This window comes from Pseudomonas sp. PI1 (genome assembly GCF_000812405.1).
GTDB lineage: Bacteria > Pseudomonadota > Gammaproteobacteria > Pseudomonadales > Pseudomonadaceae > Pseudomonas > Pseudomonas citronellolis.
In genome coordinates, this window is record NZ_JWMC01000074.1 from 1 (window position 1) to 57671 (window position 57671).

Below are 57671 nucleotides of genomic sequence, written 5' to 3' on the forward strand. Positions count from 1 at the left end.
CGGTGCGGCCGAACCTGCAATACATCAAGCATCCCGGCGGCGTCTACGAGGTGGACAACGCTCTGGTTGCCGGCCTGAAGATCCAGTCCAGCTTCTGAGCCGCCCAGTCATCACCAAGGCCCCGGCCAGCGCCGGGGCAGGGAGCAGGAACCCCAGCATGTCCTTGCGTTTTCGCCCGCTCAGCCTCGCCATGACCCTGCAGCCGCCGCTGCTGCTCTGGGGCCTGGGCACCGGCACCTTCGCCCTTGCCGCGGACAGCGCCGTGCCCGCCGACGAGGTGTTCGCCCCGATGGTCGTCACTGGCACCTACGCGCCGGTCTCCAGCTTCGACCTGCCGTTCTCCATCGACACCGTGCAGCAGCCGCAGATCGGCGATGGCCAGCTCGGCGTCAACCTCTCCGAAGTGCTGCCGCGGGTGCCCGGCCTGGTGGTGCAGAACCGCCAGAACTACGCCCAGGACCTGCAGATTTCCTCGCGCGGCTATGGCGCGCGCTCGGCCTTCGGCATTCGCGGGCTGAAGCTGCTCAGCGACGGCATCCCGGCCAGCACGCCGGATGGCCAGGGCCAGGCGGCGACGCTGAACCTCGACGTGGCCGACCGCATCGAGGTGCTGCGCGGCCCGGCCTCGACCATTTACGGCAGCAACGCCGGCGGGGTCATCCAGATGTTCAGCCGCGATGGCTCCGGCCCGCCGAAGGTGGGCGCCGAAACCACCTTCGGCAGCGACGGCTTCAACAAGAACCACCTCTACGCCGAGGGCGGCAACGACAAGGCCGGCTTCCTCCTCGACGCCTCGCGCATGGACACCGACGGCTACCGCGACCACAGCGCCGCGCGCCGCGACCAGACCTTCGCCAAGCTCAACTTCAGGCTCGACGACGACAGCCGCCTGGCGCTGATCTACAGCAGCCTGGAGCAGAACGGCACCCAGGACCCGCTGGGCCAGACCTGGGCCGCCTACCAGCACGACCCGCGCTCGGTGGCGTCGGTGGCCGAGACCTACAACACGCGCAAAAGCATCGACCACCAGCAGGTGGGCATGAACTACGAGCGCTACTTCGGCGACGCCACCCTGCAGTTCAACCTCTACGCCGGGCAGCGCAGCGTCATCCAGTACCTGTCGATTCCCAGGGGCGTGGTCTCCAACACCCAGCGCGGCGGCGGCGTGGTGGACTTCGACCGCGAATTCCACGGCGGCACCCTGCGCTGGATTCAGCCGGTGCAAGGCGTGCCTGGCGAGCTGACCGTCACCACGGGGGTGGACTACGACCGCAGCCGCGACGACCGCCACGGCTACCAGAACTACAGCGGCGACCTGCTGGGCGTGAAGGGCGAGCTGCGCCGCGACGAGGACGACATCGCCACCAGCCTCGACCCCTACGTGCAGGCGCGCTGGGAACTGGGCGACTGGACCTTCGACGCCGGCCTGCGCCACAGCAGCATGAAGATGGAGGTGGACGACCACTACCTGGCCAACGGCGATTCCAGCGGTTCGAAGAAGTACCAGAAGAACACCCCGTCGCTGTCGGTGATGTATGCCTTCACCCCCGAGCTGCACGGCTACGTCAGCGCCGGCAAGGGCTTCGAGACGCCGACCCAGGCCGAGATGGCCTACGCCCCGGGCCTGGTGGAAAGCTTCAACTTCGGCCTCGACCCGGCCACCAGCACCCAGTACGAGCTGGGCCTGAAGGCCAAGGTCGGCGGCAACACGCGAATCAACGCGGCGGTCTTCGAAATCCGCACCGACGACGAGATCGTCGTCGCCAGCTCCACCGGCGGCCGCACCAGCTACCAGAACGCCGGCAAGACCCTGCGCCGCGGTTTCGAACTGGGCGTGCAGAGCCAGCTCAGCGAACAGTGGGACGCGACTCTCGCCTACACCCGCCTGGAGGCCACCTACGATGAAGACTTCGTCGAGGGCGGCAACCTCATCGAGAAGGGCAACCACCTGCCCGGCGTGCCCGGCAGCAGCCTCTACGGCGAGCTGGTGTGGAAGCCGCGCCAGGACGTCAGCATGGGCTTCGAAGGGCAGTACCGCAGCAAGGTCTATGTTGAAGACAGCAACGAGGACAAGCCGGCGCCCAGCTACGCGGTGTTCAACTGGCGCACGCGCTTCGAACAGCGCTACGGCCCCTGGACCTTCCACCAGCTGCTGCGCCTGGACAACCTGCTGGACCGCCAGTACGTCGGCTCGGTCATCGTCGGCGACAGCAACGGCCGCTACTACGAGGCCGCTCCGGGGCGTTCCTGGTACGCCGGCGCCGGCCTCCAATACCAGTTCTGAACCCAAGCAGTACCCGCTCACTGAAAGACCGAAGGAGAACACGCATGAGCACTGACGGTGCGTTTGGCAGGTCACGCCTGCTGCCGAGCCTGCTCGGACTATTGCTGCTGCTGATGGGCCTGGCCCTGCTGGCCGGCGGCGTCAAGCTGCTGAGCCTGGGCGGCTCGCTCTACTACCTGGTGGCCGGCGCGGTGCTGGTCGTGACCGGCGTGCTGCTGGTGCTCGGCCGCGCCGCCGCCATCGGCCTGTACGCGCTGTTCCTGCTGGGCAGCACCCTGTGGGCCTGGTACGAAGTGGGCCTGGACTGGTGGCAACTGGTGCCGCGCCTGGCGCTGTGGTTCGCGCTCGGCATCGTCCTGCTGCTGCCCTGGCTGCGCCGCCCGCTGCTGAGCGCGGGCCCGGCGCCCAAGGCCACCGCGCTGCTTGGCCTGGCCGTGGTGCTGGCCGGCGCCACCGCCATCGCCTCGCAGTTCACCAACCCGGGCCGCATCGAAGGGCGCATCGACCGCGCCAGCGCCGGCGTGCCCAACGCCGCCCCGGCGCAGCCCGAGGGCGACTGGCAGGCCTACGGGCGCACCGCCTTCGGCGACCGCTACTCGCCGCTCACGCAGATCAACCCGGACAACGTCCACCAACTGAAGCTGGCCTGGACCTTCCGCACCGGCGACCTGCCTGGCCCGAACGACCCGGGCGAGACCACCGCGGAAAACACCCCGCTGAAGGTCAACGGCAAGCTCTACGTGTGCACCCCGCACAGCCAGGTGATCGCCCTGGACCCGGACACCGGCAAGGAACTCTGGCGCTTCGATCCCAAGCTGAGCACGCAGAACGCGGCCAACTTCAAGGGCTGGGCGCACATGACCTGCCGCGGCGTGGCCTACCATGACGAGGCCGCCTACGCCGCCAAGGCCGCCGACGGCACTACCGTCGCCAGCCCGGCGCCGGCCGCCGGCAGCTGCCCGAAACGCCTGTTCGTGCCCACCGCCGACACCCGCCTGATCGCCCTCGACGCCGACACCGGCAAGGTCTGCGAAGGCTTCGGCAACAAGGGCGAGATCGACCTGCGCGCCAACATCGGCAGCTTCACCGCCGGCGGCTACTACTCCACCTCGCCGCCGGCGGTGACCCGCGACCTGGTGATCATCGGCGGCCACGTCACCGACAACGTCTCCACCGACGAGCCTTCCGGGGTGATCCGCGCCTACGACGTGCGCGACGGCCATCTGGTGTGGAACTGGGACAGCGGCAACCCGGACGCCACCGCGCCCATCGCCGCCGACCAGACCTACACCCGCAACTCGCCGAACATGTGGTCGGTGGCCAGCGTCGACGAGAAGCTCGGCCTGGTCTACCTGCCCATGGGCAACCAGATGCCCGACCAGTGGGGCGGCAACCGCACCCCCGAGGCGGAGAAGTTCAGCGCCGGCGTCACCGCGCTGGACCTGGCCACCGGCAAGGTGCGCTGGACCCACCAGTTCACCCACCACGACCTGTGGGACATGGACGTGGGCGGCCAGCCGACCCTGGTCGACCTGAAGACCGCCGACGGCATCAAGCCGGCGCTGCTGGCCTCGACCAAGCAGGGCAGCATCTACGTGCTCGACCGGCGCAACGGCGAGGCCATCGTACCCATCAACGAAACCCCGGTGCCGCAGGGCGCGGTGGAAGGCGACCACACCTCGCCGACGCAGCCGATGTCCGAGCTGAACTTCATGCCGCCCACCGTGCGCGAGAAGGACATGTGGGGCGTGACGCCGTTCGACCAGATGCTCTGCCGCCTGGACTTCAGGTCGCTGCGCTACGAGGGCATCTACACCCCGCCGTCGCTGCAGGGCTCGCTGGTGTTCCCGGGCAACTTCGGGGTGTTCGACTGGGGCGGCGTGTCGGTCGACCCGGTGCGCCAGATCATGTTCGTCAACCCCGACTACATGGCCTTCAAGTCCAAGCTGGTGCCCCGCGAGGAAGTCGCCGGCGGCCCGGCCCGCAAGAGCGAGACCGAAGGCGTGCAACCCAATGCCGGCGCGCCCTACGGCGTGATCATGGCGCCCTTCCTGTCGCCCATCGGCCTGCCTTGCCAGGCCCCGGCCTGGGGCTACGTGGCGGCGGTGGACCTGACCACCCACAAGGTGATCTGGAAGCACAAGAACGGCACCGTGCGCGACAACTCGCCGGTCCCGCTGCCGTTGACCATGGGCGTGCCCAGCATGGGCGGGCCGATCACCACCGCCAGCGGCCTGGGCTTCCTCAGCGGCACCCTGGACCAGTATCTGCGCGCCTACGACATGCGCGACGGCAAGGTCCTCTGGGAAGGCCGCCTGCCGGCCGGCGCCCAGACCACGCCGATGACCTACACCGGCAAGGACGGCAAGCAGTACGTGCTGGTCATGGCGGGCGGGCATGGCTCCCTGGGCACCCGCCAGGGGGATTACGTGATGGCCTTCGCGCTGCCGGATTGAGGGTGGCGGCGCTGGAATGAAAGAACGCCCGCGGAGTGATCCGCGGGCGTTTTTCATTCGGTAACTCCGTGCCCGGCAGCGAGCGGTGTGTGGCCAAGGTCAAGCGGCGGATAACGCCGGAGGCGTTATGCGCCCTACGTCAAGCCCGCCATGGGCGTAGGGCGAATAACCGTTCGCGGTTATCCGCCGTTTCACCTTCCTTGCCGGCCACTCCGTGGTTGAACTTGGCGGGGCTTCAATACCGCTCCGCCGCCTGTACCTCCAGCGAAAGGTCCCCGACCCAATCCGCGGGGTAGATACCTTCGGCGACAGCTCGATGAAAGGTCGAGAATGGCCAATCCTTCAACGCCGTGACCAACCCATGTTTCAACGGGTTGATATGGATGTAGTCGAAGTGCCGCTGGTAGTCGCTGTCGTCACGGATCAGGTGTTCCCAGTAGCGAGCCTGCCAGATTCCCCGCTGGCCGCGCAGGCGCTGTGCGATGGAAAGCCATTCCCCCGGTGGGATGTGGCGGGCGAAGCCGGTCTTGATGACTTTCCAGCGGGTGGCGTAATCGGTGTCGCCCGGTGGAAGCGTCCATAGGCAGTGCATGTGTTCCGGCAGTACTACCCACGCATCTATCCGGAACGGATGGCGGCGTCTGGTCCTGGCGACGACCTGGCGAAGCAGGGCTATCTCCCGCACCAGCAGGTCCGAATGGCGGTCGCGGAGTGTGACGGTGAAGAAGTAGGTGCCGCCGCCAATCCGGGCGCGTCGGTAATTCGGCATCGGTGCTCCTCCCTGGGCTCTGCCATGTGGCAGGGTACCCGGGGAGGCGGCGGATAACGCTTCGCGTTATTCGCCCTACACGAAACTCGGACCTGGCGTAGGGCGAATAACCGTTCGCGGTTATCCGCCGCTTCACCTTTCTTGCCGGCAACTCCGTGGTTGAACCTGGCGCGGCTTTGACGGCGGCTCCGTGCCCCGCAGCGAGCGGGATTATGGCCCAGGTCAAACGGCGGATAACGCCGTAGGCGTTATGCGCCCTACGCCAAGCCCGTCATGGGCGTAGGGCGAATAACCGTTCGCGGTTATCCGCCGTTTCACCTTTCTTGCCGGCCACTGCATGATTGAACCTGGCGCGGCTTTGACGGCGGCTCCGGGCTCGTCACCGAGCGGTGTGTGGCCAAGGTCAAGCGGCGGATAACGCCGTAGGCGTTATGCGCCCTACGCCAAGCCCGCCATGGGCGTAGGGCGAATAACCGTTCGCGGTTATCCGCCGCTACACCTTCCTCGCCAACCCCTGCATGGTTGAACCTGGCGCGGCTTTGACGGCGGCTCCATGCTCGTCACCGAGCGGGGCATGGCCAAGGTCAAACGGCGGATAACGCCGTAGGCGTTATGCGCCCTACGCCAAGCCCGCCATGGGCGTAGGGCGAATAACCGTTCGCGGTTATCCGCCGCCTCACCTTTCTTGCCGGCCACTGCATGGTTGAACCTGGCGCGGCTTTGACGGCGGCTCCATGCTCGTCACCGAGCGGTGTGTGGCCAAGGTCAAGCGGCGGATAACGCCGTAGGCGTTATGCGCCCTACGCCAAGCCCACCATGAACGTAGGGCGAATAACCGTTCGCGGTTATCCGCCGCCTCACCTTTCTTGCCGGCCACTGCATGGTTGAACCTGGCGCGGCTTTGACGGCGGCTCCGTGCCCGGCAGCGAGCGGGATTATGGCCCAGGTCAAACGGCGGATAACGCCGTAGGCGTTATGCGCCCTACGCCAAGCCCACCATGAACGTAGGGCGAATAACCGTTCGCGGTTATCCGCCGCTTCACCTTTCTTGCCGGCAACTCCGTGGTTGAACTTGGCGCGGCTTTGACGGCGGCTCCGTGCCCGGCAGCGAGCGGGATTATGGCCAAGGTCAAACGGCGGATAACGCCGTAGGCGTTATGCGCCCTACGCCAAAGCGTTTCCGGGGTTTTCCGCGGCGCCCGCCTGGCGTCTGCGCTAGGTGCACTGCGCCAGGGGCACGCCGGGGCCGATCAGCTGCAGCAGGTCGGCGGCCAGGGTGCGGCTGCGGTTGCCGCCGACGCGGGCGAACAGGTTGGCGGCGTGGCCGAGGTTCAGGCTGTGCTCGACGCTGCCGGCGCGCAGGGGCCAGTACTGCATCGCGACGTCCCTCCGGGATTCTGCGGGTTGCGGGCGCCGGCCACTGTAGCACCCCGGCCGCCGCCATGGCGGACCGGGGATCGGCCGGGCTCAGAGGTCCAGCAGGGCGGCCTCGGTCAGTTCGGCGAAGCGTTCGGGCTCGCCCAGGGCCTCGGCGGCGAGCAGCGCCAGCTTGACCAGGAACAGCTCGCGCTGCGCCTCGGGCGCGCGGTCCAGGGCCTCGGCCAGTTGTTCGTAGACGCTTTCCAGCCCGGCGATGGTCAGTGTTTGCATGGCGGTTCCCTCAGGCGTTGCCCAGTGCGGTGTGGATGGCCCGGCCCAGCGCGGCGCCGTCCAGTTGCCGCCAGCGCGCGCAGACGTGCTGGTCGGGGCGCGCCAGGTAGGCGCAGCCCGGCTGCGCGGCGTACTTGCGGCGCAGGTGGCCGTCGGCGTCGGCGAGGCTGAGGTCGGCGCCGTCCACCGCATCGGCCGCGCCTATGGCCAGGATGCGCAGCGGGATGCCCCGCTCGCGCAGGGCGGCGGCCTGGGCCCGCAGGTCTGCGGGCAGTTCGCCGGCTTCGCTGAAGTACAGCAGGTGGAAGGCGGCGCCCAGGTGGTCGAACAGGTAGTCGTCCTCGCCCAGGCGGACGTTCGGCAGCGGCGCGCCCTGGCGCGGGCCGACGGGGAACGCCGCATCGTCGTCGTCGCGGCAGTTCAGCGGCGAGTCGGTGTAGTCGTGGGGCCGCGAGGTGCGCCAGTGGTACAGCGGGCGGACGAAGGCCTGGCTCAGCGACAGCGACAGCACGGCATCGCGTACCAGGCGCTGGCCGGGCGTGGGCGGGGTCATGAAGCGGGTGCTCTTGCCGGCCTCGGCGATGATCTCCCGCGCCGCGCCGACGCGCTCGTGGCTGTAGGAGGGCAGCAGCGCCGGGCCGGCCAGGCCCTTGAGCGCCAGGGCCAGTTTCCAGGCCAGGCCGTTGCAGTCCTGGAAGCCGGTGTTGGCCCCGCGCACGCCGAAGATCGGCAGCAGGTGCGCGGCATCGCCGGTGAAGATCACCCGCCGGTGGATGTAGTCCGGCAGGGTCAGCGCGCGGGCGGAGTACACCGAGCACCAGTCCAGCTCCCACTGCGGGTCCTGCACGCCAACCAGGGCCAGCTGCGCGTCGATGCGTGCGCGCAGGGACTCGGGCGCCAGGGCCTGCTCCGGCGTCTCGTCGGCCGGCAGCTGGTAGTCGATGCGCCAGATGTCGCCGGGCTCGCGGTGCATCAGCACGGTGTTGCCGGGGTTCCACGGCGGGTCGAAGAAGGCCAGGCGCTCGGTGGGCAGGTCGAGGCGGATGCGGATGTCGGCGATCACGAAGCGGCCCTCGTAGGCCGCGCCTTCCAGCTTCAGCCCGAGCAGCGCGCGCAGGGCCGAACGCGCGCCGTCGGCGGCGATCACCCACTGGGCTTCCAGGGCGTAGGGGCCGGCGGGCGTGTCCACTTCCAGGCGCGCATGGTCAGCGGCCTGGGTCACGGCGGTCACCTTGTTGCCCCAGCGCAGCTCGATCAGCGGGTTGGCCTGGGCGGCCTCCACCAGGTACTGCTCCAGGCAGGGTTGCTGCAGGTTGGTCATGGGCGCGAAGCGGTCGTCCGCGTCCTGCGGCGCCTCCATGCGGAACACCCGCTGGTTGCGGTAGAAGGAGTTGCCGAAGCGCCAACCCAGCCCCGCGGCGGTCACCCGCCCGGCCACGCCGACCTGCTGGAGGATCTCCAGCGAGCGGCGGGTGAAGACGATGGCGCGGCTGCCCTCGCTGACCTGCTGCTCGGCTTCGAGCAGCACCGAAGGGATGCCGTAGCGGGCCAGGTCCAGCGCGGCGGCCAGGCCGATGGGCCCGGCGCCGACGATGACCACGGCATGCCGCGCGGCCTGCGCGGCGCCCACGGCGGCGGTGAAGGCGGGGTGGACCTGGTAGTCGAAATACAGCGAGCGCCGGGGCTCGACGGAAGGGCAGTGCATCGCGGTGCGTCTCCGGGATTATTGTGCTTGTGGGCGGATTCGCCGACGACTCTACCCCCCGCGCGCTACCGCGATGTCCCCGCAAGGGGACAACTTGAGCCGCCTCTGCGGCGGCGCCTGCCTGAGGCGGCGTTCTGGAATTCTCGCGGAACCTGTCTACGCTCAGTTCTTGCACCAAAGCGGTGCCACGATAACGAAAGCAGCAACATCAACCGTGATTGGCCTGAGTGCGACGTTATTCGCTGTGGACCGGTAGCCGCCGGTATCGGGACTCGCCCCCGGGCCTGTAGAGCAAGCGCCGTTCGAGGCGCTCGCCAGGGACTGCGTGCGCATGGTTACGACCGTTCCCGACCGGGACCAATACCGGGCCCTCGGCTTGTCGACGTTGGCGTTCACCCTTTGCTTCGCCGTGTGGACGCTGTTCTCCATCCTCGGTCTGCAGATCAAGGACGAGTTCGGGTTGACCGACACCCAGCTCGGCCTGCTGATGGCCACGCCGGTGCTGACCGGCTCCATCTCGCGAATCTTCCTCGGCCTGTGGACCGACCGCTACGGCGGGCGCTGGGTGTTCGGCCTGGTAATGCTGGCCTCGGCGCTGTGCGTCTACCTGCTGACCTTCGCCACGGACTTCTACAGCCTGCTGCTGGCGGCCCTGGGCGTGGGCCTGGCCGGCGGCGGCTTCATCGTCGGCACCGCCTACACCTCGGCCTGGTTCGAGCCGGGGCGCCAGGGCACCGCGCTGGGCATCTTCGGCGCCGGCAACGTCGGCGCCGGCATCACCAACTTCGCCGCGCCCTTCCTGCTGCTGGCCCTGGGCTGGCGCGGCGCCGCGCTGGTGTACGCCGCGGTGCTGGCGGTCATGGGCGTGGCCTTCATGCTGCTGGCCAAGTCCGACCCGCAGAGCCAGGCACGCAAGCAGCAGCCCATTCCCCTGGCGGAGCAGTTGGCGCCGCTGGCGGAGCTGCGCGTCTGGCGCTTCTCGCTGTACTACTTCTTCGTCTTCGGCGCCTTCGTCGCCCTGGCCCTGTGGCTGCCGCACTACCTGATGCAGGTGTTCGGCGTCAGCCTGGCCAGCGCCGGGGTGATCGCCGCTCTGTACACGGTGCCGGCGTCGCTGTTCCGCATCCTCGGCGGCTGGCTGTCCGACCGCTACGGCGCGCGCCGGGTGATGTACTGGACCCTCGGCGTGTCGGTGCTGTGCACCTTCCTGCTCAGCTACCCGCCGACGCGCTACATCGTCAGCGGCGTGCGCGGCGACCTGGAGTTCTCCCTGCACCTGGGCCTGGCCGGTTTCATCCCGGTCATCGTGGTGCTGGGCTTCTTCATGTCGCTGGGCAAGGCGGCGGTGTTCAAGCACATCCCCAGCTACTACCCGCAGCATGTCGGCGTGGTCGGCGGCCTGGTGGGGATGATCGGCGGGCTGGGCGGCTTCCTGCTGCCGCTGACCTTCGGCATGCTCAACGACGTCATCGGCGTCTGGCAGAGCTGCTTCATGCTGCTGTTCCTGATCGCCGCAGGCGCCCTGGCCTGGATGCACTACGCGATCCGCATGGCCGAGCGCGTGGAATGGGCCGAGCAGCGCGAGGGCCGCGACCTGCCGGAACTGTCCACCCCCAGCAGCTTCGTGCTGCTGGACTGGCACCCGGAGGACGCCGCGTTCTGGGAGGCCAAGGGCAAGCGCATCGCCACGCGCAACCTGTGGATCTCCATCCCCAACCTGCTGCTGGCCTTCGCCATCTGGATGGTCTGGTCGGTGGTGGTGGCCAAGCTGCCGCTGGCCGGCTTCAGCTACACGCCCAACCAGCTGTTCTGGCTGGCGGCGCTGCCCGGGTTGTCGGGCGCCACCCTGCGCATCTTCTACAGCTTCATGGTGCCGATCTTCGGCGGCCGGCGCTGGACCGCGCTGTCCACCGCCTCGCTGCTGCTGCCGGCGCTGTGGATCGGCTTCGCCGTGCAGAACCCCAACACGCCCTACCTGATCATGCTGATCCTCGCCCTGCTGTGCGGCCTGGGCGGTGGCAACTTCTCCTCGAGCATGGCCAACATCTCGTTCTTCTTCCCCAAACAGGCCAAGGGCGCGGCCATGGGCCTGAACGCCGGGCTGGGCAACCTGGGCGTGAGCGTCATGCAGTTCCTGGTGCCGTTGGCGATCACCCTGGCGGTGTTCGGCAGCCTGGGCGGCGAGCCGCAGACGACCGCCGCCGGCACCCCGCTGTGGCTGCAGAACGCCGGCTTCATCTGGGTGCCGTTCATCATCGCCGCGACCCTCGCCGCCTGGTTCGGGATGAACGACATCGCCAGCGCCAAGTCCTCGTTCAGCGACCAGATGGCGATCTTCAAGCGCAAGCACACCTGGCTGATGAGCGTGCTCTACACCGGCACCTTCGGCAGCTTCATCGGCTTCTCCGCCGGCTTCCCGCTGCTGGCCGGGCACCTGTTCCCGCAGGTCGACGTGCTGCGCTTCGCCTTCCTCGGCCCGCTGATCGGCGCCTTGAGCCGCGCCTTCTCCGGCGGCCTGGCCGACCGTTTCGGCGGCGCCCGCATCAGCCTCTGGGTGTTCGTCGCCATGGCCGTGTGCGTGGGCGGCGTGCTGTTCTTCATCGGCATCAAGGACCAGCCGGGGGCTTACTGGGGCTTCCTGGCCATGTTCCTGCTGCTGTTCTTCTTCTCCGGGGTCGGCAACGCCAGCACCACGCAGATGATCCCGGCGATCTTCCGCATCCAGACGCCGCGCCTGTTCCCCGGCCTGCCCGCCGAGCAGCAGGCGCTGCAGAGCGAGAAGGAGTCCGCCGCCGCGGTGGGCTTCATTTCGGCGGTGGCGGCCTATGGCGGCTTCTTCATCCCGAAGTCGTTCGGCAGCTCGTTCGACCTGACCGGTGGGCCGGAGTGGGCGCTCTACGGCTTCATCGTCTTCTACGCCCTGTGCATCGTCGTGACCTGGTTCTACTACACCCGCCGTAACGCCGAGGTGAGCTGCTAGCCATCCGGCCCGCGCCGAGGAGGAGAGAAATGAGTTACTTCATCGACCGCCTGCGCTACCTGGTCAAACGCCCGCCGGAATTCGCCGGCGGCCACGGCGAGACCCGCGACGAGAGCCGCGCCTGGGAGGACGGCTACCGCCAGCGCTGGCAGTTCGACAAGATCGCCCGCTCCACCCACGGGGTGAACTGCACCGGCTCGTGCAGCTGGAAGATCTACGTGAAGAACGGCCTGGTCACCTGGGAAACCCAGCAGACCGACTACCCGCGCACCCGCCCGGACCTGCCCAACCACGAGCCGCGCGGCTGCCCGCGCGGGGCCAGCTACTCCTGGTACCTGTACAGCGCCAACCGGCTGAAATACCCGCTGGTGCGCAAGGCGCTGATCCAGCTGTGGCGCGAGGCGCTGGCCGCGCACAAGGACCCGGTGCAGGCCTGGGCGAGCATCGTCGAAGACCCGCAGAAGGCGAAGCAGTACAAATCCATTCGCGGCCGCGGCGGCTTCGTGCGCAGCGACTGGGACGAACTGCAGACGCTGGTCGCCGCGGCCAACGTCTACACCATCAAGACCTACGGCCCGGACCGCGTCGCCGGCTTCTCGCCGATCCCGGCCATGTCCATGGTCAGCTACGCCTCGGGCACCCGCTACCTGTCGCTGATCGGCGGGGTGTGCCTGAGCTTCTACGACTGGTACTGCGACCTGCCGCCCGCATCCCCACAGGTGTGGGGCGAGCAGACCGACGTGCCCGAGTCGGCCGACTGGTACAACTCCGGCTACCTCATCGCCTGGGGCAGCAACGTGCCGCAGACGCGCACCCCCGACGCGCACTTCTTCACCGAGGTGCGCTACAAGGGCACCAAGACCGTGGCCATCACCCCGGACTACGCGGAAATCTCCAAGCTCTGCGACGAGTGGATGAGCGCCAAGCAGGGCACCGACTCGGCCCTGGCCATCGCCATGGGCCATGTGATCTTCAAGGAGTTCCACCTGGAGAACCCGCGGAGCTATTTCACCGACTACGCGCGCCGCTACACCGACCTGCCGATCCTGGTGGAGCTGGAACCGCGCGCCGAAGGCGGCCTGGTCCCCGGCAAGCAGCTGCGCGCCGCGGACTTCGCCGGCAACCTGGCGCAGGCCAACAACCCCGAATGGAAGACCGTGGCCTGGGACGAGGCGGGCGAGCGCCTGGTGGTGCCGCGCGGCTCCATCGGCTTCCGCTGGGGCGAGTCCGGCCACTGGAACCTGGAGCCGGTGGACGCCGAGGGCCGCGAGGTGCGCCTGGCGCTGTCGCTGCTGGGCCGCCACGACGAAGTGGCGCGGGTGGCCTTCCCGTACTTCGGCGGCATCGAGCGCAAGCACTTCCCCAACGTGCCGGTGCGCGACGTGCTCTACCACCACGTGCCGGCCAAGCGCCTGCAACTGGCCGACGGCCGCGAGGCGCTGGTGGCCAGCGTGTTCGACCTGATGGCCGCCAACTACGGCATCGACCGCGGCCTGCAGCCCACCGTGGGCGGCGCCGGCGAGGACGACGGCGCCAGCGACTACGGCCAGCTCAAGCCCTACACCCCGGCCTGGCAGCAGGCCATCACCGGGGTGCCGGCGGCGCAGATGATCCGCATCGCCCGCGAGTTCGCCGAGAACGCCGACAAGACCCACGGCCGCTCCATGATCATCGTCGGCGCCGGGATGAACCACTGGTACCACATGGACATGAACTACCGCGGGCTGATCAACATGCTGATCCTCTGCGGCTGCATCGGCCAGAGCGGCGGCGGCTGGTCGCACTACGTCGGCCAGGAGAAGCTGCGCCCGCAGACCGGCTGGACGCCGCTGGCCTTCGCCCTGGACTGGCACCGCCCGCCGCGGCACATGAACGGCACCTCGTTCTTCTACAACCACTCCAGCCAGTGGCGCTACGAGAAGCTGGAAGTGAAGGAACTGCTCTCGCCCCTGGCCCGGCCGCAGGACTTCAGCGGCAGCCTGGTGGACTTCAACGTGCGCGCCGAGCGCATGGGCTGGCTGCCCTCGGCGCCGCAGCTGGGCACCAACCCGCTGCGCCTGGCCGCCGCGGCCCAGGCCGCCGGCAAGAGCACCGCCGACTACGTGGTGGAGCAGCTCAAGAGCGGCCAGCTGCGCTTCGCCAGCGAAGACCCGGACAACCCGCAGAACCACCCGCGCAACCTGTTCGTCTGGCGCTCCAACCTGCTGGGCAGCTCGGGCAAGGGCCACGAATACATGCTCAAGTACCTGCTGGGCACCAGGAACGGTGTGCTCGGCAAGGACCTGGGCGAGGCCGGCAAGCAGAAGCCCGAGGAAGTGCTGTGGAAGGACGAGCCCATCGAGGGCAAGCTCGACCTGCTGGTGACCCTCGACTTCCGCATGTCCACCACCTGCCTGTACTCCGACGTGGTGCTGCCGACCGCCACCTGGTACGAGAAGGACGACCTCAACACCTCGGACATGCACCCCTTCATCCACCCGCTCACCGCCGCCACCGACCCGGCCTGGGAAGCGCGCAGCGACTGGCAGATCTACGACGGCATCGCCCGCGCCTTCTCGCGCCTGTGCGTCGGCCACCTGGGCGAGGAGACGGACCTGGTGACCCTGCCGCTGCAGCACGACAGCCCCGGCGAGCTGGCCCAGCCCGAAGTGCGCGACTGGAAGAAGGGCGAGTGCGAGCCCATCCCCGGCAAGACCATGCCCTCGCTGATCGAGGTCAAGCGCAACTACCCGGAAACCTACGAGCGCTTCAGCTCCGTCGGCCCGCTGCTGGACACCCTGGGCAACGGCGGCAAGGGCATCGCCTGGCAGACCCAGGAAGAGGTCGACCTGCTCGGCAAGCTCAACTACCGCAAGCTCGACGGCTCCGCCGAAGGGCGGCCACGGCTGGCCTCGGCGGTGGACGCGGCGGAGATGATCCTCACCCTGGCCCCGGAAACCAACGGCCAGGTGGCGGTCAAGGCCTGGGCCGCGCTGTCGAAGATCACCGGGCGCGACCACACCCACCTGGCGCGGCCCAAGCAGGAAGAGAAGATCCGCTTCCGCGACCTGGTGGCGCAGCCGCGCAAGATCATCTCCAGCCCCACCTGGTCGGGCCTGGAGGACGAGCACGTGAGCTACAACGCCTGCTACACCAACGTCCACGAGCTGATCCCCTGGCGCACCCTCAGCGGCCGCCAGCAGTTCTACCAGGACCACCCCTGGATGCGCGCCTTCGGCGAGAGCCTGATGGTCTACCGCCCGCCCATCGACACCAAGGCCGCGGCCAGCGTCGCCGAGCCGCGCAGCAACGGCAACCCGGAAATCGCCCTGAACTGGCTGACGCCGCACCAGAAGTGGGGCATCCACTCCACCTACAGCGACAACCTGCTGATGCAGACGCTGTCGCGCGGCGGGCCCATCGTCTGGATCAGCGAGGACGACGCGCGCGCCATCGGCGTGGTCGACAACGACTGGATCGAGCTCTACAACGCCAACGGCGCCATCGCCGCGCGGGCGGTGGTCAGCCAGCGGGTGCGCCCGGGCATGGCGATGATGTACCACGCCCAGGAACGCATCCTGAATATCCCCGGCTCGGAAGTGACGGGTACGCGCGGCGGCATCCACAACTCGGTGACGCGGGTCTGCCCCAAGCCGACCCACATGATCGGCGGCTACGCGCAGCTGTCCTACGGCTTCAACTACTACGGCACCGTCGGCTCCAACCGCGACGAGTTCGTCATCGTGCGCAAGATGAAGCGCATCGACTGGCTCGACGGCGAAGGCAACGACTACCAGCAGGAGGCGGTGAAATGAAGATCCGTTCCCAGGTCGGCATGGTCCTCAACCTCGACAAGTGCATCGGCTGCCACACCTGCTCGGTCACCTGCAAGAACGTCTGGACCAGCCGCGAAGGCATCGAATACGCCTGGTACAACAACGTCGAGACCAAGCCCGGCATCGGCTACCCCAAGGAATGGGAGAACCAGAAGAAATGGAACGGCGGCTGGGTGCGCAACGCCGACGGCTCCATCAACCCGCGCATCGGCGGCAAATGGCGGGTGCTGGCGAACATCTTCGCCAACCCCGACCTGCCGCAGATCGACGACTACTACGAACCCTTCACCTTCGACTACCAGCACCTGCACAGCGCCGCCCAGGGCGAGCACCAGCCGGTGGCGCGGCCGCGCTCGCTGATCAGCGGGCTGCGTATGGACAAGGTGGAGTGGGGGCCGAACTGGGAGGAACTGCTGGGCACCGAGTTCGCCAAGCGGCGCAAGGACATCAACTTCGAGCAGGTCCAGGCCGACATCTACGGGCAGTTCGAGAACACCTTCATGATGTACCTGCCGCGCCTGTGCGAGCACTGCCTGAACCCGGCGTGCGTGGCCTCGTGCCCCAGCGGCGCCATCTACAAGCGCGAGGAAGACGGCATCGTCCTCATCGACCAGGACAAGTGCCGCGGCTGGCGCATGTGCATCAGCGGCTGCCCGTACAAGAAGATCTACTACAACTGGAAGAGCGGCAAATCCGAGAAGTGCATCTTCTGCTACCCGCGCATCGAGACCGGCCAGCCGACGGTCTGCTCCGAGACCTGCGTGGGGCGCATCCGCTACCTCGGCGTGCTGCTCTACGATGCCGACCGCATCGAGGAAGTGGCCGCCTCGGCCGATGACCGCGACCTCTACCACCGCCAGTGCGAAATCTTCCTCGACCCCCACGACCCGCAAGTGATCGAGCAGGCGCGCAAGGACGGCGTGCCCGACAGCGTCATCGCCGCCGCCCAGGCCTCGCCCGTATACAAGCTGGCCATCGACTGGCAGCTGGCGCTGCCGCTGCACCCGGAATACCGCACGCTGCCCATGGTCTGGTACGTGCCGCCGCTGTCGCCGATCCAGTCCGCCGCCGAGGCCGGCCACGTGGAGTTCGACGGCGTGCTGCCGAAGATCGAATCGCTGCGCATCCCGGTGCGCTACCTGGCCAACATGCTCACCGCCGGCGAAGAGGCGCCGGTGGTGCTGGCCCTCAAGCGGCTGATGGCCATGCGCGTGTACATGCGCGCCAAGCACGTGGACGGCACCCTCGACAGCGAAGTGCTGCAACAGGTCGGCCTGAGCCAGCGCCAGGTGGAAGAGATGTACCGCTACCTGGCCATCGCCAACTACGAGGACCGCTTCGTCATCCCCACCGGCCACCGCGAGGCCCTGCCCGACGCCTACGCCGAGCGCAGCGGCTGCGGCTTCACCTTCGGCAACGGCTGCCACGGCGGCAACAGCGAGGTCAGCCTGTTCGGCGGCAGCAAGCAGACCACCACCCTGGTCAAGCCGGTGCAGACCTTCGACCCGGTCGAGGACAGCCGCCATGGATGAGCGCCAGCCCCAGGGCCTGCTGAGCCTGCGCGTGCTGGCCCGGCTGCTCGACTACCCCTGCGCCGAGCTGCAGGCAGCGGCCGGCGAACTGACCGCCATCCTCGACGACGAGACGCGCCTGCCCGAGCCCCTGCGCAAGCGCCTGGGCCAGTGGTGCCAACGCCTGGCGCAGAGCGACCTGCTGGACTTGCAGGAAGCCTACGTCGAACTCTTCGACCGCGGCCGCTCGGTCTCGCTGCTGCTGTTCGAGCACGTCCACGGCGAGTCCCGCGACCGCGGCCAGGCCATGGTCGACCTGCTGGCCGAGTACGAGGCCGCCGGCTTCCAGCTCGACGCCCGCGAGTTGCCCGACCACCTGCCGCTGTTCCTCGAATACCTCTCCACCCGCAGCCACGCCGAGATCGGCCAGTGGCTGGGCGACATCCAGCACATCCTCGCGCTGCTCGCCGCGCGCCTGGAAGAGCGCGGCGCCGACCACGCGCTGGTGCCCCACGCGCTGCTGGCGTTGATCGGCCGCAGCGAGCTGATCCAGCAGCAGCGCCCGGCGGTCGAGGGAGAGGCGCCGGACCACACGCCACAAGCCCTGGACGCGGTGTGGGAAGAGGAAATCGTCCGCTTCAATGCCGAGACCGACCAGGACTGCAGCCTGCAGTCCGCCGAGGGCCGGCGCCTGGCCGAGCGCAAGTACCAGGCGCTGCCCCAGGTCGTCCAGGCCCTGCCCGCCACCCCGTCGCCCCTGGCGGACGGCCAATGAACGGAGGCTCATCATGTTAGAAGACTACGTTCTGCACCTGCTCTACGGTTACTACCCCTACCTGGCCGGCACCGTGTTCCTGCTCGGCAGCCTGCTGCGCTACGACTACGGCCAGTACACCTGGAAGACCGGCTCCAGCCAGCTGCTCTCCAGCCGCCACATGCGCCTGGCCAGCAACCTGTTCCACATCGGCATCCTGGCGATCTTCTTCGGCCACCTGGTCGGCCTGCTGACGCCGCACTGGGTCTACGAGCCGTTCCTCTCCGCCGGCCACAAGCAGCTCATGGCCATCCTCTTCGGCGGCGCGGCCGGGGTGCTCTGCGTGATCGGCGGCGGCATGCTGCTCTGGCGCCGGCTGTTCAACCCCAGGGTGCGCGCCTCGTCCAGCTTCATGGACAACCTGATCATCGCCCTGCTGCTGTTGCAGGCGTGCCTGGGGCTGATCACCATCTTCTTCTCGCTGCACCACCTGGACGGCGAAATGATGCTGGCCCTGGCCGGCTGGGCGCAGTCCATCGTGTTCTTCCGCGGCGACGCGGCCAGCTTCCTGATCGGCACGCCGCTGATCTTCAAGATCCACATCTTCATCGGCCTGACCATCATCCTGCTGTTCCCCTTCACCCGCCTGGTGCACGTCTGGAGCATCCCCCTGGGCTACTTCGGGCGTAACTACCAGATCGTCCGCCGGCGCGGCTGAGGAGCGAAGCCATGGCCCAAATGATCGCCGTCGAGAACCTGCCGGACGAGCCCGTCGCGGTGATCCGCGTCGGCAGCGCCCAGCTCAGCGAAGCCGACATCGCCCGGGAAACCCCCTTCCACCCGGCCGCCTCCCTGGCCGAGGCGCAACTGCAGGCGGCCCGCGCCCTGGTGGTGCGCGAACTGCTCGGGCAAAGGGCTGCCAGCCTCGGCCTGCTGCCCGCGGGCGAACTGGCGGAGGAGGGCGCCGACCAGGCCGTGGCGGCGCTGCTGGAGCGCGAACTGCAAGTCCCCGAGCCAAACGAGGAGGCCTGCCGGCGCTACTTCGAAGCCCACCGCGAACGCTTCGCCGAGCCGGCCAGGATCAAGGTCCGCCACATCCTCCTGCCCGCCGCCCCGGACGACGCCAGCGCCCGCGACGCCCATTACCACCTGGGCGAAAAACTGCTGCGCGAACTGCACCGCGACCCGCAGCGCTTCACCGAGCTCGCCCAACGCCACTCGGCCTGCCCGTCGAAGGAAGAAGGCGGCGACCTGGGCTGGCTGCGCGCCGGGCAAACCGTCGCCGAACTCGACCAGGCCCTGCACCGCCTGCCGATAGGCCTGCACGACCGCCCCCTGGCCTCGCGCTACGGCTGGCACCTGGTCAGCATCGACCAACGCCAGGAAAGCCGCCCGCTGCCCTACGCCCAGGTCAGCACCCGCGTCCGCCACAGCCTGCGCGAAGAATCCACCCGCCAGGCCCTACGCCAGTACCTGCTGGCGCTGGAGAAGGAAATCGGGGTGCAAGGCATTAGCCTGGACGACAGTCCTGAGCATGGTGCTCGGTCGTGACGTAGGGCGCCACTCGTATCATCCACCTGTAGGAGCGCGCCCTGCGCGCGATTCGCGGGCAGGGCCCGCTCCTACAGTCTGCAATGAGGCACGAAGCTTCCCCGTAGGAGCGGACTCCGTCCGCGATCAGGCGGATAACGCCGTGGGCGTTATGCGCCCTACGGATTTCCAAAGGGACATCCACACCGCCCCGTAGGGCGAATAACCGTTCGCGGTTATCCGCCGCTACACCTTCCTTGCCGGCAACGCCGTGGTTGAGCCTGGCGCGGTTTCGAGGGCGGCTCCGTGCCCGGCAGCGAGCGGGATTGGGCCAGGGTCAAACGGCGGATAACGCGGAGCGTTATTCGCCCTACGCCAGGCCCACCCGTAGGGTGTACAACCGTTCGCGGTTGTACGCGGTGATCACCGTTGCCGCCAACACCATGGCCGAACCCGAAGCGCCAGCCCCCGTAGGATGGGTGGAGCGAAGCGATACCCATGCTGCCGCGCCATCGATGGGTATCGCTGCGCTCAACGCCATCCTACGAACAGGTCCGGTGTTCAGCGGGTGGGTGTGGCGTTCGCCTGTGGCCATTGCCGGTAGGGCACCCAGAGCATGCCTTGCCAGTGCAGCACCGTCAGGGCCTGGGTGGGGCCGTGGAGGGTTTCGCGGCGGGGTTGGCGGGTGTCGTGGCGGTAGCTGTCGCGCAGGGCCGGGACCACCTCTTGGGTGATCCATTGGCGGATGCAGCGGTTTTCCGGGTGGAAGTAGTGGATCAGCGTGGCGTACACGGCGGATTCGCTGAGCAGCAGTTCGTCCTCGTAGTCGCCATTGCCGCCGCGCAGCCAGGCGCGGCGGTGCTGGTCGTCGTCCAGGTTGCGCTGCACGCGCTCTTCCAGCATCGGCACGCCCATCAGCCGGCCGAGGTCGCGGGTGCTGAACCAGCATTGGTCTTCCAGCAGCAGGGCGCGCAGCTGGCGCTTGTGGCGGGTGAACAGGGTGGGGATCAGTACCTCTTCAGACATGGCGCACCTCCGGGGTGGAGGGGGAAGAGGGCAGGTACGGCGAAGCGCCTTCGGGCTGAAGGCTGGGGGTGATAGGCATATCCATTACCTCAATGGGTACACCGCTGCTTTCGGGAGCAGTATTGCCGCTACGTGAAGCGTTTCTTAGGCGCTTTGACAAGCTAATAGGCGGTTGAGGAATGTGCAAGCCTGACTTCTATTTGATCAGCAGTCTTTGGGGATTAAATGTCGGTACTCATTACGGATTTCTATTAATTCTATTATTGCCCTGGTTTTTCTCTCTTGGATTTGTGAGTGCTGATTTTTGAATTCTTCATTGCTTAGTAAGGGAGCAGTGATTTTTAAATTTTTATCCATTTCTCTTGCGATCTCAAGTTCGCGTAATGTGATATTTAATTGGCCCATTGCTCGGCTTTTTTCCTTCTCGTGAAGGAATTGAATTTTAAGGATTACACCTGATGCGATCAGACTTCCTCCTGTGGCAGCAATTGTGTAACTGATAAGGGACGAAGATAGGGCGAGCCATGGAAATATCTCTGACATGGTCTCCTGGCTTGACATCTGGTTGAGGGTATAGCTTAGCCATGCTCCGTATAGAGCTAGCACTAGCCCTAGTATGGCGATAAGAGATGGATTCCTATAAAACTTACCAGATAGGATTGTCCATATTGAGAAAGTGATTGCGAAAATAGATATCAGTGAGAATTCAAACATTTTTCTTTCTAGAGTTTTTTGAATGATTCTTATATTGGTTGATAAAGAAAAGCCCCGCACTAGGCGGGGCTTTTGTCTTTCTAATCACTGCCCCAAAATTCCATTTCGAGTATCAGCGTTTCTAATGGTCTTGACTTGCTGCTTTGCTACTACTTCCGTCAGTCCCAGCTCAGCGCGCCGCCGGTCTGGTACTCGATCACGCGGGTCTCGAAGAAGTTCTTTTCCTTCTTCAGGTCCATGATTTCGCTCATCCACGGGAAGGGGTTGCTGGTGCCCGGGTATTCTTCCTTCAGGCCGATCTGGGTCAGGCGGCGGTTGGCGATGAACTTGAGGTAGTCCTCCATCATCGCTGCGTTCATGCCCAGGACGCCGCGCGGCATGGTGTCGCGGGCGTATTCGATTTCCAGCTGGGTGCCCTGCAGGATCATCTGCGTGGCTTCGTCCTTCATCTGGGCATCCCACAGGTGCGGGTTTTCGATCTTGATCTGGTTGATCACGTCGATGCCGAAGTTCAGGTGCATGGATTCGTCGCGCAGGATGTACTGGAACTGCTCGGCGGTGCCGGTCATCTTGTTGCGGCGGCCCATGGAGAGGATCTGGGTGAAGCCGCAGTAGAAGAAGATGCCTTCGAGCACGCAGTAGTAGGCGATCAGGTTGCGCAGGAACTGGCGGTCGGTTTCCGGGGTGCCGGTCTGGAACTGCGGGTCGGAGATCGAGCGGGTGTACTTCAGGCCCCAGGACGCTTTCTTCGCGACGCTCGGGATCTCGTGGTACATGTTGAAGATTTCGCCTTCGTCCATGCCCAGCGACTCGATGCAGTACTGGTAGGCGTGGGTGTGGATCGCCTCTTCGAAGGCCTGGCGCAGGATGTACTGGCGGCATTCGGGGTTGGTGATCAGGCGGTACACGGCCAGCACCAGGTTGTTCGCCACCAGGGAGTCGGCGGTGGAGAAGAAGCCGAGGTTGCGCATGACGATGCGGCGCTCGTCTTCGCTGAGGCCGTCCTTGCTCTTCCACAGGGCAATGTCGGCGTTCATGTTCACTTCCTGCGGCATCCAGTGGTTGGCGCAACCATCCAGATACTTCTGCCAGGCCCAGTCGTACTTGAAGGGTACGAGCTGGTTGAGGTCGGCGCGGGCGTTGATCATCTGCTTGTCGCCGACCTGTACGCGGGCGGCCGAGCCTTCCAGATCGTCCAGGCCTTCCTGGATGTCCAGGGCGTCCAGGGCCTTCTTGGCGCGGGCGACCGCGTCGGAGTCGCTGGCGGAGACGGCGCGGGCTTCTTCCACGGAGCCGGCGGCTTCGTCGTCCAGTTTGTCGGCGGCCTGGGCGGCGGCTTTGGCCACGGCCGGGGCGGCCTTGGCTTCGGTGGGGTCTTCTTTGTCGAATTCGTCCCAGCTCAGCATTGGTTCCTCTCCTGGTCTGGTTGCGTGATGGGGGGCACGCTAAAGCTTGCTTGGCCTCCCTTCTCCGGGTTCCCGCGTTCGCGGGAATGACGAGGGGAAGCTGTTATGTCTGGGGGAGGAGGGACAAGAGCCCCTCTCCCTAGCCCTCTCCCTGAAGGGAGAGGGGATATCCGTGCTGCGTGGAAACGCGGCCCTCGGGCGAGGGCCGCTGCTTCCTTACTGGCAGGCTTCGCAGTCGGGGTTGTCGATGCTGCAGGCCTTGGGTACCGGCGCCGGGGCCGGGGCGGCTTGCAGGCCTTCGTCGATCACCGAGCTCACGGCGTTCAGCTTGCCGGTGTTGATGGTGGACTTCTCGGTGCTGGTGGCGGCCAGGGCGCGGAGGTAGTAGGTGGTCTTCAGGCCACGGTACCAGGCCATGCGGTAGGTCACGTCCAGCTTCTTGCCCGAGGCGCCGGCGATGTAGAGGTTCAGCGACTGGGCCTGGTCGATCCACTTCTGGCGGCGGCTGGCGGCGTCGACGATCCACTTGGTCTCCACTTCGAAGGCGGTGGCGTACAGGTCTTTCAGGTCCTGCGGGATGCGCTCGATCTGCTGCACGGAGCCGTCGTAGTACTTCAGGTCGTTGACCATGACCGGGTCCCACAGGCCGCGGGCCTTGAGGTCGCGCACCAGGTAGGGGTTGATCACGGTGAACTCGCCGGAGAGGTTCGACTTCACGTAGAGGTTCTGGTAGGTCGGCTCGATGGACTGCGATACGCCGGTGATGTTGGCGATGGTCGCGGTCGGCGCGATGGCCATGATGTTCGAGTTGCGGATGCCTTTGCGCACGCGCTCGCGCACCGGGGCCCAGTCCAGGCTCTCGCTCTGGTCGACTTCGATGTACTTGGCGCCGCGGGCTTCGATCAGCAGTTTCTGCGAGTCGATCGGCAGGATGCCTTGCGACCACAGCGAGCCGTCGAAGGTCTCGTAGGCGCCGCGCTCTTCGGCCAGGTCGCAGGAGGCCTGGATGGCGAAGTAGCTGATGGCTTCCATGGACTTGTCGGCGAAGTCGATGGCGGCGTCGGAGCCGTAGGCGATGTGCTGCAGGTACAGGGCGTCCTGGAAGCCCATGATGCCCAGGCCCACCGGACGGTGCTTGAGGTTGGAGTTCTCCGCCTGGGGCACCGAGTAGTAGTTGATGTCGATGACGTTGTCGAGCATGCGGACCGCGGTCTTGACGGTGCGGCCGAGCTTCTCGACGTCGAGCTTGCCGTCGACGATGTGGTTGACCAGGTTCACCGAGCCCAGGTTGCAGACGGCGATCTCGTCCTTGTTGGTGTTCAGGGTGATCTCGGTGCACAGGTTCGAGCTGTGCACCACGCCCACGTGCTGCTGCGGGCTGCGCAGGTTGCACGGGTCCTTGAAGGTCAGCCACGGGTGGCCGGTCTCGAACAGCATGGAGAGCATCTTGCGCCACAGGTCCTTGGCCTGGACGACCTTGTGCAGCTTCAGCTTGCCGTACTGGGTGAGGGCTTCGTAGTACTCGTAGCGCTCTTCGAAGGCCTTGCCGTAGAGGTCGTGCAGGTCGGGGACGTCGGACGGGGAGAACAGCGTCCAGGTGCCGTCTTCGAACACGCGCTTCATGAACAGGTCGGGAATCCAGTTCGCGGTGTTCATGTCGTGGGTGCGGCGGCGGTCGTCACCGGTGTTCTTGCGCAGCTCCAGGAATTCTTCGATGTCCAGGTGCCAGGTTTCCAGGTAGGCGCAGACCGCGCCCTTGCGCTTGCCGCCCTGGTTCACGGCCACGGCGGTGTCGTTGACCACTTTCAGGAAGGGCACGACGCCCTGGGACTTGCCGTTGGTGCCCTTGATGTAGGAGCCCAGCGCGCGCACCGGGGTCCAGTCGTTGCCCAGGCCGCCGGCGAATTTCGACAGCATGGCGTTGTCGTGGATGGCGCTGTAGATGCCCGACAGGTCGTCCGGCACGGTGGTCAGGTAGCAGCTGGACAGCTGCGGGCGCAGGGTGCCGGCGTTGAACAGGGTGGGGGTGGACGACATGTAGTCGAAGGACGACAGCAGGTTGTAGAACTCGATGGCGCGTTCTTCCTTCTGCGGCTCTTCGATGGCCAGGCCCATGGCCACGCGCATGAAGAACACCTGCGGCAGTTCGAAGCGGATGCCGTCCTTGTGGATGAAGTAGCGGTCGTACAGGGTCTGCAGGCCCAGGTAGGTGAACTGCTGGTCGCGCTCGTGGTTCAGCGCGGCGCCCAGCTTGGCCAGGTCGAAGGTCTTCAGCTTGGGATCGACCAGCTCGAATTCCACGCCCTTCTCGATGTACGCCGGCAGGGCGCGGGCGTAGAGCTCGGCCATTTCGTGGTGGGTGGCGCTCTCGACCACGCCGAGGAAGCCCAGGGCTTCGGCGCGCAGGGTGTCCATCAGCAGGCGGGCGGTGACGTAGGAGTAGTTCGGCTCGCGTTCCACCAGGGTGCGGGCGGTCATCACCAGGGCGGTGTTGACGTCCTTCTCGGCCACGCCGTCGTAGAGGTTCTTCAGGGTTTCGCGTTCGATCAGCCCGCCGTCGACTTCGGCCAGGCCTTCGCAGGCTTCGCGGATGATGGTCTGCAGGCGGCCCATGTCCAGCGGCTGGGTGCTGCCGTCGGCCTTGGTGATGCGGATGCTCGGGTGCGGCTGGGCGACTTCGCCGGCGGCGCTGGCGGTCTTGCGCTCGTTGGCGCGGGCTTCGCGGTAGATCACGTAGTCGCGGGCGACTTTCTGCTCGCCGGCGCGCATCAGGGCCAGTTCGACCTGGTCCTGGATTTCTTCGATGTGGATGGTGCCACCGGAGGGCATGCGGCGCTTGAAAGTCGCGGTGACCTGTTCGGTCAGGCGCGCGACGGTTTCATGGATGCGCGACGAGGCGGCAGCGGTGCCGCCTTCCACGGCGAGGAACGCCTTGGTGATGGCTACGGTGATCTTGTCATCGGTGTAGGGAACTACGGTGCCGTTGCGCTTGATCACGCGCAGCTGGCCGGGCGCGGTGGCGGCCAGATCCTGGGCGGATTCGGCTGCCTGCGGCGCTGCGGCCTGCGGGTTCTCGCGAGTGGTGTCGATCTGCATGGGTGGTTGTCTCCACATTCTCTTAGTGGGTTCTGTCACTGGCGCCGGGGGCGCCGCTCCGGAAAAACAGCAATAAAGAGCGTGTGCGTCCGGCGGGGCCGGCCGCATGAAAACTTGCGTAACAGGGGAAGGGGACTCAAGCGCCTCCCTGGCCCAAGTCGGGTGTCCGGCTTTACGGGCCGGAACCACAATACCTAGTGGTGTTGACCGATCGGTTGCAACACCCGTACCGCATGGCCATCGACATCGATCACTCCTTTGCGGCCTACGCCGCGTCGGACTTCCGTACGCCTGGATGCAGCTGCTGGGGGAACCGGAGGAGCCGTGGAAAAGGCTCGCGACCTCGTGCTTCTTCTTGTGTCCGGTTCCAGGTTGCGGACCCAACATGTAGGGGTTATCCGCAACGGGGATACAAGATAATGCGCTATGGGAGGCTTTGCAAGGCGGCAGGCTGGGGGAAACCTGTGGATAAATTGTGGGTGGCGTGTGCGTGATCGCGTAGGGATCGCGCCAGGCCGCACCGCTGCTGATTTTCACCGTTCGTCATGAGCGGCTGACAGATTCAGGAGTTGGCCTGAGGCTGTCAGGGTGTGAACCCTACCACAATATCTTGTGGTCCTGCCCCATCGCGTTCCGCCCGTGCCATGGCGCGGCTTCCTGGCTACAATGCGGCACGTCCGCCTGCCTCGCGGCGGTGCGCGGCGGACCCGTTCAGGTGCATTGGGAGGCGGTGTGGAGCAAGAGGCGCGAATCCTCATTGTCGAGGACGACCAGCGGTTGGCCGAGCTGACCCAGGACTATCTGGAAAGCAACGGCCTGAAGGTGGGCGTCGAGGCCGACGGCGCCCGCGCGGTGGACCGCGTGCTGGCGGAACGGCCGGACCTGGTGGTGCTGGACCTGATGCTGCCCGGCGAGGACGGCCTGTCGATCTGCCGGCGCCTGCGCCCGGACTACGACGGCCCGATCCTGATGCTCACCGCGCGCACCGACGACATGGACCAGATCCAGGGCCTGGAGATGGGCGCCGACGACTACGTGTGCAAGCCGGTGCGCCCGCGCCTGCTGCTGGCGCGCATCCGCGCCCTGCTGCGGCGCAGCGAGGGGCCGGACGAGGCGCCCGCGGCGGGCAGCAAGCGCCTGACCTTCGGCAGGCTGGTGATCGACAACGCCATGCGCGAGGCCTGGCTGGATGGCCAGACCATCGAGCTGACCAGCGCCGAGTTCGACCTGCTGTGGCTGCTGGCGGCCAACAGCGGGCGCATCCTTTCCCGCGAGGAAATCTTCAATTCCCTGCGCGGCATCGAATACGACGGCCAGGACCGCTCCATCGACGTGCGCATCTCGCGCATCCGCCCGAAGATCGGCGACGACCCCATGCACCCGCGGCTGATCAAGACGGTGCGCAGCAAGGGGTACCTGTTCGTTGGCGAGCAGTAGGGCCAACGCTCTCGCCCGCGTTCGTGTTCACGTAGGATGGCGTGGAGCGCGGCGATACCCATCGATGGGAATCGCTTCGCTCTCCCATCCTGCGTGTTGCATCCATACTTCCCGGCGCCATCCCCGCGCCTCCACGCCGGCCGCTGAACCCGGCACAGGGCTTCGCCGATGAAATCCATCTTCCTGCGCATCTACGGTGGCATGCTGCTGACCCTGGTGCTGGTCGCCGCCCTCGGCGTGCTGACCCTGCACCTGGTCAACGAGGTGCGCGGCGACCGCTACCGCGAGGAGCTGGCGCGCGGCACCTTCCGCCTGATGGCCGACGAGATGGCGGGCATGGAGGAGGTGGACCGCAAGCGCGCGCTGCTGCAGTGGAGCCGCCTGATGGGCATCCCGCTGAGCCTGCAGAAGCTCGACGCCCTGGGCATGGACGGCCGCGACCGCGCGCGGTTGATGAATAACCAGGTGCTGGTGGAGGCCGACGGGCCGCACCAGGTGCGCATCCATACCCAGGTCAGCCTGCAGGAGGGCCTGGTGCTCACCGGCGAGGTGGAGCAGGTCAGCGAGCAGTTGGCGCGGGCCACCATCTATATGCTGATGGACGAGCTGCGCCGCTTCCCCGCCAGCGAGCAGCCCTACCACCTGGCGCGCATCGTGCGCGACAAGCGCTTCGGCTTCGACGTGCACCTGCTGCGCCTGAAGGAGATCGACCTGGACGACGACCAGAGCCGCCGGGTGGAGGAGGGCGACACCGTGCTGGCGCTGGGCAAGAACGGCGACTCCATCCGCGTGGTGGCCGGCATCGTCGACACGCCCTGGGTGCTGGAGCTGGGGCCGATCTACCAGATGAACCCCTATCCGCCGCAACTGCTGTTGCTGATCGCCGCCGTCGGCCTGTCGCTGATCGGCCTCACCCTGTACCTGCTGATCAGCCGCCTGGAGCAGCGCCTGCGCGGCCTGGAGTCGGCCGCCTCGCGCATCGCCCGCGGCAGCCTGGACACCCGGGTGGAGGAACGCGGCAGCGACTCGGTGGGGCGCCTGGCCGGCACCTTCAACCACATGGCCGAGCAGATCCAGCGCCTGATCAGTGTGCAGCGCGAGCTGGTCCGCGCGGTGTCCCACGAGCTGCGCACGCCGGTGGCGCGGCTGCGCTTCGGCCTGGAGATGATCGAGTCCGCCGAGGACGACAAGACCCGGCACAAGTACCTGGAGGGCATGGACGGCGACATTCAGGACCTCGACCAGTTGGTGGACGAGATGCTCACCTACGCGCGCCTGGAGCAGGGCTCGCCGGCGCTGACCTACCAGAGCGTGGAGCTGGGCGAGCTGGTGCGCCAGGTGGTGGCGGAGATCGCCCCGCTGCGCGGCGAGGTGCAGGTGACCTGCGAGGCCGGCGCGCTGGTGCCCTTCGACCAGGGCAGCTGGATCGAGGCCGAGCCGCGCTACCTGCACCGCGCCCTGCAGAACCTGCTGAGCAACGCCATCCGCTACGCCGAGACGCGGGTGCGGGTGAGCTACCGGGTCAGCCTGGACCGCTGCCAGGTGGACGTCGAGGACGACGGCCCGGGCGTGCCGGAGGACCGCTGGGAGCGCCTGTTCACGCCGTTCTTCCGCGTCGACGACAGCCGCACGCGGGTCACCGGCGGGCACGGCCTGGGGCTGTCCATCGTGCGGCGGATCATCCGCTGGCACGGCGGCCGGGTGTCCATCGCCCGCAGCCAGGCCCTGGGCGGCGCCTGCTTCACCCTGGCCTGGCCGCGGCGCCAGGCGCCCAAGGAATAGCCCGCGGCGGGTGAGGGTGGACGTTCTGCGGGTTTATATTATATGTTTTAATATATTGTAATTTCGTAGAGCGTTCCCATGCCCGCCACTCCAGCCATCGACCTGCAACGCCTGCGCCACTCCGCCGACCAGGCCGGGCGCCTGCTCAAGGTCCTGGGCAACCCCGACCGCCTGTTGCTGCTGTGCATGCTGTCCCAGGAGGAGCTGCACGTCGGCGCCCTGGAGGAGCGGGTGGGCGTCGGCCAGCCGACGCTGTCGCAGCAACTGGGCGTGCTGCGCCGCGAAGGGCTGGTGGCGACGCGCAAGGAGGGCAAGCAGGTGTACTACCGCATCAGCAGCCCGCAGGCGCTGGCGGTGATCCAGACGCTCTACCGGCTGTACTGCACGGAGGATGCCGAATGAACATCGACTGGACGGCTTTCACCCCCTGGAGCGCCCTGGCCGGCGGCGCGCTGATCGGCCTTTCCGCCGGCCTGTTCGCCCTGCTCAACGGCCGCGTGGCCGGCATCAGCGGGTTGCTCGGCGGCCTGCTGGCCAGGGGCGGCGTCGGCGGCGAGCGCCTGGCGTTCCTCCTCGGGCTGCTGCTGGCGCCGCTGCTGTGGCTGGCCTTCGGTCCGCTGCCGGCGCTGCACTTCGACAGCGCCTGGCCAGCGCTGCTGCTGGCCGGGCTGCTGGTGGGGCTGGGCAGCCGCTATGGCGCCGGCTGCACCAGCGGCCATGGCGTGTGCGGCCTGGCGCGGCTGTCGCCGCGGTCGCTGCTGGCCACGCTGTGCTTCATGGCCAGCGGCTTCGCCACCGTCTTCTGCACCCGCCACCTGCTGGGAGCCTGAACATGGCCCGCCTGAGCGCTTTCCTCTGCGGCCTGCTGTTCGGCCTGGGCCTGCTGCTGGCCGGCATGGCCGACCCGGCCAAGGTGCTGGCCTTCCTTGATCTGGCCGGGGCCTGGGACCCGTCCCTGGCGCTGGTGATGCTCGGCGCCATCCTCACCGCCTTGCCGTTCTTCGGCCTGGCCCGCGGCAAGGCGCACGGCCTGCTCGGCGGCGCCATGCAACTGCCGACGCGCCGCGACCTGGACCGCCGCCTGGTGCTGGGCAGCCTGGTGTTCGGCGTTGGCTGGGGCATCGCCGGCATCTGCCCGGGGCCAGCGCTGGTCGGCCTGGGCGCCGGCCACTGGCAGGCGGCGCTGTTCGTGCTGGGGATGCTGGCCGGCATGGCGGCGTTCGAATGGCAGCAGCGGCGCAAGGGCGCGGGGGCATGAAGCCGTGCCTTAGACGCAGCGCCGCCCGCCGCCTACGCTACCCGGAGATTCCCCTGCGAACCGAGGCCCCATGTCCGACCTGAACGACCCCCGCGTCTTCTTCGCCGCCGAGCGCACCCTGCTGGCCTGGAATCGTACCGCCCTGGCGCTGATCGCCTTCGGCTTCGTGGTGGAGCGCACCGGCCTGCTGCTGCGCCTGATGCACGCGGGCCTGGAGACCGCGGCGGCGCTGCGCATGTCGTTCTGGGTGGGGCTGGGCTTCATCCTGCTCGGCTGCGTGGCCGCCTGCAGTTCGGCGCTGCAGTACCGCAACGTGGTGCGCGGGCTGAAGCCGGTGGAGATTCCCGAGGGCTACCGGGTCAACGCCGGGCCCTGGCTCAACCTGACGGTGGCCGGCCTGGGCCTGCTGCTGACGCTGTACCTGGCGTTGTAGTCTTGCGAAGAAATTGACCTTCAGGTCAATAAATGCAGAATGCTGGCGTGCCCATCGGCACCGACGCCCGCGGCCAAGCCCATGGCGTTGCCCTTAATGGGTATTGCTGCGGCGCGGGTATCGTTATGTAATTTTTGATATAACGATTCTCCGGCAGCGGGCCCCGGACAGACCGTGGCCCTCCAGCGTCGCGCCGTGGCATCCGTCAGGAAGGAACACCGAGAATCACATGGGAAGCCTTGATCACCGCCGTGGCCTTGACGCCGGCCGCCAGCCCCAGCTCGGCGACGGCGTCGCGGGTGACCACCGCCACCACTTCGCTGCCACCGCCAAGGTCGAGCACCACCTCGGCGTTCACCGCGCCGTCGGCCACCGACTTCACCGTGCCGGCCAGGCAGTTGCGCGCCGAGAGGCGAATGCCCTCGGCGTCGGTCATCAGCATCACCCAGGGCGCCTTGACCAGCGCCACCACGTCCTTGCCCTGGGCCAGGCCGAGGCTCTTCACGCTTTCCTCGGTGACGATGGCCACCAGGTCGTTGCCGCCGGGCAGTTGCACCACCACCTCGGCATTCACCGCGCCGTTGCGCAGTTGCTTGACCTTGCCGCGGAACACATTGCGCGCGCTGACTTTCATGTCTTTCTCTCCTTGGTTGCAGTGAGGTCAGGAAGGTATAGCAGAGCCGGCGGGCCCTTCGAAGCAGAACAACAGCCAACCACTGGAGCACATCGATGAAACACACATTCGCCCGCCTTTCCCTGGCCCTGGCGGCCTGCCTGGCCATCCACGCGGCGCTGGCCGACGAGGTGCAGGTCGCGGTCGCGGCCAACTTCACCGCGCCCATCCAGGCCATCGCCAAGGACTTCGAGAAGGACACCGGGCACAAGCTGGTGGCCTCGTTCGGCGCCACCGGGCAGTTCTACGCGCAGATCAAGAACGGCGCGCCTTTCGAGGTGTTCCTCGCCGCCGACGACAGCACCCCGGCCAAGCTGGAGCAGGAGAAGGCGGTGGTCCCCGGCTCGCGCTTCACCTATGCCATCGGCAAGCTGGCGCTGTGGTCGCCGAAGGACGGCTACGTCGACGCCAAGGGCGAGGTCCTGAAGAAAGGCGGCTTCCAGCACCTGTCCATCGCCAACCCGAAGACCGCGCCCTACGGCCTGGCCGCCACCCAGGTGCTGGACAAGCTCGGCCTGAAGGACAAGCTGACCGGCAGGATCGTCGAGGGCCAGAACATCGGCCAGGCCTACCAGTTCGTGTCCAGCGGCAACGCCGAGCTGGGCTTCGTGGCGTTGTCGCAGATCTACAAGGATGGCAAGGTGACGGCCGGTTCGGCCTGGATCGTCCCGGCCGACCTCTATGAGCCGATCCGCCAGGACGCGGTGATCCTGGAGAAAGGCAAGGACAACGCCGCGGCCAAGGCCCTGGTGGACTACCTGAAGGGGCCGAAGGCGGCCGCTGTGATCAAGGCCTACGGCTACGAGCTGTAAACAGGGAAAACGATGCACCTGACCGCGGCGGACCTCACGGCGATCCAGCTCACCCTCGAGCTGGCCACCGTCAGCACCCTGATCCTGTTGCTGCTGGGCACCCCCATCGCCTGGTGGCTGTCGCGCACCCGCTCGTGGCTCAAGGGCCCGCTGGGTGCGCTGGTGGCCTTGCCACTGGTGCTGCCGCCGACGGTCATCGGCTTCTACCTGCTGGTCACGCTGGGCCCCAACGGCCCGGTGGGCCAGCTCACCGACGCCCTAGGCTGGCAACGCCTGCCGTTCAGCTTCGCCGGGTTGGTGGTGGGCTCGGTGATCTACTCGCTGCCCTTCGTGGTGCAGCCGCTGCAGAACGCCTTCGAGGCCATCGGCACGCGCCCGCTGGAGGCCGCGGCGACCTTGCGCGCCGGGCCCCTGGACACCTTCTTCAGCGTGGTCCTGCCGCTGGCGCGGCCGGGCTTCGTCACCGCCGCCATCCTCGGCTTCGCCCATACCGTGGGCGAGTTCGGCGTGGTGCTGATGATCGGCGGCAACATCCCCGGCCAGACCCGCGTGGTCTCGGTGCAGATCTTCGACCACGTCGAGGCCATGGAGTACGCCCAGGCGCACTGGCTGGCCGGCGGCATGGTGGTGTTCTCCTTCTTCGTGCTGCTGGCGCTGTACTCCACGCGCCGCAGCCACTCGGCCTGGAACTGAGATGCCGGCAGACATCCAAGCGCGCTTCCTGCTCGAATACCGCAGCTTCACCCTGGACGTCGACCTGCGCCTGCCGGGCCGCGGGGTGACCGCGCTGTTCGGCCATTCCGGCTCCGGCAAGACCACAGTGCTGCGCTGCGTGGCCGGCCTGGAAAGGCCGCGCGAGGCGCGCCTGGTGGTCAATGGCGAAACCTGGCAGGACAGCGCCCAGGGCCTGTTCCTGGCGCCGCACAAGCGCGCCATCGGCTATGTGTTCCAGGACGCCAACCTGTTCGAGCACCTGTCGGTGAGGCGCAACCTGCGCTACGGCATGAAACGCGTGCCGGCGCGCGAGCACCGCGTGGCCATGGACCAGGCCTGCGAGCTGCTGGGCATCGGCCACCTGCTCGAACGCATGCCGCGCCACCTGTCCGGCGGCGAGCGCCAGCGGGTGGGCATCGCCCGCGCGCTGCTGACCAGCCCGCGCCTGCTGCTGATGGACGAGCCGCTGGCGGCCCTGGACCTCAAGCGCAAGGCGGAAATCCTGCCCTACCTGGAGCGCCTGCACGACGAGCTGGACATCCCCATCCTCTACGTCAGCCACTCGCCGGACGAAGTGGCGCGCCTGGCCGACCACCTGGTGCTGCTGGAAGCCGGCCGCGCCCTGGCCAGCGGCGCGGTGGGCGAGACCCTGGCGCGCACCGACCTGCCCACCTCGCTGCTGGAAGACGCCGGCGTGGTGATCGACGGCCAGGTGCTGGGCCACGACGCCGAATACGGCCTGCTCGACCTCGGCCTGCCCAACTGCGGCGAACGCATCCGCCTGGCCCACGGCCCGCTGCCGGTGGGCAAGGCGCTGCGCATCAAGGTGCAGGCCCGCGACGTCAGCCTGACTCTGCAGCGCCCGCAGCGCAGCAGCATCCTCAACCTGTTGCCGGCCACGGTGACCGAGCTGGCCCCCACGGATACGCCGGCGCATCTGCTGGTGCGGCTGGATGTGGGGGGGAATCCGTTGTTGGCGCGGATTACCCGGTATTCCTGCGAGCAACTGGGGTTGCGGGTGGGGCAGGGGGTGTGGGCGCAGGTGAAGTCGGTGGCGGTGTTGGCCTGAGGGCGGATGGCTTTATGGCTTTTCGTAGGAGCGAGCTTGCTCGCGAATGAGCCCCGCAGCGGAACCTGTTCGCGAGCAAGCTCGCTCCTACGAAGAGCATCCTGGCGCGGCCCGGTGGCTTTCGTGCCTTGGGTTGGCTCCGTTCCCTCTCCCCAGCCCTCTCCCTGAAGGGAGAGGGGGCTTGTCCGTGCCGGCGGATAGGAATGGTTTCAACCTGAACCGTCATCTCCGGCTGACACCGAAACATCCACTCACTCCGAACGGTCCCCTCTCCCTTCAGGGAGAGGGTTAGGGAGAGGGGCTCTTGGCTCTGGGCTCTTGACCCTCAACCAACACCCCCTCCAGACCCAAGACCTAGAACAACGGCAACGTATAACTCACGATCAACCGGTTCTCATCCTGATCCCGCTGCGTCGCCGTGCCCGAGCCGCTGACCGGCAGGCCGCTGCGCATGGTGGCGTTCTTCCAGGCCAGGCCCAGGCCCTTGAAGGTGCCTTCCGGGACCACGTAGCCCACGGCGATGTCGCGTTCCCACTCGCCCTGGTCGCCGCGGCCGGTCTTGATGTCGTCGGCGTTGAGGTAGAGCACGCTGAAGGTCAGGCCGGGCACGCCGAGCTTGGCGAAGTCGTAGGCGTAGCGGCCGATCCAGGTGCGCTCGCCGGCGTGGTTGAACTTCAGCAGCTGGGCGTCGGTGTGCAGGTAGGTGCTGGTGCCTTCGCCGTCGCCGCGGTTCAGGTAGGGGAAGTCGCTGTCGCCGGTGAGCACCTGGTAGCCGGCGCCGATGCTGTGGCCGGCGAGGCTGTAGGTGAGCAGGCCGCTGTAGACGTTGTTGTCCACTTCGCCCTTGGTCAGGTTGTTGCCGTAATAGCCGCTGCTGACGTAGCCGTCCTTGCGGCCGGAGGCGCTGCCGTTCTTGCCGTCGGAATCGCTGATGAACACCCGCAGGTCGGTCTTCAGGGTGCCCGGGCCGACCGCCCAGTTGTGCGTCAGGCCGAGGAAGTGCTGCTGGTAGAAGTCGGTCAGCTGGCCGTAGTAGTACTGCAGCGTCAGGTCCTTGGTGGCCTTGTAGTCGCCGCCGGCGAAGTAGAACTTGTTGCTGTCGCGGGAGCTGGCGCTGCTGCCGTTGGCGCCGGCGATGGACATGCTGCGCCAGTCGGTGGAGTTGCGGCCCTTGGTGTGGGTCAGCTGGCCGCCGATCAGCGTCAGGTCCTTGAACTCGTTGGAGGTGACCTGGCCGCCCTCGTAGGTCATCGGCAGCAGGCGCGCGTCGTTGTAGACCACCACCGGCAGCTTGGGCTGCAGGGTGCCGTAGCGGAACTCGGTCTTCGACACCCTGGCCTTGGCGGTCAGGCCCAGGCTGCTGAACTCGTCCACCGCGCTGCCGTCGCTCTCCAGCGGGAAGATGGTGCCGGGCTGGCGGTCGATGCCGCTCTTGCCGGACTTGCCGCCGCCGTCCAGGCGCAGGCCGAGCAGGCCCAGGGCGTCGACGCCGAAGCCGACGGTGCCCTCGGTGAAGCCGGAGGCGTAGTTGAGCATGAAGCCCTGGCCCCATTCTTCCTGCTTGCTGGGCGAGGCGGGGCCGTTGCGGTTGTCGGTGTTGATGTAGAAGTTGCGCAGGCCGAGGCTGGCCTTGCTGTCTTCGATGAACCCGCCGGCGCTGGCCTGCTGGGCGAGGATGCCCGTGGCGATCGCCAGGGCGAGGGTGGATCGCTTCATTGTCATGCTCCTTGGTCCGTTCTTTTTCTATGTATGTGGCCGGGATGGCGCCGTCCGCGCCGGCCAGGGTAGCCGCGGCTGGCGCCCATCGCTATATGTTTTTGTATATAGCGATAGGCACAAGACGTGATTGCCGTGACGATGACGCGGTCGGGCAAAGGCTAGGGTCGGTCGCTGGACGCGGTGCATGAGGCCAAATTCTGACTTTCCAGTCAATGGCCGCGATGCCGCACCTTGGCGGCGGAGCGCTAGGCGACCGCCACCAGGCTCAGCAGGCGCCCGTCGAACAGCGCGTACTGCGCCTCCAGTTCGCGGCCGTGGTGCCATTCCGCGGACAGGTCGCAGAGCAGGCGCAGGCGCGCGCGGCCTTCGGCGTCCCAGGCCAGCAGTTCGGCATCCTCGAAGTAGAAGCGCCGGCCCACCAGGGGGTAGAGGGCCTTGAACAGGCTTTCCTTGAGCGAGAAGGTCAGGGTCACGCCCAGGCCGACCTGCTCCGGCGCCAGGCGTTCGCGCTCGGCAGGGGTGAGGATTTCCTCCAGCAGGCGGCTGGCGCGGGCATCGTCCAGCAGCGTCTCGACGTCCAGGCCGAGGCTGCGCCAGGCGTCGCGACGGGCCACCACGGCGGCGGCCCAGTCGTTGCCATGGGTGATGGAGCCGACCAGCCCGCCCGGCCAGATCGGCGCGCGGTCCGGCGCCAGGCCCGGCGCCTGCGGCAGGCCGGTCAGGCGCTGGATGCCGGCGCGGGCGCACAGGCGCCCGGCGAGGAATTCGGCGCGGCGCTTGGCCACCGCGCGGCCGATGTTCGGCGGCAGGTCCACGCCGTGGCGGCCGAAGGCCTGGGCGTCGAGCTTCTGCGGCTGGAAGCGGCAGCTGTGGAGCAGGGCGCCGGGCAGCGCCTGGGGCAGCGGCCAGTGCGCCTGGGGCGGGGTGAGGAAGTCGTCGGTGTCGGGCATGGCGGGGATTCTGCCCGGCCGCCGGACGCGGTGCCAGTGGATTCGCGTGGCGAGTGACCGCCCAGTCGCGTCCGGGCGGTCACGCAGCGTTTACATTCGCTTGCAAAGGCTTACCGAAGCGCTACGGATCGGCGGCGGGGGAATTTGCCACACTGCGCCTCGCGTTCCTTTGCCGGAACGCAGGTGAGGTTGTTGTCGGAGCCGCGTGCTCCGGCTTTTTCACAGATCGTGGCGGGAGCCCCTTTTCGGGCTTCCGTTTTTTTTTGCCCGGCCAAACGCCAACACCCCCGTAGGATGGGTTGAGCGAAGCGATACCCATCGCCCTTCAGTCGGCCTTCTGCTGGAAGATGTCCTTGAGGAAGGCCTGCAGGTCGGCCCAGGACTTCTGGTCGGCGGTCTTGTCGTAGCCCACGTCCAGGCCGTGGCCCTTGTGCTTGTCGGCGTCGGGGTTGGTGAAGCTGTGCTTGGCGTTGGGCTGGACGACGAACCTGTAGTCCACCTTGGCGGCGTCCATCTCCTGCTTGAAGGCGGCCACGCTGTCGGCCGGCACCAGGGTGTCGGCGCCGCCGTGCTCCACCAGCACCTTGGCGGTGACCGCGCCCGGCTGCGCCGGGGTGGCGGTGGCCAGCACCCCGTGGAAGCTGGCCACGCCCAGCAGCGGCAGGCCCTGGCGGGCCATGTCCAGCACCACCTTGCCGCCGAAGCAGTAGCCGATGGCGGCGATCTTCGCCGGGTCGGTCTGCGGCTGTTTCTTCAGCAGGTCCAGGCCGGCCTGGAAGCGCGCCTTGGCGGCGTCGGCATTCTTCAATGCTTCCTGCATGAAGGCCTGGGCCTGCTCGGGGTGCTCGGCCACCTTGCCCTCGCCGTACATGTCGATGGACAGCGCCGCGTAGCCCAGCGCGGCGAGGTCGCGGGCGCGGCGCTTGGCGTAATCGTTCAGGCCCCACCATTCGTGGACCACGATGATCCCCGGGCGGATGCCGGCCTGGGCGTCGTCGTAGGCGAAGTAGCCGACCAGCTTGGTGCCGTCGGTGGCCTGGTAGGGGATTTCCTGGGTCTTGACCTCCGCCTGGGCGGCGAAGCCCAGGCCGAGCAGCAGCAGGGTGGCGAGCAGGCGCATGGGCGTTTTCTCCAGAGGGTGGACTGAAAAAGATAGCCGGTTGTGCGGCGGAGGTCGGATTTTGCCGGCGCAACCGCTCAAGCCCGCGGCATGGCGTGAAAGCCGCGGCGCCATCGGCTACCCTTGCCGGGCCAGTCAGCCGTGCGGGACCCACAACGGATGTTCGACCTCAGTACCTGGAACCTCACCCTTCCCGAAGGCCGCCCGGCCAGGACCATTTCCACCCCGGTGCTGCAGCGCGACTACCAGAGCCCGTATTTCCACCGCAGCGCCGACGGCGTGGAGTTCTGGGTGCCGGTGAACGGCAGCCACACGCGCAACAGCGAGTTCCCGCGCACCGAACTGCGCGAGACGCGCAGCGACGGCTCGCCCTACACCTGGCGCTATCCCAACGTCGACAGCCTGCTGCGCGCCACCCTGCACGTGGACGCGGTGCCCTCCATGCGGCGCATGGTGATCGGCCAGATCCACAGCGACGGCGCCGGCAGCGGCGATGCCGCGCCGCTGCTGAAGCTGGTCTACCAGCTGCGCCTGGAGCAGGGCCGGGTGCTGGCGCAGATCCGCGAGCGCCCGGGCGACGCCACCGCCATCACCTACACGGTGCTGGACGGCATCCCTCTGGGGCGCAGCTTCGACTACCGCATCGGCGTGTCGCGCACGGGCGTGCTGAGCATCGAGGTCAACGACCAGCGCCTGGTCCGCCAGCTCGACCCGCAGTGGGCGCGCCAGGGCCTGTACTTCAAGGCGGGGCTGTACCTGCAGGATAATCGCGGCCCCGCCAGCGAAGGCGGGCGGGCGACCTTCAGCGCCCTGTCGATCATGCACCGTTGAGGAATTGCCCCATGCTGCCTTCCCGAATCCTCCCGGCCCTGCTGCTCGCCGCCGGCCTGTCCCAGGCCCCGGGCGCCGTGGCCGACGAGTTCTCCGCCTGCCTTGCGCGCCTGCAACCGCAGGCTGCCGCCAAGGGCGTGAGCGCCGCGGCCTACCAGCGCTACACCGGCGGCCTTGCGGCCGACCTCAGCGTGCTGGACCTGCTCAATGCCCAGCCGGAATTCGTCACCCCGCTGTGGGACTACCTGGCCGGGCTGGTGGACGAGCAGCGCGTCGCCGACGGCAAGGCCATGCTGGCGCAGCATGCCGAGCTGTTCGAGCGCGTCGCCCGCCAGTACCGGGTGGACAAGTACACGGTGGCGGCGGTGTGGGGCGTGGAGAGCGACTTCGGCCGCATCACCGGCAAGCGCCCGCTGCTGGTCTCGCTGGGCACGCTGTCGTGCTACGGGCGGCGCCAGGCGTTCTTCCAGGGCGAGTTCTTCGCCACCCTCAAGCTGCTGCAGCAGGGCGACCTGCGCGATCCGGCCATCACCGGCTCCTGGGCCGGCGCCTTCGGCCAGACGCAGTTCATGCCCAGCACCTACGCGCGCATCGCCGAGGACTTCGACGGCGACGGCCACCGCGACCTGGTGGGCAGCGTGCCCGATGCCCTGGCCTCCACCGCCAACTACCTGCGCAAGGCCGGCTGGGTGCCGGGCGCGGCCTGGGGCTACGAGGTGAAGCTGCCGGCGAACTTCGCCGAGTCCCAGGCCGGGCGCACCAAGCGGCGCACGGTGGCGGACTGGCAGGCCCAGGGCGTGAAGCGCATCGACGGCGGGCCGCTGCCGGCCGGCGACGCCCGCGCCGCCATCCTGCTGCCCACCGGCAAGGCCGGCCCGGCCTTCCTGGTGCTGCGCAACTACGACGCGATCTATTCGTACAACGCGGCGGAAAGCTACGCCCTGGCCATCGCCCTGCTGTCCGACCGCCTGCGAGGCGAGCCGGGCCTGCGCACCCCCTGGCCGACCGACGACCCCGGCCTGAGCCGCGCCCAGCGCAAGGAGCTGCAGCGACTGCTGCTGGCCCGCGGCCACGCCATCGGCGAGCCGGACGGGCTGATCGGCGACAACACCCGCCGCGCCATCCAGGCCGAGCAGCAGCGCCTGGGCCTGCAACCGGCCGATGGCCGCGCCGGGCAGAAGATCCTCAAGGCCCTGCAGGCCACGCATTGAACCGTAGGGCGAATAACCGTTCGCGGTTATCCGCCGATACACCGAGGCCATGGCCAACGCTCAGGTCAACCCCGGAGCCGCCGGGAATCAAGGTTAAACGGCGGATAACGCCGTAGGCGTTATGCGCCCTACGGGTTGCCCCGTGTCGCCGTAGGATGGTGTTGAGCGAAGCGATACCCATCATCGCGGCCAGAGGGGTTCGCAAGGCTCAACCCATCCCACGGGGCCAAGGCACCGCGAGCCTTCCGTTCAGGCCAGGTTCAGCGGCGCGTCAGGTAGCGTTCAGTGGCCGCCCCTTAACCTGCACTCCGTCAACCCCTTACCCACATCCTTGACGGAGAAACGCCATGAACCTGCTGCAGAAGCTCACCCTTGCCACCGCCATCCTCGGCGCCTCGGTCGGCGTCGCCCAGGCCTCGGAAAACTTCGCCGGCCTGACCTGGGGCGAAACCAGCAACAACATCCAGAAATCCCACGCGCTGAACCGCAACCTCAACGATCCCAAGCTCGACAGCGTGATCAACAACAGCAGCACCTGGGGCGTGCGCGCCGGCCAGCAGAACGACACCGGCCGCTACTACGCCACCTACGAGAACACCTCCGACACCCACCGCGGCCTGAAGCTGCGCCAGCAGAACCTGCTCGGCAGCTACGACGCCTTCCTGCCGCTCAACGACCAGGGCACCAAGCTGTTCGGCGGCGGCACCCTGGGCCTGACCAAGCTGGAACAGGACTCCCGCGGCTACAGCCGTGACAGCGACATCGGCTACGCCATTGGCGCCCAGGCCGGTATCCTCCAGGACATCGGCCGGAACGCCTCGCTGGAAGGCGGCTATCGTTACCTGCGTACCAACGCCAGCACGGAAATGAGCCCGCACGGCGGCGACAAGGTCGGCTCGCTGGACCTGCACAGCAGCGCGCAGCTCTACCTGGGCGCCAACTACCGGTTCTGACTGGCAGGGGGCCGGGCTCGCGGCCCGGCCCCGCATAAGGAGGAAGTCCCATGAAACTACTGGTGGTGGAGGACGAGGCGCTGTTGCGTCATCACCTGTACACCCGCCTCGGCGAACAGGGCCACGTGGTCGACGCCGTGGGCAACGCCGAAGAGGCCCTGTACCGGGCCCACGAATACCATCACGACCTGGCGATCATCGACCTCGGCCTGCCGGGCATGAGCGGCCTGGACCTGATCCGCGAGTTCCGCAGCCAGGGCAAGGCCTTCCCGATCCTCATCCTCACCGCCCGCGGCAACTGGCAGGACAAGGTCGAAGGCCTGGCCGCCGGCGCCGACGACTACGTGGTCAAGCCGTTCCAGTTCGAGGAGCTGGAGGCGCGCCTGAACGCCCTGCTGCGCCGCTCCAGCGGCTTCGTCCAGGCCACCATCGAGGCCGGCCCGCTGCTGCTCGACCTGAACCGCAAGCAGGCCTCGGTGGCCGGCGAGACCCTGGGCCTGACCGCCTTCGAGTACCGCATCCTCGAATACCTCATGCGCCACCACCAGCAGGTGGTGAGCAAGGAGCGGCTGATCGAGCAGCTCTACCCGGACGACGACGAGCGCGACCCCAACGTCATCGAGGTGCTGGTCGGCCGCCTGCGGCGCAAGCTGGAGTCGCACGAGGGCTTCCGCCCGATCGACACCGTGCGCGGCCAGGGCTACCTGTTCACCGAGCGTTGCCGCTGATGCGCTCGCTGCGCCTGCGCCTGATGCTGGGGGCCGCGGCCCTGGCTATCCTCTTCATGCTGGCCCTGCTGCCGGCGTTGCAGCGGGCGTTCAGCATCGCCCTGGTGAACGCCATCCAGCAGCGCCTGGCATCGGACGTCGCCACCCTGGTGTCGTCCGCGCGCATCGACGGCGACCGCCTGAGCATGCCCGAGCACCTGGCGGTGGAGGACTTCAACCTGCCGGAGTCCAAGCTGCTGGGCTACATCTACGACCGCGAGGGGCGGATGGTCTGGCGCTCCACCTCGACCCAGGACGAGAGCGTGCGGTACGTGCCGCTCTACGACGGCGAGCCCGACGTGTTCACCCGCGCCCGTGACGACCACGGCAACGAATTCTTCGTCTACGACGTGGAGATCGACCTGGTGGGCGGCAAGCAGGCCGCCTACAGCATCGTCACCATGCAGCCGGTGAGCGCCTTCCGCGAGCTGGTGCACGGCTTCCGCGAGCAGTTGTACATCTGGCTCGGCGGCGCGCTGCTGCTGTTGCTCGGGCTGCTCTGGCTCGGCCTGGGCTGGGGCTTCCGCTCCATGCGCGGAATACGCGAGGAGCTGGACCAGATCGAGGCTGGCGAGCGCGAACGCCTGAGCGACGAACACCCCAGCGAGATGCTGCGCCTGACCGACTCGCTGAACCGCCTGCTGGACAGTGAGCGCAGCCAGCGCGAGCGTTACCGCAACTCCCTGGCGGACCTTGCGCACAGCCTGAAGACGCCGCTGGCGGTGCTGCAGGGGGTAAGCGAAAACCTCGCCGACGAGCCGCGCAACCGCGAGCAGGTGCAGGTGCTGCAGAGCCAGATCGAGCGCATGAGCCAGCAGATCGGCTACCAGCTGCAGCGCGCCAGCCTGCGCAAGAGCGGCCTGGTGCGCCACCGCGTGCAGCTCGGCCCGCTGCTGGACACCCTGGCCGGCGCACTGGACAAGGTCTACCGCGACAAGCGGGTGATCCTCGAACGCGACTTCCCCGAGCACCTGAGCCTGCCGCTGGAGCAGGGCGCGCTGCTGGAACTGCTCGGCAACCTGCTGGAGAACGCCTACCGCCTGTGCCTGGCCCGCGTGCGCATCAGCGCCCGCCAGCAGGACGGCGGCTACGAACTGCGGGTGGAAGACGACGGCCCGGGCATCCCCCCGGACCAGCGCCAGCGCATCCTCCAGCGCGGCGAGCGGCTGGACACCCAGCACCCGGGGCAGGGCATAGGCACGGCGGTGGTGATGGACATCCTCGACAGCTACGGCGGCAGCCTGGCGCTGGATGACTCCGAGCTGGGCGGCGCCTGCTTCCGCATCCGTTTGCCGGGGTAGGAATACCGTGTTTCCCGGCAACCTGTAGGAGCGGGCCCTGCCCGCGAAATCGCGCGCAGGGCGCGCTCCTACATGGAGTGGCGTGGGTGGGGCCGCGTAGGAGCGGATCTTATCCGCGAACCGCGCCGGGGCGTCCGGCCATCGCGGACAAGGTCCGCTCCTACGGGGGAGGAATACCGTGTTTCCCGGCAACCTGTAGGAGCGGGCCCTGCCCGCGATATCGCGCGCAGGGCGCGCTCCTACAGGGAGAATGGCGCAGGTGGGGCGGCGTAGGCGGATCTTATCCGCGAACCGCGCCTGGACCTCCGGCTATCGCGGACAAGGTCCGCTCCTACGGGGGGAGGCATACCGCGTTTCCCGGCAACCTGTAGGAGCGGGCCCTGCCCGCGAAATCGCGCGCAGGGCGCGCTCCTACATGGGAATGGCGTAGGTGGGGCCGCGTAGGAGCGGATCTCATCCGCGAATCGTGCCGGGACGGCCGGCTATCGCGGACAAGGTCCGCTCCTACGGGGGCAGGAAAAACGCTGCCGTAGGATGGCGTTGAGCGCAGCGATACCCATCGCCCGCAAAGCCCGTCACTCCCCCTGCCGCGCCCGGTACGCCCCCGGCGTCAGCCCGGTCCATTTCTTGAACGCGCGGTGGAACGCCGAGGGCTCGGAGAAGCCGAGCTGGTCGGCGATGTCCTGGATCGACAGTTCGTCGCGGCCCAGGTGGTAGATGGCCAGGTCGCGGCGCAGCTGGTCCTTGAGTTCCTGGAAGTTCGGGCCTTCCTCGCGCAGGTGGCGGCGCAGCGTCTGCGGGCTCATGTGCAACTGCTGCGCCACGCTTTCCAGGTCCGGCCAGCGCCGGCAGTCGCGGCCGAGCAGGCGGCGGATCTGGCTGGTCAGGCTGTCGCCGCCGTCCGGGCGAGCCAGCAGGTCGGCCGGGGAGTCCTTGAGGAAGTGCTTGAGGCTGCGCTCGTCCTGCAGCAGCGGCATGTCCAGGTAGCGCGCGTGGAAGCTCAGCCCGGTGCTGTCGGCGGCGAAGCGCCGCGGGCAGGGGAACAGCAGGTCGTACTCGGCGGCGTGGGCCGGCTCGGGATAGGCGAAGCGGGCTTCGTCCAGGCGGATGCGCTGGCCGATCAGCCAACTGCCCAGGCGGTGCCAGATCACCAGCAGGCTCTCGGTGAGGAAGTGTTCCGGGTCCTGCAGCGCGCTGTGGTCGATGACCAGCTCGGCGCGCTCGCCGTCGCGGCGCAGCTCGATGCGCGGCGCGGCGGGGAACAGGTCGTAGAAGAGCGCGCCGCGGCCCAGGGCCTTCTCCAGGGTGCGGCACTGGATGATGGCGTGGCACATCATGGCGAAGGTGCCGCGCTTGCTGCGCACCTCGCCGAAGCCCATGTACTCGTCGTCGAGGTCTTCCCAGACCAGTTGGATCAGCCGACCGAACTGCTCCGGCGAGACCCGCGCCCGCGGCTCTTCGAGCAAGGCCGGCTGGATGCCGGCGGCGCGCAGCAGGGGCAGGGGGTCGTGGCCCTGCTGGCGGGCGCCGCGCAGGGCGGCGCGGACGAAATGGCTGGCGATGGTGCGTTCACGCATGGGTTTTCCTTGTTCTGCTGCGTGTGTGCCGGGCGCCGGTTCGCGGCGGCCGTGGGGCAAATCTAAGGCACCCGGGGCCCTGGCGGATACCCGCCAAGTGGTGGGAAACCCGCCGCGGGCTTGGCGGGTTTCCGCCATCGATCAGCCCGCATGTCGCTTTGGTGTTTTTGTAAGCTATTGAAAATAAAGTAAAAATATAAAGATGGCGATTTGGCACAGGGCTTGCCAATAGGGTTCAAGGCCTGCCGACGGGCAGGACGAAAACAAATTCTCCCACTGAAGGGAGATAACGCTTCGGGCAACGCGCCGCCGCCAGGAAGGCGGGCCGCCAGCTCAAGAGGACCCTGCCGCAATGACCAAGCAACCCTTCTACAAGAGCCTGTACGTGCAGGTGCTGATCGCCATCGCCATCGGCATCGCCCTGGGCCACTACTATCCGCAGACCGCCGTGCTGATGAAGCCCCTGGGCGACGGCTTCGTCAAACTGATCAAGATGGCCATCGCGCCGATCATCTTCTGCACCGTGGTCACCGGCATCGCCGGCATGCAGAGCATGAAGGCTGTAGGCAAGACCGGCGGCATGGCCCTGCTGTACTTCGAGATCGTCTCGACCATCGCGCTGATCATCGGCCTGGTGGTGGTCAACGTGGTCCAGCCCGGCGCGGGCATGCACGTCGACCCGGCCAGCCTGGATACCAGCAAGATCGCCGCCTACGCGGCCGCCGGCGCGAAGCAGAGCACCGTCGACTTCCTGATGAACATCATCCCCAACACCGTGGTCGGCGCCTTCGCCAACGGTGACATCCTGCAGGTGCTGTTCTTCTCCGTGCTGTTCGGCTACGCGCTGCACCGCCTGGGCAGCTACGGCCAGCCGATCTTCCAGTTCATCGAGCGCTTCACCCAGGTGATGTTCAACATCATCAACGTGATCATGAAGGTCGCTCCCATCGGTGCCTTCGGCGCCATGGCCTTCACCATCGGCGCCTACGGCGTGGGCTCGCTGGTGCAGCTGGGCCAACTGATGGCCTGCTTCTACATCACCTGCCTGCTGTTCGTGCTCATCGTCCTGGGCGGCATCGCCCGCGCCCACGGCTTCAACATCCTGAAGTTCATCAAGTACATCCGCGAGGAGCTGCTGATCGTCCTCGGCACCTCGTCCTCGGAATCGGCGCTGCCGCGCATGATCGCCAAGATGGAGAAGCTGGGCTGCGACAAGAGCGTGGTCGGCCTGGTGATCCCCACCGGCTACTCGTTCAACCTCGACGGCACCTCGATCTACCTGACCATGGCCGCGGTATTCATCGCCCAGGCCACCGACACCCCGATGGACATCACCCACCAGCTGACCCTGCTGCTGGTGCTGCTGATCGCCTCCAAGGGCGCGGCCGGCGTCACCGGTTCGGGCTTCATCGTCCTGGCCGCCACCCTGTCCGCCGTGGGCCACCTGCCGGTCGCCGGCCTGGCGCTGATCCTCGGCATCGACCGCTTCATGTCCGAGGCCCGCGCGCTGACCAACCTGGTGGGCAACGGCGTGGCCACCGTGGTGGTTGCCAAGTGGTGCAAGCAACTGGACTCCGCGCAACTGGACCGCGAACTGGCCGCCGGCCCGTCGGCGCTGGAAGCCAAGGAGGCCCAGGCCGCCTGATACCTCCCGGTTCTCCGGTTGGGCGTGGCGACGTGAAGCGCCGCGCCTCCTTCAAGCCCGCCCCGCAGCGGGCTTTTTTATGGGCGGTCCGGCGCGAACGGCGAGCCCAATCGCGGACGGAGTCCGCTCCTACGGTTCCAGGAAGCACGGCTTTTCGTAGGATGGCGTTGAGCGAAGCGATACCCATCACCACGGCAGCATGGGTATCGCAGGCTCAACCCATCCTACGAAAAGCACCCCGGTGCGCTGGGCAAGACCGCGGCTCCTACAAAGGCAGCCAGCGGCACAAGCTCAAAGAATGATCTTGTCCTTGAGCTTCTCCACCGCCTGCTGCAGCGCCTGGATCACCCGGTCCTTGTCGAAGTTCTGCACGTTGTTGGTGTCCAGGTACATGGAGAACCCCGGCAACTCGTGCTCGATGAAGCTGGGGTTGGCGCCCAGGTCGCGGCGGAAGTCCACCGCCTGGTAGATCTGCACCGGCTTGCTGAAGCCCTTGACGCTGATCTGGCCCTTGTCGCGGCACATGATCACGTCCTTCACCAGCGAGTAGGTCTCGTGGCTGAGGAGGATCTCGCCGGCCTCGGCGGCGCTTTCCAGGCGGCTGGCGAGGTTCACCTCGCGGCCGATGATGGTGTAGTCCATGCGCGTTTCGGCGCCGAAGTTGCCCACCGTGCAGTAGCCGGTGTTGATGCCCATGCGCACCTCCAGCGGCTTGGTGATGCCCTGGGCGCGCCACTGCTGGCGCATCACCTTCATGTGCTTGCGCATGGCCACGGCCATGGACACCGCGGCCACGGCGTCCTTCTTCGCGCCCTGGGTGGTGGGGTCGCCGAAAAACACCATCACGCAGTCGCCGACGAACTTGTCGATGGTGCCGCCGTACTTGAGGGCGATCTTCGACATTTCGTTGAGGTAGTTGTTGAGCATGTCGGTCAGGGTTTCGGCTTCCAGCTCCTCGGACAGCTCGGTGAAACCCTTGATGTCGGAGAAGAACACCGTGAGCTTCTTGCGCTGGGTTTCCAGGCGCACGCTGCGCTTGCCGCTGAAGATGGATTCCCAGACCTGCGGCGACAGGTACTTGGCCAGGTTGTGCGCCAGCCGCGCGGCCTTTTCCTGCTCGCGGGCGATCTCGCCGCGCACCTGGGCCAGGCGCAGGCCCTGCTGGTGGGTGAAGTAGGCGGTGACGCAGATGTAGAAGGCGCAGAACAGCACGCTGACCAGGTTCACCAGCAGCGGCGCATTGCCCTTGAAGCCCGGGCCGGCCAGCGCGCCGGTGAGCACCGCGGCGCTCAGCGCCATCAGCAGGGCCAGGCCGAGGGTGCGCAGGCCGCCGACGACCAGCGAGGAGAAGGCCAGGATCAGCACCAGCATCAGCGCCGGCACCACCGAGAAGCCCAGCAGGGCGGCGCCGGCGCCGGTGTGCAGGGCGTCCAGGGCCTGCAGGACCAGGCGTGTCTGCTGCGGGTGGCTGTGCTTGTAGCGGCGGCTCAGGTTCTGCGCCAGGTGCGGGTAGAGCAGGGCGTAAGGGACCATCCAGAGCGCGTCGTAGCCGAAGTACTGGCTGAAGGTGCCGGCGCTGACGGTGGCGGCCACGGCGAGGTAGGCCAGGACGCGCGAATGGTACTCGCGCAGAGGGGCGGCGCCAGGTCGGGACGGCGTTTCGGAACGGTTGGGCTTCATGCGCTCGGATTATCCCTGATCGGTGATGGCGCATTCTGACGTGCGCCTTCCACAAGTACGACCTGGGGATCTTAACCAAGCGCCCATCCGCCGGCCAGTGACGATTCATCGCCCCGGCCGGCGGCCGGTTTCAGTCGGCGTCCCGCGCCATGTAGATGGACTGCCGCGGCTTGGCGAAGACGCGCCGCAGCATCGGCTCGAAGAACTCCAGCGGCAGCGTCTCGCCCTCGGGGTCGAAGGCCGCGGCGTCGTAGCGCGCGCAGAACTCGATGGTCTGCTCGAACTGCGGGTGGTCCTTGAACTGCTCGCGCAGGTGGCGGTCCAGGCCCAGGTGATGGAAGAAGTAGTAGCCCTGGAAGATCGCGTGCTTCTCGATCATCCAGAGGTTCTCCGGGCTGACGAAGGGCTTGAGGATGGCGGCGGCGATGTCGGCGTGGTTGTAGGAACCGAGGGTGTCGCCGATGTCGTGGAGCAGGGCGCAGACCACGTACTCCTCGTCGCGGCCGTCGCGGTGGGCCAGGGTGGCGGTCTGCAGCGAGTGGCTCAGGCGGTCCACCGGGAAGCCGCCGAAGTCGCCGTCGAGCAGGCGCAGGTGGGCGAGGATGCGGTCGGGCAACTGGGTGGCATAGGCGGCGAAGTCCTGGGCGATGATCGACCAGTCCTCGACGCTGCCGTCTTCCATGTGGGTGAACTTGGCGCGGGCATTCATCGGGCTGTCCTCTTGTGATTGTCGTTTGGACGGCCTTCAGTCTAGGGGCCCGGCCGTAGCCGGCCAGTGGCCGCGGCGGACAGGCTGCTGTCTCTCCGGACACGCCCATTCAGGCCGCGAAGCTCCCCGCGCGGGCGCATTCGCCGGGTCGATGGAGCCTGCCTCAGGGGTTCTCCGGGTCGTGCCCGAGGGACTGCAGGAACAGCGAGAACAGCTCCGGCTGCGAGGAGATGTCCAGCTTGGCGTAGAGGTGCCGGCGGTGCACCTTGATGGTCTCCGGGGAGATGGCCAGGCGCTCGGCCATGGCCTTGGAGGAGTAGCCGCGCAGGATCAGCCGGGCGATCTCCAGCTCGCGCTCGGAGAGCACCCCGGCGCCGAAGTGGCTGAGGGCGTCGCGCACCTGGGTGGCCACGCCCTCCGGGTTCGCCGGCAGCAGGCGCTGGCTGCGCTGCTGCCAGTGCTGCTGCATCAGCGCCAGCACCCAGGGGCAGAGCATCGCCAGCAGGCCGCACTGTGCGGCGTCGAACGGCTTGCGCATGCCCAGGGACAGCGACAGCGCGCCCTGGCCGGGCAACTGCAGGATGAACTGCACCTCGTCTTCCAGCACGTTGTCGTGGAAGTAGTTGAGGAAGTATTCGCTCTGGCGGAACTGGTCCGGGGCGACTTCCTCCAGGCGGTACAGGCCGCTGGGCAGGCCTTCGCGGCAGGCCTGGTAGAAAGGGTCGAGCTGGTACAGGCCGCTGAGGTAGGCGGGCATGGCCGCCGAGACGGCCTGTGGATCGGCGTCGTATTCCTCCAGCGCCACCGGGATGGCGTTGGCGGGGTAGAAGGCCGCCAGGGCGTTGTCGAACGGCAGCCACTGGTGCAGCAGCAGGATCAACTGCTTCCAGAAGCGCGGCTGGCCGATCTGCTCGATGGCGCGGCCGAGGTTGGCGTGCATGCCGACTTCGCGAAACAGGTTGTGCATCCCCGGGGCTCCGGCGCAAAAGGTGATCCGGTTTCCTCTTTTTCAGGCCCCGCCGTCAAGGGGCGTAACCCCAAATGGTGATTGGCCGCCAGGGCCCGGCCGCCCAGACTGCGGGCCATGCAGCGTCCCGCGCAGAGGGCGCCACAAGGGTTTTCGTTCCTGCCTCAACCGCCAATAACAATTCGAGGAAAACGACATGAGCTCTCCCGCAGCGCCGGACGGCGCGCTCAAGCCCAGCCTGGGCGTGTTCGACGTGGTCGCCATCACCGTCTCGGCGGTCACCCCCGCCAGCAGCGTATTCGTCATCGCGCCCTTCGCCATCCAGCAGGCCGGCAGCGGCGCCTTCCTGGCCTTCGTCATGGCCGCGGCGCTGGCGCTGATGTTCGCCTGGTGCTACGCCGAGCTGGGCCGCGCGCACAGCTCGGCCGGCGGCGAGTACGTCTACGCCAAGCGGGTGTTCGGCGGCATGGCCGGCTACGCCACCTTCCTCGCCGTGCTGGTCTCGCTGCTGTTCATCCCGCCGGTGCTGGCCACGGGGGCGGCCACCTACCTCAACGGCGCGCTGGGCACGCAGTTCGACACCCAGACCGTGGCCCTGGTCATAGTCGCCGCCAGCTACGTGCTGGGCATCCTCAACATCCGCGTCAACGCCTGGGTCACCGGCGTCTTCCTGCTCTGCGAAGTGGCCGCGCTGCTGGTGATAGTGGTGCTCGGTTTCGGCCACGCCAGCCAGCCGCTGAGCGTGCTGCTGCAGCCGCAGACGCTGAGCGGCGGTGTGCTGGCGGCGGCGCCCTGGGCGCTGGTGATAGGCGCGGTGGGCACAGCGGTGTTCTCCTACAACGGCTTCGGCGGCGCCGTGCTGCTGGCCGAGGACATGAAGGACGGCGGCCGCAGCGTGCACCGCGCGGTGCTCTGGTCGCTGGTGCTGGTGGTGGTGATCGAGCTGGTGCCGCTGACCGCGCTGCTGATCGGCGCGCCCTCGCTCAAGGACATGCTCGCCAGCCCCGACCCCATCGGCTACCTGCTCACCGCCCACGGCAACGCCACGCTGTCGCGGCTGGTCAGCGCCGGCATCTTCCTCTCGGTGTTCAACGCCATAGTCGCGATCGTCATCCAGGTCGGCCGGGTGATCTTCAGCAGCGGCCGCGACGCCCTCTGGACACCGACGCTGAACCGCGCCTTCACCCGCATCCACCCGCGCTGGGAGTCGCCCTGGCTGGCCACGCTGTTCCTCGGCGTGCCCTCGGCGGCGCTGAGCTTCAGCTCCAACCTGGAGGAACTGACTTCCTTCACCGTGCTGCTGCTGGTGCTGATCTACCTGGTGGTGGCCCTGTGCGCGCTGTTCAGCCGCGTGCTGCGCCGCGACCGCGAGCACCCCTACCGCATGCCGCTGTGGCCGCTGCCGGCGCTGCTGGCGGTGGTCGGCGCCGGCTACCTGCTGCTCAACCTGTTGCTGGAAGCCTCGGCGCGGGATGTGATGACCATTATCGGGATACTGGCCGTGTCGGTGATTCTCTACGGCACCTACGGCAAGTTGAGCCCGGCTTTCCAGAAACTCTGAAGACCACAGGAGTCCCCATGCGCGCTCGTCAACTCGGCATCACCCTGGGCCTGGGCTCGCCCGGCGCATTCAATGCCATCACCGATGTCCCCGGCGTTCGCGTCGGCCACAGCACGCTGATCGCCGAGCGCGATGGCAAGCAGGTGTGCACCGGCGTCACCATCGTCCAGCCCCGCGCCGGCGAGGCCCGCCTGCAACCCTGCTTCGCCGGCGTCCATGTGCTCAACGGCAACGGCGATGCCACGGGCCTGGAGTGGGTCCGCGAGGCCGGCCTGCTGACCACGCCCATCGCCATCACCAACACCCACAGCGTCGGCGTGGTGCGCGACGCCCTGGTGGCCGCCGAGCGCGATGCCCTGGCCGACCCGGCGGTGTACTGGTGCATGCCGGTGGTGATGGAGACCTACGACGGCCTGCTCAACGACATCTGGGGCCAGCACGTCGGCCCCGAGCAGGTGCGCCAGGCCCTGGCCGGCGCCGAGTCCGGGCCTGTGACCGAAGGCCCGGTGGGCGGCGGCACCGGGATGATCTGCCACGAGTTCAAGGGCGGCATCGGCAACGCCTCGCGCAAGCTGCCGGCGGAGCAGGGCGGCTGGACTGTCGGTGTGCTGGTGCAGGCCAACCACGGCCAGCGCCGCGAACTGCGCGTCGACGGCTACCCGGTGGGCCGGGTGCTGGGCGACATTCCCTCGCCCTTCGCGGAAAAGGGCGAGCCGGGCATGGGCTCAATCGTAGTCATCATCGCCACCGACGCGCCGCTGCTGCCGCACCAGTGCCAGCGCCTGGCGCAGCGCGCCTCCGTCGGCATCGCCCGCACCGGCGGCGGCACCGAGGACAGCAGCGGCGACATCTTCCTGGCCTTCGCCACCGGCAACCGGGACCTGCCGCCTGCCGACTACGGTCGCAAGGGCCTGCCGCAGAGCACGCCGCTGCAGATGCTCAACAACGAGCACATCTCGCCGCTGTTCGCCGCGGCGGCGGAGGCGGTGGAGGAAGCCATCGTCAACGCCATCCTGGCCGGCCGCGAGATGAGCACGGCGGACGGCACGCGGGTGCCGGCATTGGGCGGGGAGCGCCTGCTGGAGGCGTTGCGCGAGGTGGGGTGGCGGCCGCGTTGAGGAGGTGGGGGTTCCGTCCGCGATTCATGCGCAGGGCGTGCTCCTACCTGGGAATGACATCGGCGCGCGGGCTTTCCCTCACCCCAGCCCTCTCCCAAAGGGAGAGGGGGCTGGTCCGTGCCGAGAGGCGGCCTGGTTTCAGCCGGCAATCCCTGTGTTGGCCGGTTAACGCCGAAATACCAACGCACTCCGAACGGTCCCCTCTCCCTCCGGGAGAGGGTTAGGGTGAGGGGGCCGCAGGCCTGCCCAGGCCGAGAGGCACGGCATTTCCCCTGCCCGCGAATTCGCGCGCAGGGCGCGCTCCTACCTGGGAATGACATCGGCGCGCGGGTTTCCCCTCACCCCAGCCCTCTCCCGGAGGGAGAGGGGGCTGGTCCGTGCCGAGAGGCGGCCTGGTTTCAGCCGGCAATCCCTGTGCTGGCCGGCTAACGCCGAAATACCAACGCACTCCGAACGGTCCCCTCTCCCTCTGGGAGAGGGTTAGGGTGAGGGGGCCGCAGGCCTGCCCAGGCCGAGAGGCACGGCATTTCCCCTGCCCGCGAATCGCGCGCAGGGCGCGCTCCTACAGGGGAATGGAGCGGTGGGGCAGCGTAGGAGCGGATCTTATCCGCGAATCGCGCCGGGACGTCCGGCCATCGCGGACAAGGTCCTACGGTTCCAGGAAGCACGGCTTTTCGTAGGATGGTGTTGAGCGAAGCGATACCCATCACCACGGCAGCATGGGTATCGCAAGCTCAACCCATCCTACGAAGAGCGCCTCGGCGCAGCTGGCGCTGTCAGTTACCGCTATAGATCTGGTCGAACACCCCGCCATCGGCGAAGTGGGTCTTCTGCACCGTGCGCCAGTCGCCGAAGGTCTTCTCCACCGAGAAGAAGTCCACTTTCGGGAAGCGGTCGGCGTACTTGGCCAGGATCGCCGGGTTGCGCGGGCGCAGGTAGTTGTCGGCGGCGATGGTCTGGCCCTCGTCGGACCACAGGTACTTCAGGTAGGCCTCGGCCTGTTCGCGGGTGCCTTTCTTCTCGACCACCTTGTCGACCACCGCCACCGGCGGCTCGGCCTCGGCGGAAACGCTCGGGTAGACCACCTCGAAGCCGCCGCGGCCGAATTCGCGGGCGATCATCTCGGCCTCGTTCTCGAAGGTCACCAGCACGTCGCCGATCTGGTTCTGCATGAAGGTGGTGGTCGCCGCGCGGCCGCCGGTGTCCAGCACCGGTACGTGCTTGAACAACTGGCCGACGAATTCCTTGGCCTTGGCTTCATCGCCGCCGTGCTTGAGCGAGTAGCCCCAGGCGGAAAGGTAGGTGTAGCGGCCGTTGCCCGAGGTCTTCGGGTTCGGCACCACCACCTGTACGCCGTCCTTGAGCAGGTCCGGCCAGTCGTGCAGGCCCTTGGGGTTGCCCTTGCGCACGATGAACACGGTGGCCGAGGTGAAGGGCGCGCTGTTGTTCGGCAGGCGGGTGGCCCAGTCCTTTGGCACCAGGCCGCCGTTGTCGGCCAGGGCGTCGATGTCGGTGGCCTGGTTCATGGTGATGACGTCGGCCGGCAGGCCGTCGATCACCGAGCGCGCCTGCTTGCTGGAGCCGCCGTGGGACATCTGGATGGTGATCTTCTCGCCTTTCTCCGCTTCCCAGTGCTTCTGGAAGGCGGGGTTGTACTCCTTGTAGAAGTCGCGCATCACGTCGTAGGAGACGTTGAGCAGCGGCGGCGCGGCCTGGGCGGCGCCGGCCAGGGCCATTCCGGCGGCCAGCAGGGAGGCGGCGAAGAGTCGTTTCACGGGCGGTTCCTTCTCGGCAGTGTTGGATCGCCCGATTATGCCCATGGGTTATATGCCGCTTAAATACCCAAAGGCTATTTACTTATGCAGGGACGCGCCCCGCGGGGCGCGTCGCCTGGTTCAGCGCTTCTCGCCCAGGCCCGCCTCGGCGGCTGCCGGCTCCTCGGCCAGGCAGGCCGCGGCGGTGAAGATCACGTCGGTGGAGGAGTTCAGCGCGGTTTCCGCCGAGTCCTGCAGGATGCTGATGACGAAGCCCACCGCCACCACCTGCATGGCCACCTCGCCGGAGATGCCGAACAGCCCGCAGGCCAGCGGGATCATCAGCAGCGAGCCGCCGGCCACGCCGGAGGCGCCGCAGGCGCACACCGCCGAGACCACGCACAGCAGCAGGGCGCTGGGCAGGTCGATGGCGATGCCTAGGGTGTGGGCCGCGGCCAGGCTAAGCACGCTGATGGTCACGGCGGCGCCGGCCATGTTGATGGTGGCGCCCAGCGGGATCGACACCGAGTAGGTGTCCTCGTGCAGGCCCAGGCGTTCGCACAGCTGCAGGTTGACCGGGATGTTGGCCGCCGAGCTGCGGGTGAAGAAGGCGGTCACGCCGCTCTCGCGCAGGCAGGTGAAGACCAGCGGGTAGGGGTTGCGGCGCAGCTTCCAGAACACGATCGCCGGGTTCACCACCAGCGCCACGAAGAGCATGCAGCCCAGCAGCACGGCGAGCAGCTGCAGGTAGCCGAGCAGGGCATCGAGGCCGGATTCGGCGAAGGTGCTGGCCACCAGGCCGAAGATGCCCAGCGGGGCGAAGGCGATCACCACGCGGACGATCAGCGTCACCCCGCCGGCCAGGTCGTCGAGCAGGTCGCGGGTGCTCTGCCGGGCATGGCGCAGGGCCAGGCCGAGGCCCACGGCCCAGGCCAGGATGCCGATGAAGTTGGCCTCCAGCAGCGCCTTCACCGGGTTGCTGGCGACGCTGAACAGCAGGCCATTGAGCACGTCGCCGATGCCGCCGGGCGGAGCGTTGCCGCTGGCCGGGGCGTCGAGCACCAGGGTGGAGGGGAAGGCGAAGCTGGCCGCCACCGCCACCACCGCGGCGGCGAAGGTGCCCAGCAGGTACAGCGCCAGGATCGGGCGGATGTGGGTGCGCTGCCCGGCCTTGTGGTTGGCGATGGAGGCGCACACCAGGACCAGGACCAGCACCGGCGCCACGGCCTTGAGCGCCGCGATGAACAGTTTGCCGAGCAGGCCGACGGCCAGGGCGGCGTCGGGGGCGACCAGCGCCAGGGCGATGCCGGCCAGCATGCCGACGAAGATGCGCATCACCAGGCTGCTGCGCTGGATGCGTTGGAACAGGGTGGGGGAGGGAAGTGTCATGACCTTACCGCTGCTTGCAAATGGAAACGCGAACCCGGCGGGCCGCGGAAGGGCGCGGATTATGCCGTCACGGGCGGGAAAATGCGCGGCGGTCGTCGGAAACCACGCCCACGCCTCGCCAGCATGGCGGCGTGGAGCCGGGCCGGCCTTGACCTGTGCCGGCCTGGATGGGATTGCCATGTGACATGGCGTCACGGTTGGCGCTCGGCGCAATCCGCCTCAGTTGCCGGCCAGCGGTGCGCGGCGCGAGGCCGGGCGCAGCAGGCGTTCGCCCAGCAATACCAGCAGGCAGGCGAAGATGAAGGGCGCGGTCATGAAGGGGATGCCCAGGGCGACCATGGCCTGTTGCAGGATGAGCGCCAGCACGGCGCCGGCCAGCGGGGCGAAGGGGCCGGGGCCGCGCAGGGCCAGGGCGAGGGCGGCCAGGGCGCTGTTCATGCCGAGCAGGCCGCTGTGCACGTCGCCCTGGGGAATGCCGGCGAACACCGCCACCGGCAGCACCATGACCGCGCCGAACAGCGCCCAGGTGGCGGCGCGCGGGGCGCCCAGCAGCAGGCCGAGGAAGATCAGCGCGCCGGCCAGCGGGGTGTCGAGGAAGATCACTTGGCCGAAGGCCCGGGAGGTGGCTTCGAGCAGCGTCGGCAGCGGCAGCTCGACCAGCCCGGCCAGGGGCGCGGCAGCTGGCAGCGACAGCAGCGTGCCCAGCGCCGGCAGCGTCCAGCCGAGCAGGACGAAGGCCAGGGTGTAGGGCGGCAGGCCGTGGCGCTGGCGCGAGGCGCGCAGCAGTAGGCGCTGCAGCAACACGCTGGCGAGGCTGGCGAACAGCACGAGCGCCACCAGCATGGGCGACCAGGCGAACTTCAGCGGCAGCAGCAGGCCGATCAGCACGGCGTTGTAGCCGTACAGGCCGGCGTCTGTGTCGCCCTGGCGGCAGCGCAGCAGGTGGGCGAAGGCCGGGCCGGCAGTGGCGCCGAGCACGGCGCCGGGGAGCAGGCCGGGGGCGCAGGCGCCGATCAGGGCCAGGCAGAGCAGGCCGAACAGCGGCGAGGGTTGCAGGAACACCTGGCTGAAGCCGCGCAGCCAGAGGGTCAGTAGCGGTAGTGGGCGCATCGAAGGTCTGGGCAGTTGAAGGGGATGTCCGGGGCTTCTCCGGTTCCGCGTCGGCGGCCGTGCCTTCCATCGGGGGAGGGCATCGCGGGAAGCTCCGTGGGCTGTGTCAGCGGGCGCATTCTGCCATGGCACCATTTTGGGGCGTGAATAAAAAAGAGGCCGGTCCCCGGGATCGCCGGAGGGTGGCCTCGAATGTCCATAGCCTGCGTGGGAGGGTGCGAGGGTGGCTATGGCCGACAGAACTGCTGGCCGTTCAAGGCCAATCCCGGACGGACGGGGTCGCGGCCCCGTTTTCCCGGCCCCGTCCGTCCGGGAGTGACGCGGTGTGGAACCCGGCTTTGGCAGGGTTCCGGAACTCTGTTTTTTCTCTCTCCAGGCTTTTTCCTGAAGAGGGGGAGGGGCCAGGCCTGGCTCCGGTGTTGGCGGTGGGCCTGGTTCCCTCACCCTAACCCTCTCCCAGAGGGAGAGGGGACTCGTGTGGCAGAAGGTGGGGCGCCGGAGTTACCGGTGGCCTGTGGTTCCCTCACCCTGGCCCTCTCCCAGAGGGAGAGGGGACTTGTGCGGCAGAAGGTGGGGCGCCGGAGTTACCGGTGGCCTGGTTCCCTCACCCTAACCCTCTCCCAGGGGGAGAGGGGACTTGTGTGGCAGAAGGCGGAACACCGGCATTACCGGCGGCGCCGAACTGCCCCCTCTCCCTCCGGGAGAGGGCTGGGGTGAGGGGCTCTTAGGCCGACAACGCCGACGCCACCGTCTCGATCCTCAACATATTGGTACTCCCCGGCTGCCCGAACGGCAGCCCCGCCGTCACCACCACGGTGTCGCCGCGCTGGGCCATGCGCTGGGCCAGGGCAATCTCCAGGGCGGTGGCGCAGATCTCGTCGACGTGAGCAAGCTGCTCGTTGACCACCGAATACACGCCCCAGGCCACGCTCAGCCGCCGTGCCGCCTTGAGGTTGGGCGTCAGGCTGAGGATCGGCGTCTTCGGCCGTTCCCGCGAGGCGCGCAGGGTGGAGCTGCCGGACTCGGTGTAGTTGACCAGCACCGCCACCGGCAGGATGCGGCTGATGCGGCGGATGGCACAGCTGATGGCGTCGGACACGGTGGCGTCCGGCTCCGGGCGGTTCAGTTCCAGCTGGCCCTGGTAGTCCGGTTCGGCTTCCACCTGGCGGATGATCTTGGCCATCATTTCCACCGCTTCCACCGGGTACTGGCCGGAGGCGGTCTCGGCGCTGAGCATCACGCAGTCGGCGCCCTCGCTGACCGCGGTGGCCACGTCGGTGACTTCGGCGCGCGTCGGCGCCGGGGAGAAGCGCATGGATTCGAGCATCTGCGTGGCCACCACCACCGGCCGGCCGAGCTGGCGGCAGACCTGGATGATGCGCTTCTGGATGCCCGGCACGTTCTGCGCTGGCACTTCCACGCCGAGGTCGCCGCG

46 protein-coding genes (1 of these 46 running past the window's edge) are annotated in these 57671 nt (G+C 67.8%); 26 read left to right on the forward strand and 20 right to left on the reverse strand.

The features are described from left to right. The 3 genes from RN02_RS33425 to RN02_RS23195 all read left to right on the forward strand — a co-directional run. The coding region (locus tag RN02_RS33425; RefSeq protein ID WP_152623726.1) for a carbohydrate porin at positions 1–98 on the forward strand (98 nt) is incomplete at its 5' end. Positions 99–157: 59 nt separating this feature from the next. Further along, a complete protein-coding gene (locus RN02_RS23190; RefSeq protein ID WP_082033868.1) occupies positions 158–2284 on the forward strand; it encodes a TonB-dependent receptor family protein in 2127 nt (708 codons plus the stop codon). 44 nt (positions 2285–2328) lie between these two features. Continuing rightward, positions 2329–4740 (forward strand): glucose/quinate/shikimate family membrane-bound PQQ-dependent dehydrogenase, encoded by a 2412-nt coding sequence (locus tag RN02_RS23195; RefSeq protein ID WP_043317193.1) that lies wholly within the window; start codon positions 2329–2331, stop codon positions 4738–4740. 235 nt (positions 4741–4975) lie between these two features. On the opposite strand, the gene RN02_RS23200 is transcribed toward RN02_RS23195, so the two are convergent. The 4 genes from RN02_RS23200 to RN02_RS23210 form a co-directional block, all read right to left on the reverse strand. Then, positions 4976–5509, reverse strand: a complete 534-nt coding sequence (locus RN02_RS23200) for an REP-associated tyrosine transposase (protein WP_043270736.1) — start codon at positions 5507–5509, stop codon at positions 4976–4978. Between the two features lie 1215 nt (positions 5510–6724). Continuing rightward, entirely contained in the window at positions 6725–6886 is a 162-nt protein-coding gene (locus RN02_RS32700) for a hypothetical protein (RefSeq protein ID WP_236695218.1), read from the reverse strand. 90 nt (positions 6887–6976) lie between these two features. Next, positions 6977–7159, reverse strand: coding sequence for a hypothetical protein (locus tag RN02_RS23205; RefSeq protein WP_043317195.1), 183 nt, complete (start codon positions 7157–7159; stop codon positions 6977–6979). Between the two features lie 10 nt (positions 7160–7169). After that, positions 7170–8864 carry an FAD-dependent monooxygenase gene (locus RN02_RS23210; protein WP_043317198.1) on the reverse strand — a complete coding sequence of 565 codons (1695 nt, stop codon included), beginning with the start codon at positions 8862–8864 and terminating at the stop codon, positions 7170–7172. Positions 8865–9195: 331 nt separating this feature from the next. Here RN02_RS23210 and RN02_RS23215 point away from each other — a divergent pair, with 331 nt between their 5' ends. From RN02_RS23215 to RN02_RS23240, 6 genes are read left to right on the forward strand one after another with little or no spacing between them, the layout of a single operon-like run. After that, positions 9196–11844 (forward strand): nitrate/nitrite transporter, encoded by a 2649-nt coding sequence (locus tag RN02_RS23215; RefSeq protein WP_043317200.1) that lies wholly within the window; start codon positions 9196–9198, stop codon positions 11842–11844. Positions 11845–11873: 29 nt separating this feature from the next. Next, positions 11874–15638: a nitrate reductase subunit alpha gene (locus RN02_RS23220; RefSeq protein WP_043317202.1), complete on the forward strand. Its 3765-nt coding sequence runs from the start codon at positions 11874–11876 to the stop codon at positions 15636–15638. After that, positions 15635–17191 carry a nitrate reductase subunit beta gene (gene narH / locus RN02_RS23225; protein ID WP_043317204.1) on the forward strand — a complete coding sequence of 519 codons (1557 nt, stop codon included), beginning with the start codon at positions 15635–15637 and terminating at the stop codon, positions 17189–17191. Before RN02_RS23220 ends, narH begins: the two co-directional genes overlap by 4 nt. Continuing rightward, a complete protein-coding gene (narJ, locus tag RN02_RS23230; RefSeq protein ID WP_043317207.1) occupies positions 17184–17945 on the forward strand; it encodes a nitrate reductase molybdenum cofactor assembly chaperone in 762 nt (253 codons plus the stop codon). The genes narH and narJ overlap by 8 nt, the downstream gene beginning before the upstream one ends. Positions 17946–17958: 13 nt before the next feature. Continuing rightward, complete coding sequence (narI, locus tag RN02_RS23235) at positions 17959–18642, forward strand: respiratory nitrate reductase subunit gamma (protein WP_043270724.1); 684 nt, start codon at positions 17959–17961, stop codon at positions 18640–18642. 11 nt (positions 18643–18653) lie between these two features. Next, the gene (locus tag RN02_RS23240) at positions 18654–19475 is read left to right on the forward strand and encodes a peptidylprolyl isomerase (protein ID WP_043317208.1); all 822 of its coding nucleotides are present in this window, start codon (positions 18654–18656) and stop codon (positions 19473–19475) included. Between the two features lie 540 nt (positions 19476–20015). Here RN02_RS23240 and RN02_RS23245 read toward each other — a convergent pair. The 4 genes from RN02_RS23245 to RN02_RS23255 form a co-directional block, all read right to left on the reverse strand. Beyond that, positions 20016–20480 (reverse strand): BRO-N domain-containing protein, encoded by a 465-nt coding sequence (locus RN02_RS23245; RefSeq protein WP_009621762.1) that lies wholly within the window; start codon positions 20478–20480, stop codon positions 20016–20018. A 204-nt stretch (positions 20481–20684) separates the two neighbouring features. Continuing rightward, on the reverse strand, positions 20685–21023 hold the full coding sequence (locus RN02_RS33430; RefSeq protein ID WP_152623806.1) for a hypothetical protein: 339 nt from the start codon (positions 21021–21023) through the stop codon (positions 20685–20687). 329 nt (positions 21024–21352) lie between these two features. Next, on the reverse strand, positions 21353–22600 hold the full coding sequence (locus RN02_RS23250; RefSeq protein ID WP_009621763.1) for a ribonucleotide-diphosphate reductase subunit beta: 1248 nt from the start codon (positions 22598–22600) through the stop codon (positions 21353–21355). A gap of 216 nt (positions 22601–22816) precedes the next feature. Continuing rightward, positions 22817–25696: a ribonucleoside-diphosphate reductase subunit alpha gene (locus RN02_RS23255; protein ID WP_009621764.1), complete on the reverse strand. Its 2880-nt coding sequence runs from the start codon at positions 25694–25696 to the stop codon at positions 22817–22819. Between the two features lie 732 nt (positions 25697–26428). Here RN02_RS23255 and RN02_RS23260 point away from each other — a divergent pair. From RN02_RS23260 to RN02_RS23285, 6 genes are all read left to right on the forward strand, one after another. Next, positions 26429–27133, forward strand: a complete 705-nt coding sequence (locus tag RN02_RS23260) for a response regulator (RefSeq protein WP_009621765.1) — start codon at positions 26429–26431, stop codon at positions 27131–27133. A gap of 168 nt (positions 27134–27301) precedes the next feature. Then, positions 27302–28915 (forward strand): ATP-binding protein, encoded by a 1614-nt coding sequence (locus RN02_RS23265; RefSeq protein WP_009621766.1) that lies wholly within the window; start codon positions 27302–27304, stop codon positions 28913–28915. Between the two features lie 78 nt (positions 28916–28993). Continuing rightward, a complete protein-coding gene (locus RN02_RS23270) occupies positions 28994–29317 on the forward strand; it encodes an ArsR/SmtB family transcription factor (RefSeq protein WP_043317210.1) in 324 nt (107 codons plus the stop codon). Continuing rightward, positions 29314–29745, forward strand: coding sequence for a YeeE/YedE family protein (locus RN02_RS23275; RefSeq protein WP_043317212.1), 432 nt, complete (start codon positions 29314–29316; stop codon positions 29743–29745). The genes RN02_RS23270 and RN02_RS23275 overlap by 4 nt, the downstream gene beginning before the upstream one ends. Positions 29746–29747: 2 nt before the next feature. Next, positions 29748–30173 (forward strand): DUF6691 family protein, encoded by a 426-nt coding sequence (locus tag RN02_RS23280; RefSeq protein WP_043317214.1) that lies wholly within the window; start codon positions 29748–29750, stop codon positions 30171–30173. 70 nt (positions 30174–30243) lie between these two features. Next, positions 30244–30606, forward strand: a complete 363-nt coding sequence (locus RN02_RS23285) for a YidH family protein (RefSeq protein WP_009621770.1) — start codon at positions 30244–30246, stop codon at positions 30604–30606. Positions 30607–30811: 205 nt separating this feature from the next. On the opposite strand, the gene RN02_RS23290 is transcribed toward RN02_RS23285, so the two are convergent. Beyond that, positions 30812–31240, reverse strand: coding sequence for a TOBE domain-containing protein (locus tag RN02_RS23290; RefSeq protein WP_043317216.1), 429 nt, complete (start codon positions 31238–31240; stop codon positions 30812–30814). A 95-nt stretch (positions 31241–31335) separates the two neighbouring features. On the opposite strand from RN02_RS23290, the gene modA reads away from it, so the two are divergent. Genes modA through modC form a run of 3 tightly spaced genes read left to right on the forward strand, consistent with a single transcriptional unit; the run spans position 31336 to position 33874 of the window. Next, a complete protein-coding gene (gene modA / locus RN02_RS23295; protein ID WP_043317218.1) occupies positions 31336–32091 on the forward strand; it encodes a molybdate ABC transporter substrate-binding protein in 756 nt (251 codons plus the stop codon). Between the two features lie 12 nt (positions 32092–32103). Beyond that, the gene (modB, locus tag RN02_RS23300; RefSeq protein ID WP_043317221.1) at positions 32104–32784 is read left to right on the forward strand and encodes a molybdate ABC transporter permease subunit; all 681 of its coding nucleotides are present in this window, start codon (positions 32104–32106) and stop codon (positions 32782–32784) included. Between the two features lies 1 nt (position 32785). Continuing rightward, complete coding sequence (modC, locus tag RN02_RS23305) at positions 32786–33874, forward strand: molybdenum ABC transporter ATP-binding protein (protein ID WP_043317223.1); 1089 nt, start codon at positions 32786–32788, stop codon at positions 33872–33874. A gap of 354 nt (positions 33875–34228) precedes the next feature. On the opposite strand, the gene RN02_RS23310 is transcribed toward modC, so the two are convergent. The 3 genes from RN02_RS23310 to RN02_RS23320 form a co-directional block, all read right to left on the reverse strand. Then, positions 34229–35596 (reverse strand): OprD family porin, encoded by a 1368-nt coding sequence (locus RN02_RS23310; protein WP_201773772.1) that lies wholly within the window; start codon positions 35594–35596, stop codon positions 34229–34231. A gap of 242 nt (positions 35597–35838) precedes the next feature. Next, positions 35839–36543 carry a 4'-phosphopantetheinyl transferase family protein gene (locus tag RN02_RS23315; protein ID WP_009621779.1) on the reverse strand — a complete coding sequence of 235 codons (705 nt, stop codon included), beginning with the start codon at positions 36541–36543 and terminating at the stop codon, positions 35839–35841. A 325-nt stretch (positions 36544–36868) separates the two neighbouring features. Continuing rightward, positions 36869–37663, reverse strand: a complete 795-nt coding sequence (locus RN02_RS23320; RefSeq protein ID WP_043317226.1) for a dienelactone hydrolase family protein — start codon at positions 37661–37663, stop codon at positions 36869–36871. A 159-nt stretch (positions 37664–37822) separates the two neighbouring features. Here RN02_RS23320 and RN02_RS23325 point away from each other — a divergent pair, with 159 nt between their 5' ends. The 5 genes from RN02_RS23325 to RN02_RS23345 all read left to right on the forward strand — a co-directional run bounded on the left by RN02_RS23325 (position 37823) and on the right by RN02_RS23345 (position 42726). After that, positions 37823–38494: a polysaccharide lyase family 7 protein gene (locus tag RN02_RS23325; protein WP_043317228.1), complete on the forward strand. Its 672-nt coding sequence runs from the start codon at positions 37823–37825 to the stop codon at positions 38492–38494. An 11-nt stretch (positions 38495–38505) separates the two neighbouring features. Continuing rightward, on the forward strand, positions 38506–39705 hold the full coding sequence (locus tag RN02_RS23330) for a lytic murein transglycosylase (protein ID WP_043317230.1): 1200 nt from the start codon (positions 38506–38508) through the stop codon (positions 39703–39705). Between the two features lie 347 nt (positions 39706–40052). Beyond that, positions 40053–40658 (forward strand): outer membrane beta-barrel protein, encoded by a 606-nt coding sequence (locus RN02_RS23335; protein WP_043270692.1) that lies wholly within the window; start codon positions 40053–40055, stop codon positions 40656–40658. A 50-nt stretch (positions 40659–40708) separates the two neighbouring features. Then, entirely contained in the window at positions 40709–41386 is a 678-nt protein-coding gene (locus RN02_RS23340) for a response regulator (protein ID WP_043270690.1), read from the forward strand. Next, positions 41383–42726 carry an ATP-binding protein gene (locus RN02_RS23345; protein WP_043317352.1) on the forward strand — a complete coding sequence of 448 codons (1344 nt, stop codon included), beginning with the start codon at positions 41383–41385 and terminating at the stop codon, positions 42724–42726. The genes RN02_RS23340 and RN02_RS23345 overlap by 4 nt, the downstream gene beginning before the upstream one ends. Positions 42727–43301: 575 nt before the next feature. Here RN02_RS23345 and RN02_RS23350 read toward each other — a convergent pair. Continuing rightward, entirely contained in the window at positions 43302–44303 is a 1002-nt protein-coding gene (locus RN02_RS23350) for an AraC family transcriptional regulator (protein ID WP_009616959.1), read from the reverse strand. Between the two features lie 352 nt (positions 44304–44655). Here RN02_RS23350 and RN02_RS23355 point away from each other — a divergent pair, with 352 nt between their 5' ends. Continuing rightward, positions 44656–45948 carry a dicarboxylate/amino acid:cation symporter gene (locus RN02_RS23355; RefSeq protein WP_043270686.1) on the forward strand — a complete coding sequence of 431 codons (1293 nt, stop codon included), beginning with the start codon at positions 44656–44658 and terminating at the stop codon, positions 45946–45948. A gap of 291 nt (positions 45949–46239) precedes the next feature. Here the strand turns inward: RN02_RS23355 and RN02_RS23360 are convergent, their stop codons facing one another. The 3 genes from RN02_RS23360 to RN02_RS23370 form a co-directional block, all read right to left on the reverse strand. Next, on the reverse strand, positions 46240–47628 hold the full coding sequence (locus tag RN02_RS23360) for an adenylate/guanylate cyclase domain-containing protein (protein WP_043270684.1): 1389 nt from the start codon (positions 47626–47628) through the stop codon (positions 46240–46242). A gap of 130 nt (positions 47629–47758) precedes the next feature. Further along, complete coding sequence (locus tag RN02_RS23365) at positions 47759–48337, reverse strand: HD domain-containing protein (RefSeq protein ID WP_043317232.1); 579 nt, start codon at positions 48335–48337, stop codon at positions 47759–47761. A 163-nt stretch (positions 48338–48500) separates the two neighbouring features. Beyond that, a complete protein-coding gene (locus RN02_RS23370) occupies positions 48501–49304 on the reverse strand; it encodes a LuxR family transcriptional regulator (RefSeq protein WP_043317234.1) in 804 nt (267 codons plus the stop codon). A 196-nt stretch (positions 49305–49500) separates the two neighbouring features. Here RN02_RS23370 and RN02_RS23375 point away from each other — a divergent pair, with 196 nt between their 5' ends. Continuing rightward, positions 49501–50865: an APC family permease gene (locus RN02_RS23375; RefSeq protein WP_043270678.1), complete on the forward strand. Its 1365-nt coding sequence runs from the start codon at positions 49501–49503 to the stop codon at positions 50863–50865. A 17-nt stretch (positions 50866–50882) separates the two neighbouring features. Continuing rightward, positions 50883–51983 (forward strand): DmpA family aminopeptidase, encoded by a 1101-nt coding sequence (locus RN02_RS23380; protein WP_043317236.1) that lies wholly within the window; start codon positions 50883–50885, stop codon positions 51981–51983. A 776-nt stretch (positions 51984–52759) separates the two neighbouring features. Here RN02_RS23380 and RN02_RS23385 read toward each other — a convergent pair. The 4 genes from RN02_RS23385 to pyk all read right to left on the reverse strand — a co-directional run. Continuing rightward, entirely contained in the window at positions 52760–53758 is a 999-nt protein-coding gene (locus RN02_RS23385; protein ID WP_024128603.1) for a sulfate ABC transporter substrate-binding protein, read from the reverse strand. Between the two features lie 120 nt (positions 53759–53878). Continuing rightward, positions 53879–55126, reverse strand: coding sequence for a serine/threonine transporter SstT (sstT, locus tag RN02_RS23390; protein WP_043270674.1), 1248 nt, complete (start codon positions 55124–55126; stop codon positions 53879–53881). A 219-nt stretch (positions 55127–55345) separates the two neighbouring features. Next, positions 55346–56236 (reverse strand): urea transporter, encoded by an 891-nt coding sequence (locus RN02_RS23395; protein ID WP_043317238.1) that lies wholly within the window; start codon positions 56234–56236, stop codon positions 55346–55348. A 724-nt stretch (positions 56237–56960) separates the two neighbouring features. Next, a protein-coding gene (gene pyk, locus RN02_RS23400; RefSeq protein WP_043317240.1) for a pyruvate kinase crosses the window boundary here: on the reverse strand, positions 56961–57671 show its 3' portion. Its footprint extends 720 nt past the window's final position; 711 of the gene's 1431 nt are visible here — the last part of the coding sequence; the start codon falls outside the window, past its right edge; it ends in the stop codon at positions 56961–56963.

Coding starts and splice junctions, on each gene's coding strand:
- RN02_RS23190 (WP_082033868.1), top strand. CDS start 158: ATGTCCTTGCGTTTTCGCCCGCTCAGCCTCGCCATGACCCTGCAGCCG.
- RN02_RS23195 (WP_043317193.1), top strand. CDS start 2,329: ATGAGCACTGACGGTGCGTTTGGCAGGTCACGCCTGCTGCCGAGCCTG.
- RN02_RS23200 (WP_043270736.1), bottom strand. CDS start 5,509: ATGCCGAATTACCGACGCGCCCGGATTGGCGGCGGCACCTACTTCTTC.
- RN02_RS32700 (WP_236695218.1), bottom strand. CDS start 6,886: ATGCAGTACTGGCCCCTGCGCGCCGGCAGCGTCGAGCACAGCCTGAAC.
- RN02_RS23205 (WP_043317195.1), bottom strand. CDS start 7,159: ATGCAAACACTGACCATCGCCGGGCTGGAAAGCGTCTACGAACAACTG.
- RN02_RS23210 (WP_043317198.1), bottom strand. CDS start 8,864: ATGCACTGCCCTTCCGTCGAGCCCCGGCGCTCGCTGTATTTCGACTAC.
- RN02_RS23215 (WP_043317200.1), top strand. CDS start 9,196: ATGGTTACGACCGTTCCCGACCGGGACCAATACCGGGCCCTCGGCTTG.
- RN02_RS23220 (WP_043317202.1), top strand. CDS start 11,874: ATGAGTTACTTCATCGACCGCCTGCGCTACCTGGTCAAACGCCCGCCG.
- narH (WP_043317204.1), top strand. CDS start 15,635: ATGAAGATCCGTTCCCAGGTCGGCATGGTCCTCAACCTCGACAAGTGC.
- narJ (WP_043317207.1), top strand. CDS start 17,184: ATGGATGAGCGCCAGCCCCAGGGCCTGCTGAGCCTGCGCGTGCTGGCC.
- narI (WP_043270724.1), top strand. CDS start 17,959: ATGTTAGAAGACTACGTTCTGCACCTGCTCTACGGTTACTACCCCTAC.
- RN02_RS23240 (WP_043317208.1), top strand. CDS start 18,654: ATGGCCCAAATGATCGCCGTCGAGAACCTGCCGGACGAGCCCGTCGCG.
- RN02_RS23245 (WP_009621762.1), bottom strand. CDS start 20,480: ATGTCTGAAGAGGTACTGATCCCCACCCTGTTCACCCGCCACAAGCGC.
- RN02_RS33430 (WP_152623806.1), bottom strand. CDS start 21,023: ATGTCAGAGATATTTCCATGGCTCGCCCTATCTTCGTCCCTTATCAGT.
- RN02_RS23250 (WP_009621763.1), bottom strand. CDS start 22,600: ATGCTGAGCTGGGACGAATTCGACAAAGAAGACCCCACCGAAGCCAAG.
- RN02_RS23255 (WP_009621764.1), bottom strand. CDS start 25,696: ATGCAGATCGACACCACTCGCGAGAACCCGCAGGCCGCAGCGCCGCAG.
- RN02_RS23265 (WP_009621766.1), top strand. CDS start 27,302: ATGAAATCCATCTTCCTGCGCATCTACGGTGGCATGCTGCTGACCCTG.
- RN02_RS23270 (WP_043317210.1), top strand. CDS start 28,994: ATGCCCGCCACTCCAGCCATCGACCTGCAACGCCTGCGCCACTCCGCC.
- RN02_RS23275 (WP_043317212.1), top strand. CDS start 29,314: ATGAACATCGACTGGACGGCTTTCACCCCCTGGAGCGCCCTGGCCGGC.
- RN02_RS23280 (WP_043317214.1), top strand. CDS start 29,748: ATGGCCCGCCTGAGCGCTTTCCTCTGCGGCCTGCTGTTCGGCCTGGGC.
- RN02_RS23285 (WP_009621770.1), top strand. CDS start 30,244: ATGTCCGACCTGAACGACCCCCGCGTCTTCTTCGCCGCCGAGCGCACC.
- RN02_RS23290 (WP_043317216.1), bottom strand. CDS start 31,240: ATGAAAGTCAGCGCGCGCAATGTGTTCCGCGGCAAGGTCAAGCAACTG.
- modA (WP_043317218.1), top strand. CDS start 31,336: ATGAAACACACATTCGCCCGCCTTTCCCTGGCCCTGGCGGCCTGCCTG.
- modB (WP_043317221.1), top strand. CDS start 32,104: ATGCACCTGACCGCGGCGGACCTCACGGCGATCCAGCTCACCCTCGAG.
- modC (WP_043317223.1), top strand. CDS start 32,786: ATGCCGGCAGACATCCAAGCGCGCTTCCTGCTCGAATACCGCAGCTTC.
- RN02_RS23310 (WP_201773772.1), bottom strand. CDS start 35,596: ATGACAATGAAGCGATCCACCCTCGCCCTGGCGATCGCCACGGGCATC.
- RN02_RS23315 (WP_009621779.1), bottom strand. CDS start 36,543: ATGCCCGACACCGACGACTTCCTCACCCCGCCCCAGGCGCACTGGCCG.
- RN02_RS23320 (WP_043317226.1), bottom strand. CDS start 37,663: ATGCGCCTGCTCGCCACCCTGCTGCTGCTCGGCCTGGGCTTCGCCGCC.
- RN02_RS23325 (WP_043317228.1), top strand. CDS start 37,823: ATGTTCGACCTCAGTACCTGGAACCTCACCCTTCCCGAAGGCCGCCCG.
- RN02_RS23330 (WP_043317230.1), top strand. CDS start 38,506: ATGCTGCCTTCCCGAATCCTCCCGGCCCTGCTGCTCGCCGCCGGCCTG.
- RN02_RS23335 (WP_043270692.1), top strand. CDS start 40,053: ATGAACCTGCTGCAGAAGCTCACCCTTGCCACCGCCATCCTCGGCGCC.
- RN02_RS23340 (WP_043270690.1), top strand. CDS start 40,709: ATGAAACTACTGGTGGTGGAGGACGAGGCGCTGTTGCGTCATCACCTG.
- RN02_RS23350 (WP_009616959.1), bottom strand. CDS start 44,303: ATGCGTGAACGCACCATCGCCAGCCATTTCGTCCGCGCCGCCCTGCGC.
- RN02_RS23355 (WP_043270686.1), top strand. CDS start 44,656: ATGACCAAGCAACCCTTCTACAAGAGCCTGTACGTGCAGGTGCTGATC.
- RN02_RS23360 (WP_043270684.1), bottom strand. CDS start 47,628: ATGAAGCCCAACCGTTCCGAAACGCCGTCCCGACCTGGCGCCGCCCCT.
- RN02_RS23365 (WP_043317232.1), bottom strand. CDS start 48,337: ATGAATGCCCGCGCCAAGTTCACCCACATGGAAGACGGCAGCGTCGAG.
- RN02_RS23370 (WP_043317234.1), bottom strand. CDS start 49,304: ATGCACAACCTGTTTCGCGAAGTCGGCATGCACGCCAACCTCGGCCGC.
- RN02_RS23375 (WP_043270678.1), top strand. CDS start 49,501: ATGAGCTCTCCCGCAGCGCCGGACGGCGCGCTCAAGCCCAGCCTGGGC.
- RN02_RS23380 (WP_043317236.1), top strand. CDS start 50,883: ATGCGCGCTCGTCAACTCGGCATCACCCTGGGCCTGGGCTCGCCCGGC.
- sstT (WP_043270674.1), bottom strand. CDS start 55,126: ATGACACTTCCCTCCCCCACCCTGTTCCAACGCATCCAGCGCAGCAGC.
- RN02_RS23395 (WP_043317238.1), bottom strand. CDS start 56,236: ATGCGCCCACTACCGCTACTGACCCTCTGGCTGCGCGGCTTCAGCCAG.